32 protein-coding genes and 1 pseudogene (1 of these 33 running past the window's edge) are annotated in these 57671 nt (G+C 44.1%); 15 read left to right on the forward strand and 18 right to left on the reverse strand.

What is annotated here, in order from left to right; genetic code table 11:
- The coding region (locus OW495_RS02505) for a tandem-95 repeat protein (RefSeq protein ID WP_289884806.1) at positions 1-14491 on the reverse strand (14491 nt) is incomplete at its 3' end.
- A 186-nt stretch (positions 14492-14677) separates the two neighbouring features.
- Here OW495_RS02505 and OW495_RS02510 point away from each other — a divergent pair.
- The 11 genes from OW495_RS02510 to ggt all read left to right on the forward strand — a co-directional run bounded on the left by OW495_RS02510 (position 14678) and on the right by ggt (position 31161).
- Positions 14678-15040: a hypothetical protein gene (locus OW495_RS02510; RefSeq protein WP_065104796.1), complete on the forward strand. Its 363-nt coding sequence runs from the start codon at positions 14678-14680 to the stop codon at positions 15038-15040.
- Between the two features lie 3 nt (positions 15041-15043).
- Positions 15044-16393: an HlyD family type I secretion periplasmic adaptor subunit gene (locus OW495_RS02515; RefSeq protein ID WP_017099383.1), complete on the forward strand. Its 1350-nt coding sequence runs from the start codon at positions 15044-15046 to the stop codon at positions 16391-16393.
- A 3-nt stretch (positions 16394-16396) separates the two neighbouring features.
- Entirely contained in the window at positions 16397-18628 is a 2232-nt protein-coding gene (locus tag OW495_RS02520) for a response regulator (protein WP_289884810.1), read from the forward strand.
- Positions 18603-20027 (forward strand): TolC family protein, encoded by a 1425-nt coding sequence (locus tag OW495_RS02525; protein WP_289884812.1) that lies wholly within the window; start codon positions 18603-18605, stop codon positions 20025-20027. The genes OW495_RS02520 and OW495_RS02525 overlap by 26 nt, the downstream gene beginning before the upstream one ends.
- The gene (locus OW495_RS02530; RefSeq protein WP_009844974.1) at positions 20017-21603 is read left to right on the forward strand and encodes an ABC transporter transmembrane domain-containing protein; all 1587 of its coding nucleotides are present in this window, start codon (positions 20017-20019) and stop codon (positions 21601-21603) included. Before OW495_RS02525 ends, OW495_RS02530 begins: the two co-directional genes overlap by 11 nt.
- Positions 21600-23738, forward strand: coding sequence for an ATP-binding cassette domain-containing protein (locus OW495_RS02535; RefSeq protein WP_102486235.1), 2139 nt, complete (start codon positions 21600-21602; stop codon positions 23736-23738). The genes OW495_RS02530 and OW495_RS02535 overlap by 4 nt, the downstream gene beginning before the upstream one ends.
- Positions 23739-23847: 109 nt before the next feature.
- Positions 23848-24222, forward strand: a complete 375-nt coding sequence (locus OW495_RS02540) for a hypothetical protein (protein ID WP_289884813.1) — start codon at positions 23848-23850, stop codon at positions 24220-24222.
- Between the two features lie 214 nt (positions 24223-24436).
- Positions 24437-27619, forward strand: a complete 3183-nt coding sequence (locus OW495_RS02545) for a response regulator (protein WP_289884814.1) — start codon at positions 24437-24439, stop codon at positions 27617-27619.
- 9 nt (positions 27620-27628) lie between these two features.
- Positions 27629-28105 carry a hypothetical protein gene (locus tag OW495_RS02550; protein WP_065104791.1) on the forward strand — a complete coding sequence of 159 codons (477 nt, stop codon included), beginning with the start codon at positions 27629-27631 and terminating at the stop codon, positions 28103-28105.
- Position 28106: 1 nt separating this feature from the next.
- Positions 28107-29174, forward strand: coding sequence for a sulfate ABC transporter permease (locus OW495_RS02555; RefSeq protein ID WP_065104790.1), 1068 nt, complete (start codon positions 28107-28109; stop codon positions 29172-29174).
- Between the two features lie 256 nt (positions 29175-29430).
- Positions 29431-31161 carry a gamma-glutamyltransferase gene (gene ggt, locus OW495_RS02560; RefSeq protein WP_289884816.1) on the forward strand — a complete coding sequence of 577 codons (1731 nt, stop codon included), beginning with the start codon at positions 29431-29433 and terminating at the stop codon, positions 31159-31161.
- 189 nt (positions 31162-31350) lie between these two features.
- Here the strand turns inward: ggt and OW495_RS02565 are convergent, their stop codons facing one another.
- On the reverse strand, positions 31351-32409 hold the full coding sequence (locus OW495_RS02565; protein WP_289884817.1) for a hypothetical protein: 1059 nt from the start codon (positions 32407-32409) through the stop codon (positions 31351-31353).
- Between the two features lie 88 nt (positions 32410-32497).
- The gene (locus OW495_RS02570) at positions 32498-33829 is read right to left on the reverse strand and encodes an anaerobic sulfatase maturase (protein WP_289884818.1); all 1332 of its coding nucleotides are present in this window, start codon (positions 33827-33829) and stop codon (positions 32498-32500) included.
- A gap of 137 nt (positions 33830-33966) precedes the next feature.
- Here OW495_RS02570 and OW495_RS02575 point away from each other — a divergent pair, with 137 nt between their 5' ends.
- Positions 33967-34755, forward strand: coding sequence for an SUMF1/EgtB/PvdO family nonheme iron enzyme (locus tag OW495_RS02575; RefSeq protein WP_102295026.1), 789 nt, complete (start codon positions 33967-33969; stop codon positions 34753-34755).
- A 97-nt stretch (positions 34756-34852) separates the two neighbouring features.
- Positions 34853-36535 carry an alkaline phosphatase family protein gene (locus OW495_RS02580; protein ID WP_102513365.1) on the forward strand — a complete coding sequence of 561 codons (1683 nt, stop codon included), beginning with the start codon at positions 34853-34855 and terminating at the stop codon, positions 36533-36535.
- A 136-nt stretch (positions 36536-36671) separates the two neighbouring features.
- Here OW495_RS02580 and OW495_RS02585 read toward each other — a convergent pair whose 3' ends face one another.
- Entirely contained in the window at positions 36672-37766 is a 1095-nt protein-coding gene (locus tag OW495_RS02585; protein WP_289884819.1) for a substrate-binding domain-containing protein, read from the reverse strand.
- Positions 37767-37847: 81 nt separating this feature from the next.
- On the opposite strand from OW495_RS02585, the gene OW495_RS02590 reads away from it, so the two are divergent.
- Both OW495_RS02590 and OW495_RS02595 read left to right on the forward strand, forming a co-directional pair.
- Positions 37848-38966 carry a substrate-binding domain-containing protein gene (locus tag OW495_RS02590; RefSeq protein ID WP_102513367.1) on the forward strand — a complete coding sequence of 373 codons (1119 nt, stop codon included), beginning with the start codon at positions 37848-37850 and terminating at the stop codon, positions 38964-38966.
- A complete protein-coding gene (locus OW495_RS02595) occupies positions 38963-41437 on the forward strand; it encodes an EAL domain-containing protein (RefSeq protein ID WP_102513368.1) in 2475 nt (824 codons plus the stop codon). Before OW495_RS02590 ends, OW495_RS02595 begins: the two co-directional genes overlap by 4 nt.
- A gap of 462 nt (positions 41438-41899) precedes the next feature.
- On the opposite strand, the gene OW495_RS02600 is transcribed toward OW495_RS02595, so the two are convergent.
- From OW495_RS02600 to OW495_RS02660, 14 genes and pseudogenes are all read right to left on the reverse strand, one after another.
- The gene (locus tag OW495_RS02600; protein WP_289884820.1) at positions 41900-43897 is read right to left on the reverse strand and encodes a response regulator; all 1998 of its coding nucleotides are present in this window, start codon (positions 43895-43897) and stop codon (positions 41900-41902) included.
- Positions 43894-44610, reverse strand: a complete 717-nt coding sequence (locus tag OW495_RS02605) for a response regulator transcription factor (RefSeq protein ID WP_133153957.1) — start codon at positions 44608-44610, stop codon at positions 43894-43896. Before OW495_RS02605 ends, OW495_RS02600 begins: the two co-directional genes overlap by 4 nt.
- 21 nt (positions 44611-44631) lie before the next feature.
- The gene (locus tag OW495_RS02610; RefSeq protein WP_102512685.1) at positions 44632-44976 is read right to left on the reverse strand and encodes a hypothetical protein; all 345 of its coding nucleotides are present in this window, start codon (positions 44974-44976) and stop codon (positions 44632-44634) included.
- Positions 44977-45274: 298 nt separating this feature from the next.
- A complete protein-coding gene (locus tag OW495_RS02615) occupies positions 45275-46015 on the reverse strand; it encodes an EAL domain-containing protein (protein ID WP_102512686.1) in 741 nt (246 codons plus the stop codon).
- A gap of 240 nt (positions 46016-46255) precedes the next feature.
- Positions 46256-48739, reverse strand: a complete 2484-nt coding sequence (locus OW495_RS02620) for an Ig-like domain-containing protein (protein ID WP_102512687.1) — start codon at positions 48737-48739, stop codon at positions 46256-46258.
- A 505-nt stretch (positions 48740-49244) separates the two neighbouring features.
- Positions 49245-49445, reverse strand: a pseudogene (locus OW495_RS23870) (lipid kinase YegS); the annotation flags it as partial.
- Positions 49446-49474: 29 nt separating this feature from the next.
- Positions 49475-50386: a LysR family transcriptional regulator gene (locus OW495_RS02625; RefSeq protein ID WP_065112921.1), complete on the reverse strand. Its 912-nt coding sequence runs from the start codon at positions 50384-50386 to the stop codon at positions 49475-49477.
- A gap of 208 nt (positions 50387-50594) precedes the next feature.
- Positions 50595-51956, reverse strand: a complete 1362-nt coding sequence (locus tag OW495_RS02630) for a BatD family protein (protein WP_289884821.1) — start codon at positions 51954-51956, stop codon at positions 50595-50597.
- Entirely contained in the window at positions 51953-53677 is a 1725-nt protein-coding gene (locus OW495_RS02635) for a VWA domain-containing protein (RefSeq protein WP_102512690.1), read from the reverse strand. Before OW495_RS02635 ends, OW495_RS02630 begins: the two co-directional genes overlap by 4 nt.
- Positions 53670-54749, reverse strand: coding sequence for a VWA domain-containing protein (locus tag OW495_RS02640; protein WP_102512691.1), 1080 nt, complete (start codon positions 54747-54749; stop codon positions 53670-53672). The genes OW495_RS02635 and OW495_RS02640 overlap by 8 nt, the downstream gene beginning before the upstream one ends.
- Positions 54742-55284, reverse strand: a complete 543-nt coding sequence (locus OW495_RS02645) for a DUF4381 domain-containing protein (RefSeq protein ID WP_102512692.1) — start codon at positions 55282-55284, stop codon at positions 54742-54744. Before OW495_RS02645 ends, OW495_RS02640 begins: the two co-directional genes overlap by 8 nt.
- Positions 55285-56247, reverse strand: coding sequence for a DUF58 domain-containing protein (locus tag OW495_RS02650; RefSeq protein WP_065104776.1), 963 nt, complete (start codon positions 56245-56247; stop codon positions 55285-55287).
- Between the two features lie 12 nt (positions 56248-56259).
- Positions 56260-57243: a MoxR family ATPase gene (locus OW495_RS02655; RefSeq protein ID WP_102512693.1), complete on the reverse strand. Its 984-nt coding sequence runs from the start codon at positions 57241-57243 to the stop codon at positions 56260-56262.
- 65 nt (positions 57244-57308) lie between these two features.
- Positions 57309-57671, reverse strand: the final stretch of a protein-coding gene (locus OW495_RS02660; protein WP_102282261.1) for an anaerobic sulfatase maturase. Its footprint extends 957 nt past the window's final position; 363 of the gene's 1320 nt are visible here — the last part of the coding sequence; the start codon falls outside the window, past its right edge — the gene reads right to left on this strand; the stop codon is at positions 57309-57311.

Raw genomic sequence — 57671 nt, forward strand, 5'->3', positions numbered from 1 at the left:
TCACATCACCATTGAAGTTCTCGTTTGGCGCAAAGCTGTAGCTTCCGTCGCCATTATCAGTAAGAACACCATCAGCACCCGTGTATGTCACACCTTCTACTGTCAGGTCATCACCTTCAACATCCGTTGCACCTGTTAACAGGTCAGCGTCAGTGAAGTTAAGAACCCCATCTTCACCAATAGTGAATACTTGGTCTTGTGGCTCTGGCGCGTCATTGACTGGTGTTACCGTCAAGTCTAGGCCAGCAGCAACCATCTCTTCCCCATCAGTGACATCGTAACTAAATTCGATATTACCGTTGAAGTTTTCACTCGGAGTAATGGTGAAGCTGCCATCGTCGTTCATTTCAACGGTCGCATTTTCGTCATTAGTGGTTAGATTGATTGCGGATAGGTCATCACCATCAATATCGACTGCGTGCTCTAGCAACTGCTCTTGAGTTAGCGTGATGCTGTTGTCTTCGGCCGTAACGGCACTGATATCACCATCAACTTCTGGCGCATCATTCGCTGGCGAGATATGAATCGTCACATCTTGTGTTGCCGTTGCGGTTGTTCCTGTATCAACATCCGTTGATGTCGCATTGACCGTTAGTACCACATCACCATTGAAATCACCTGAAGGGATAAACTCAAGTCCTGCAAGTTCTTCTGGCTGTAGAGACCACGAGCCATCGCCGTTGTCGGTACCTGCAGAAAGCGAACTTCCCTCTGGTACATCTTCAATCAAGATGGCGAGATTTTCTGAACCATCGGTATCGGTTAACACCGCATCAATATCCAGTGGTACTGGCGTATCTTCGGTACCAATAATTTGGTAATCCGCATCAGACACTGTGATTTCAATGTTATCGATGCCAAACGACTCATCACTCACACCTTGGTTCAAGGTTGAACCGAAGCCTAACTCAAGTTGACCATCTTCAACTGGTACGGTTAGGTTGATTTGGTGTGCTTGGTCATTCCAACCACTGAAGCCTTCACCTTGCGACACGCCGTGAACGACTTCACCTACTTCATTGCCAGCTGAATCGTATAACGTTGTCGTGCCATCTTCGGTACGGAACGCGGAATTATCTAACGAGGTAAGCTCTTCGCCGCCGACAAATATTTGGAATGACTCACCATCCCAAGAATCAATTTCATAGAAGCTAAACGAAATATTAACTTCGCTCACATCACTTGGAATGTCGTAAGTTTTGCTGACTGCTTCATCGCCACCAGTGCCACCAATACGACCTAGCATGTCACCTGATTCGAAGCCTTGTGAGCTTTCAGTACCCGTATTCCAGCCGTTCGAGCCAGACTCGAAGTTGTCTGAAGCAATCACCAAGTCAGATGCAATCGACAGCTCTGGCATATCAACCACAGATTGAACATCAATCGTCGCTTCTGCTGGTACTATCACTGTGCCGTCATTCACATCGAAGGTCACATTCACATTGCCATCGAAGTTTTCATTCGGAGCAAATGTGTAAGTGCCGTCGCCGTTATCAACCAAAGTACCGCTATCTGAAGCCACATTTTCAACCGATAAGTTATCGCCATCAATATCGCCTGCATTTTGCAGCAGTTGCTCTTCTGTGAAGGTAAAGCTGGTGTCTTCTTGAGTCACAAACTGTGGCTCACCGACAGTTGGCAAGTCATTGACAGGGTTAACGGTAAGATCAGCCGTTGCTTGAAGCGTCGCATCACCATCGGTAATGTCGAAGTTCAAATCAATGTCGCCATTGAAGTTCGCATCTGGTGTGACAGTAAAGCTACCGTCATCGTTTGCAGTGACGGTCGCATCACCACCAACGGTTAGGTTAGCCGCTGTTAAGTCATCGCCGTCAACATCGTTCGCTTGAGCAAGTAATTGCTCTTGGCTCAAGGTAATTGAACCATCTTCGTCCACGCTGTACGCCAAATCGCCCGATACCGGAGCATCGTTAACAGGAAGAACATCAATGCTTGCGTTGGTCGCTACAGTTGCGCCATCTTCATCAGTAACGACAACATCAAGGCTTACATCACCGTCGAAGTTTGCGTTTGGTGCGAAGCTGAATGTTCCATCGCCATTGTCAGCAAAGATGCCGTCGGAGCCTGTGTAGTTAACGCTATCAATCGCCACTTCACCTTCGATATCAGAAGCATTCGCCAACAGTTGCTCTGAACTGATGGTGATAACTTCGTCTTCGTTCACTGAGTAGCTGGTTGAACCCGCAATTGGTGGATCATTTACCTCAAGTACAGTAATACCCGCGGTTGTCGCTTCTGTTGCACCCTCTTCATCGGTAACGACAACATCTAGGCTAACTTCACCGTTGAAGTTTTCGTTTGGTGAAAAGGTGTAAGTACCGTCACCGTTGTCTTCAAAGACACCATCAGCGCCAGAGTAAGTCACGCTATCAACGGCAACATCACCTTCAATATCCGAAGAGTTAGCTAGAAGTTGCTCATCGCTGATGGTAATTGAGTTGTCTTCATGAACTGTGTAAGACGTGCTACCCGCAACAGGCGGATCGTTCTCTGGTGTCACGCTGACATCAATGCTGGCTTGAACCGTATCCGTGCCATCTGACACATCAAAACTGAAGTTCACATCACCATTGAAGTTCTCGTTTGGCGCAAAGCTGTAGCTTCCGTCGCCATTGTCAGTAAGAACACCGTCGGCGCCTGTGTAAGTCACACTTTCAACCGATAGGTCATCCCCATCGATATCGGTAGCACCTGTTAGCAAGTCTTCATCTGTGAAGTTCAAGATGCCGTCTTCGCCAATGCTGAACGTTTGATCTTGTGGTTGTGGAAGGTCATTAACTGGATTAACGGTGAGGTCAGCCGTCGCAACCAGCGTATCGGTACCGTCGCTAATGTCGAACGTTAGATCAATGTCGCCATTGAAGTTCGCATCTGGCGTAATGGTAAAGCTACCATCATCGTTAACAACAACTGTCGCGTCTCCATCAACCACTAAGTTAGAAGCAGTAAGGTCGTCTCCGTCTACATCGCTAGCTTGAGAAAGAAGTTGCTCTTGGCTCAAGGTAATCGAACCGTCTTCCTCTACGCTGTATGCCAAGTCTCCTGATACTGGTACGTCATTGATTGGTAGGACATCAACCGTAATATGAGTATCAACTTGAGCGCCGTCTTCATCTTGAATGGTCACATCCAACTGCACTTGGCCGTTGAAGTTTTCATTCGGTGCAAAGCTACATGTGCCGTCACCATTGATTGAGAAGATTCCGTCTGGGCCGTCGTAGTTGATCTCAACAAGTTGTACGTCACCTTCAATATCAGAGGCGTTCAGCAGAACTTGAGACTCATTAAAGGTCAGTACCGAGTCTTCATCGATAGTGTAAGACGTTGGGCCAGCAACTGGCGGATCGTTCACTTCTAGAACCGTAATGCCCGCAGTCGTCGATACGGCAGCATCGTCTTCATCCACAACAACCACATCTAGGCTAACTTCGCCATTAAAGTTTTCGTTTGGAGAGAAGGTGTATGTGCCGTTACCGTTGATTTCAAGCACACCATCACTACCACTGTAAGTCACGCTATCAATCGCCACTTCCCCTTCAATATCTGAAGAGTTCGCTAGCAATTGTTCGTTACTGATCGTGATGGAGTTATCTTCATGAACCGTGTAAGACGTGCTACCCGCTACAGGTGGATCATTCTCTGGCGTCACGCTGACATCAATGTTAGCGGTTACCGTATCGGTACCATCTGATACATTGAACGAGAAGTTTACATCGCCATTGAAGTTTTCGTTTGGCGCGAAGCTGTATGTACCATCGCCATTATCGGTTAGAACACCATCTGCGCCAGTGTAAGTCACACCTTCAACGCTTAGGTCGTCCCCTTCAATGTCCGTCGCACCTGTTAATAGGTCTTGGTCTGTGAAGGTTAATACACCATCTTCATTGACTGTAAATGCTTGGTCTTGTGCTTCTGGACCATCGTTCACTGGTGAAACCGTTAGCTCTAGATTGGTAGAGACAACATCATCACCATCAGACACATCAAACGTAAAGCTAACATCGCCATTGAAGTCAGCATCTGGCGTTAATGTGTAAGTACCATCGCCGTTATCTGTGATAGTTACACTGTCGTCATCAGTCGCTAAGTTAAGCGCTGTTAGTTGGTCGCCATCGAGATCGCGAGCATTAGCTAACAAGTCTTCTTGCGTAATGATGATAGAACCATCTTCTTCCACTGTTGCTGCAACAGGAAGTGCTTCAGGTGCATGCTCAATGTGTGCGCCTGTCGCGTTAATGTAGATAGTTTGGGAAACCGTTTCAGAATCATCATTCGATAACTCTGTCGCAGTTGCGGTTACATGAACTTCAAGCTGCTCATTGAAGTCTTCTGGTAGCTGGATCTGTAGCGCATTTTCGATAGCCGTTGTTGGTAAGTTCACCGTCCCATCTGGGCCAACCGTCACTTCACCGCTGTAGATTTGGCTGTTCACTTCACCCACATCGATTGTGAAGTTGAAGTCTGAATAGTCAGCATCACCGCCGCCATACAAATCTTCAAAGCCGTAAACGAGCTCGCCGTCTTCATTAACCGTGGTACGCGTATGTTCGATACCATCTTGGTTTAACTGAGAGCTTGAACCACCATGGAAGATCGCGTCGCCATTCTGCCCTTGAACTACGGTTTCAGTTCCATCGGCAGCAACAAATACAAGTTGAGGATCAACCGTATCCATGTTTGCAGGCGATCCATCCGCTGCGCGGAACTCGTACTGACCTTCCTGCATCGCGTCAAAGTCATTGTGCTGATGTCCGTTTGGAATCAAGAACAGATTGAAACTTTCACCTTCTTCAACTTGGAAGCTGAACTGGTCTTGTCCTGGAACAAGGTCACCACCGCCACCAACTTGTGATGCATTTTCATAGACAACTTCAACACCCGTGATATTTCCATCTTCGTCAACTTTGTAGTAACCCGCTGCGTTTTGGTAACCCGCGGTTTCACCTTCAAACGTTACTGTAATTTCAGTGTCGTTGTAACTGGTGATGCCGTTCTCTTGGTCATTCAGAACGCCTTCGTTATCGTATTGAATAACCGAACCTTCTGGCACACCATCTACGGTTACGGTAAGTGTTTCAGACAAGTCTTGGTCGACAAGCGCCGCTGCAATGTTCAGTTCAACAATGCCGCCTGGCTCAACCAAAATAGCTTGGTCATCAACGTTAACGCCGTCGCCATCGGTTATCACAAGATCCGGCGCATCCGCGACCGCTTCAAGATGAACGTTAAGGTCTTGTTCAACCTCGTCAGTGCCGTCGGTAACCGTAAAGCTGAACTGCAGGTCACCACTAAAGTGCTCTTCAGGAACGAAGCTAAACGTGCCATCGCCGTTATCGGTTACCGTGCCTTCATCACCAGAGTAATTGATGCTGGTAACGCTAAGATCATCGCCATCAATATCAATCGCACCGCTCAATAGATCTTCTTGAGTGAACAGGATGCTGCCATCCTCTTCGATGTGGTACATGCCTGGGGCAACAATTGGAATGTCATTCACCGGATTCACGGTCAATGTCATGTCATTGGCGGTACTGAGTTCACCATCACTCACTTCATAGGTGAATGCGATATCACCATTGAAGTTTTCCGAAGGTGTCACTGTGTAAGTACCATCGCCATTATCTACGATACTTGCATTCGGATCGTTGGTTTCTAGCGCGCTCGCAAACAGCTCATCACCATCTTGGTCACTCGCGTTCTCCAGCAACATCGCTTGTGTTACGAGAATTGAACCGTCTTCGTCGACATCCGCAACCATTGGCGTTGCTTCTGGTGCATCATTAACGAACTCAACTTTTAGGTCGATGTTTGCAGCCACCACGTCGGTGCCATCACTCACATCAAACGTTAAGTCAACATTGCCGAAGAAGCCCTGCTCTGGCGTTAATGTGTATGTGCCATCACCATTGTCTGTCACGTCTACCGTATCACTCGCACTTGTCACGTTCAGTACGGAAAGCTCATCACCTTCAACATCTGTCGCTTGTGCTAATAGTTCAGCTTCTGTAATGGTAATGGCTTGACCATCTTCCGTTGTGAAAGACATGTCTGGAACGTCTGGTGCATCATTGATTGGGTTTACGGTTAGGTTAAGGTCAGCTGCAACAGTTTCGATCGCGTCAGTGACATCGTAAGTAAATTCAATCTCACCAAAGAAATCAGCACTTGGTGTAATCGTGAAGCTACCATCTGGGTTTTCTACAACAACCGCATTTGGATCGTTGGTCGTAAAGTTAACCGCTTCAAGGTTATCGCCATCGACATCCGTTGCATTCGCTAACAGATCCTCTTGAGTAATAGTGATTGAACCATCTTCATCAACAGCGGCTTCAATTGGACCGCTAACTTCAGGGCCTTCGTTGACAACTTCAACGTCTACTCTTGCAGTACTTGGTGCGCTTGCTTGACCGTCACTGATATCAAAAGTCAGATTCACTTCACCGTAGAAGTCCTCTGCAGGTTCGAATGTGAAAGTATTGTCTCCATTGTCTGTTAATGTACCTTGTGATTGGTCAACAAGCAGTAGATTCTCAACATGCAGGATATCGCCATCAACATCGGTCGCGCCAGACAATAGGTCTTTCGCTTCAATGATCATAGAGCCGTTTTCAAGCATTTGGGTGTGCAATGGCTCGCCCGGAACCGGCACATCATTAACAGGTACAACGGTCAGATCTAGATGGGTTGCAACTTCATCGGTGCCATCGAATACCTTGTAATCAATGTCGATTTCACCATTGAAGTTTTCATTCGGCATGAAGGTAAATGTACCATCACCATTGTCGATTAAATCACCGTCATCACCGCCGTAAGTGATGTCAGAGATAGACAGCGCATCACCCTCTACATCTGTAGTGTTCGCCAGTAAATCATCAGCACTGAACGTAATACCTTGGTCTTCGTCTGTCGATAAAACCATTGGACCAGAAACGATTGGCGCATCATTCACCGACTCAAAGTTGATGTTAATGATGTTGTCATCAGTCAGTTCACCATCAGAAACTTGGTAACCCAGCTCAATTTCACCGTAGAAGTTTTCATCGGGTGTCACCGTCCAAGTACCATCACCGTTGTCAGTCAGTGTTGCATGCTCTGAGTTTTCACCCACCAGCTCTAGATTTTGAATATCAAGATCATCGCCATCAATGTCTGATGCTTGAGCCAGTAACTGTTCTTCTGTAATCACAACAGAAGCAAATTGAGCAGAACCTTCAGTATCGATTGTGATATTAGGAAGATCAGCGGTTAGCTCAATTTCGTTGTCACCCGCGTGGATGTTCAACTCAACCGTTTCGGTAATTTCTGACCCGTCTACACCAATCGATGTGAACACAGCTTCATCATGACACGTTTGTGACACTGTCATGTTTTGTACAACGTAAGTACCATTACCTTGCACTGTACCCAGTTCAAAGTAAGACACAGGTTGGTCAACGGTTAGCGTGTAGTCTGTCTCGAAAGTACCACGGTCTTCTTTGTGGTAAGTCATCGAGTCAATCATGTCACCGTCTTCATTGAAGGCGCGAATTTCGACTTCAGTAAAGTGGCGCGACTCTTCCATGAACCAACCGCCCAAACCATCTAGGTGGAAGCTGATTTCATTGATGTCTTGACCTTCAACCGAGATAGTCAGTTTTTCATCACCACTCAAGCCTTGACGGTCAGTATCACCGATACCATGACCAATGTGCGTATTCCCATTCCATGCACCAAGAGGATCATCGTTACTTTGAACCGTAACCGTTAAGTCGCCATCCGAGAACTCACGAGTGTAAGGGTCAACTTCTGTACCCCAATCGTCTACGCTAGCGTTATCGTCGAAGGTACCAATTTGTGTGGTATGCGTACCTTCTGCCAATGCTTCATCACTTGGTACAAAGCGTACCTCGGTATCTGCAGGAACTTCTTGTCCTACTTCCAGTACCACCCATTCGTCATTGACATTCGCTTCAATGATGCCATTTTCTGGAGCTTGGTCTAAACGCAATGCTGGCTCTTCACGAAGCGTCACACCAACCGTTTGATCTTCTTGCGCTTGAATGAAGATCTCTTCGCCGGCTTCCGGCGCATCATTAACTGGATTAACCGTTAGGTCGAGTGTAGTCAGAACTTCACTGTCACCATCACTGATGCTGTATGTGAAGTCCAACTCGCCATTGAAGTTCTCTGTGTGCGTGATAGTGAATGAACCATCGTCATTCGCAACAATCGTCGCGTCAGGGTCGTTGGTTTGAAGATTAGATGCCGTTAACTCATCACCTTCAACATCGGTCGCATTCGCAAGCAACTGCTCTTGAGTAATAGTGATTGAATTATCTTCGTCGACTTCAGCCTGAATACCTGACGTTTCAGGCCCGTCATTCACAGCGATAACATCAATGCCTGCTGTCGTTGTAGCCGTTGCACCGTCTTCATCAACGACAACAACGTTTAGTGAGATGTCTCCGTCGAAGTTTTCATTTGGCGTGAAGGTGTAGGTTCCATTACCGTTATCAACGAACGAACCATCGTCACCAGCGTAAGTAACGCTCGATAGAGCAACATCACCCTCTACATCTGAAGAGTTCGCTAATAACTGTTCATCACTGATCGTGATTTGGCCATCTTCCTGAACTGTATAAGCTGTCGAGCCCGCTACAGGAGGGTCGTTCTCCGGCGTTACACTGACATCAATATGGGCGGCTGTTGAACCCGTGCCATCAGAAACATCAAATGAGAATTGAACATCACCATTGAAGTTCTCGTTTGGTGCAAAGCTGTAAGTGCCGTCACCATTATCACTAAGAACACCATCAGCCCCCGTGTAAAGCACATTTTCAATCGATAGCTCATCACCATCAATATCTGACGCGCCTGCAAGTAGGTCAGCATCGGTAAAGAGTAACGTACCGTCTTCTTCAATCGTGAACTGTTGATCTTCCGCTTGTGGCAAGTCATTAACCGGATTCACAGTAACGTCTAGGCCAACTTGAACTGAACCACCATCGTTATCGATGATATCGAAGTTCAGATCTAGGTCGCCGTTGTAGTCTGCGTTAGGTGTAATGGTGTAGCTGCCATCATCATTGTGTTGGATGGTCGCGTTTTCATCGGTCGAAAGGTTAATAGCTTCGAGGTTCTCGCTATCAATATCACCAGCTCGAGCCAATAACTGATCTTGGCTTAGTGTGATTGAGCTGTCTTCGTTGATGGTGTAAGCCAAATCGCCCGATACTGGTGGATCGTTAATTGGCAGTACATCAACATTAATCTGTGTCTCTACCGTCGCGCCATCTGCATCTTGAATGGTCACACCCAGTTGAACCTGACCATTGAAGTTTTCGTTGGGTGCAAAGCTGCATGTACCATCACCATTTACAGTGAAGATACCGTCCGAGCCATCGTAGTTAATGCCAACAAGCTCTACATCACCTTCGACATCCGAAGCATTCACAAGAATCTGAGATTCACTGAACGTCAGTACCGAATCTTCATCAATGGTGTATGACGTTGGACCCGCAACCGGTGGATCATTCACTTCTAGTACGGTAATGCCCGCAGTGGTTTCATCAATCGAACCGTCTTCATCGGCAACAATAACGTCAAGGCTGATATCGCCACTGAAGTTTTCATTAGGAAGGAAGGTGTAACTGCCGTCACCATTATCTTGGAACACACCATCTGTGCCGCTGTAAGTTACGCTGTCAATCGACACTGCACCTTCAACGTCAGAAGAGTTTGCTAGCAACTGCTCATCAGAAATTGTGATGGCATTGTCTTCGTTGACCATGTACGAGGTTGAACCCGCAACTGGCGGATCGTTCTCAGGAGTCACACTGACATCAATGTTAGCGCTGACCGTTTCTGTACCATCAGACACATCGAAACTGAAGTTCACATCGCCATTGAAGTTTTCATTTGGCGCAAAGGTATAAGTACCATCACCGTGGTCGGTCAGTACGCCATCACCACCTGTATAGCTAATACCTTCAACGGTTAAGTCATCGCCATCAATATCGGTGGCACCGGTAAGTAGGTCGGCATCTGTAAATTGCAGCGTACCGTCTTCTTCAATGCTGAATTGTTGATCTTGAGGAACTGGCAAATCATTAACTGGATTAACCGTAAGGTCCGCTGTCGCTTGAACCGTGTCAGTACCATCCGTGATGTTGAATTGGATATCAACGTCACCATTAAAGTTCGTATCTGGAACAATGGTGAAGCTACCATCATCATTAGCGGTTACCGTTGCGTTACCATCAACCGTTAGGTCGCTCGCCGTTAGGTCATCACCCTCAACATCAGATGCTTGAGACAGTAGTTGTTCTTGACTCAAGGTGATTGAACCATCCTCATTAACGTTGTAAGCCAAATCACCCGAGACTGGTGCATCGTTAATTGGCAGAACATCCACGTTGATGACGGTATCAACTTCTGCACCGTCTTCATCACGAATGGTCACATCAAGTTGAACTTGGCCATTAAAGTTTTCATTCGGAGCGAAGCTGCAAGTGCCATCACCATTTACCGAGAAGATACCGTCAGGGCCGTTGTAGTTAATACCAACAAGCTCAACATCCCCTTCTACATCAGAAGCATTCAGTAGCACTTGTGACTCACTGAAGGTCAGTACTGAGTCTTCATCAATGGTGTAAGACGTTGGGCCTGCGACTGGCGGATCATTCACTTCAAGTACGGTGATACCCGCAGTTGTCGCATCGGTTGCACCTTCTTCATCGGCAACCACGACATCTAGAGCAATTTCGCCGTTGAAGTTCTCGTTTGGTGAGAAGGTATAAGTACCGTTACCGTTGATTTCAAGGACACCGTCACTACCCGAGTAAGTCACGCTGTCTATCGATACATCACCTTCAATATCTGAAGATGTTGCCAATAGTTGTGCATCAGAAATGGTAATCGAATTGTCTTCATTAACAGTGTAAGACGTAGAGCTAGCAACTGGGGGATCGTTCTCTGGAGTCACGCTAACATCAATGTTTGCAGACACCGTATCGGTGCCGTCTGAAACATCGAAGCTAAAGTTCACGTCGCCATTGAAGTTTTCATTTGGCGCAAAGCTGTATGAGCCGTCACCATGATCTGTCAGTACCCCATCAGTCCCTTCATAACTGATGCCTTCAACCGTGAGATCATCACCCTCAATATCGGTTGCACCGGTTAGCAGATCTGCATCAGTAAACTGCAGCGTACCGTCTTCTTCAATGCTGAACTGTTGATCTTGAGGAACTGGCAGATCATTGATTGGGTTAACGGTTAAATCGGCAGAAGCTTGAACCGTGTTAGTACCATCTGAGATATCAAAGCTGATATCAATGTCACCATTAAAGTTCTCATCTGGCGTGATGGTAAAGCTGCCATCGTCGTTCTGAGTAACTGTCGCATCACCACCAACCGTTAGGCCACTAGCAGTTAAATCATCGCCTTCTACATCAGATGCTTGAGACAGTAATTGCTCTTGGCTTAGACGAATCGAACCATCTTCATCGACTGAGTACGCTAGGTCGCCTGATACTGGTGCATCATCAACCGCTGTCACGCTTACATCGATGTTTGCCGCTACCGTGTCTGTACCGTCAGATACATCGAAGCCGAAGTTTACATCACCATTGAAGTTTTCATTCGGAGCAAAGGTATATGTGCCGTTACCGTTATCAGTAAGGATACCGTCGCCACCATCGTAGGTAACGCCTTCAACGGTTAGGTTATCGCCTTCAATGTCCGTCGCACCGGTTAACAAGTCGGCATCAGTGAAGATAAGTGTACCGTCTTCTTCAACACTGAACTGTTGATCTTGAGGAACTGGCAAGTCATTGATTGGATTAACAGTTAAGTCAGCAGAAGCTTGAACTGTGTTAGTGCCATCTGAGATATCAAAGCTGATATCGATGTCGCCATTGAAGTTCTCATCTGGCGTGATGGTAAAGCTGCCATCGTCGTTTTGAGTAACTGTGGCATCGCCACCAACCGTTAGGCCACTAGCAGTTAGGTCATCGCCTTCTACATCTGATGCTTGAGAAAGCAGTTGCTCTTGGCTTAAACGAATCGACCCGTCTTCATCGACTGAGTATGCAAGGTCGCCTGATACTGGTGCATCATCGACTGCTGTTACGCTTACATCGATGTTTGCAGCAACCGTGTCTGTACCGTCTGATACATCGAAGCTGAAGTTGACGTCACCATTGAAGTTCTCGTTTGGCGCAAAGGTGTACGTGCCATTACCGTTGTCGGTAAGAATACCGTCGCCGCCATCGTAGGTAACGCCCTCTACAGTCAGGTTGTCACCTTCAATGTCTGTCGCGCCTGTTAATAGGTCAGCGTCAGTGAAGATAAGTGTTCCGTCTTCTTCAATGCTGAACTGTTGATCTTGAGGAACTGGCAGATCATTGATTGGGTTAACGGTTAAATCGGCAGAAGCTTGAACCGTGTTAGTGCCATCTGAGATATCAAAGCTGATATCGATGTCGCCATTGAAGTTCTCATCTGGCGTGATGGTAAAGCTGCCATCGTCGTTTTGAGTAACTGTCGCATCGCCACCAACCGTTAGGCCACTAGCAGTTAGGTCATCGCCTTCTACATCTGATGCTTGAGACAGTAATTGCTCTTGGCTTAAACGAATCGAACCGTCTTCATCGACTGAGTAAGCAAGGTCGCCAGATACTGGTGCATCATCAACCGCTGTTACGCTTACATCGATGTTTGCCGCTACCGTATCAGTACCGTCTGATACATCGAAGTTGAAGTTTACGTCACCATTGAAATTTTCATTCGGAGCAAAGGTATATGTGCCATTACCGTTATCAGTAAGAATGCCGTCGCCACCATCGTAGGTAACGCCTTCAACCGTAAGGTTATCACCTTCAATGTCTGTCGCACCTGTGAGTAGATCAGCATCAGTGAAGATGAGCGTTCCGTCTTCTTCAACACTGAATTGCTGATCTTGAGGAACTGGCAGGTCATTGATTGGGTTAACGGTTAAATCGGCAGAGGCTTGAACCGTGTTAGTGCCATCTGAGATATCGAAGCTGATATCAATATCACCATTGAAGTTCGCATCTGGTGTAATGGTAAAGCTGCCGTCATCGTTTTGAGTGACTGTAGCATCACCATCAACCGTTAGGCTGCTTGCTGTTAGGTCATCACCTTCAACATCAGATGCTTGAGACAACAGTTGCTCTTGGCTTAGACGAATCGAACCGTCTTCATCGACTGAGTAAGCAAGGTCGCCTGATACTGGTGCATCATCAACCGCTGTGACGCTTACATCGATGTTTGCCGCTACCGTATCGGTACCGTCTGATACATCGAAGCTGAAGTTTACGTCGCCATTGAAGTTTTCATTTGGCGCAAAGGTGTGCGTGCCATTACCGTTGTCGGTAAGAATACCGTCGCCGCCATCGTAGGTCACACCTTCAACTGTAAGGTTGTCACCTTCAATATCGGTTGCACCCATTAGGAGGTCTGCATCCGTGAAAACAAGTGTGCCGTCTTCTTCTATTTCAAATGTTTTATCTTCTGGTACAGGTGCGTCATTAATAGGACGAACCGTTAAATCAATTGCACTACTTATGGTTTCTTGGCCGTCACTAATATCAAAAGTAAGGTCTAGCTCGCCATTAAAGTCGGCGGAAGGTACAACTGTGAATGTACCGTCACCATTATCTTGAACCGTTGCATCTGCGCCGACTTGAACGTTTGAAGCAACAAGCTCATCACCATCAACATCACTTGCGTATTCGAGTAATTGTTCTTGAGTAAATGTTATGGAGCCATCTTCATCCATGATGTAAGCCAGATCTTGTTCAGCCTCCGGAGCATCATTTTCACTTTCCACTTTGATTTTGAACGTTTCACTTGTTGTCTCAGAATCAAAGTCATCTTCTACTTCACTGATGGTCTCTTCGTCAGAAGCTTGAACATCAACGGCGAATGTCTCTTCTACCGTCTGTGAATCTAAATCATCGTCCACTTGTTGGTTATCCGATTCAGAAGACGAAGAATTCGATGCAGCAGCAGTTCTCGCTGCTTCACCTTGTTCGTTATTACCCTCAGCGTTTGAAGAACCGCCCGAACCCGCAGCATTTTCGCCACCGACAGCTTGAGCGCCCGCGCCAGAATTACTGGCACCACCGCCAGCACCTTCTCCGCTACCAGAAGCAACACTGTCGACTACATTCGATTGTTCAGCGTCTGAACCTTCACTGCTTTCTGGAGAGTCTTCTTGTACCGCTCCGCCAGAAGCCGAAGCTTCTTCTGTATTACCAGCACCACTTGGATTGTCTTCCAACGCTTGGTTCACTTCGTCTACCGCGTCGGTATTTTCAGCACCCGTCGCTACCGTCGACGCAATCGTGTTCTGTTGATTTTGTTGATTCTGCTGTTGGGAGGGCGTACCCGCGTCGTTCGTGTCCGTCTGTTCTACCGCGTCATTGAGATCTTCATTTTGGTTGTTTTGGTTATTTTCGCCTGCCATTACAGCCTCCGTTGCTACTAGCTAACTGATCGTATTTAGAGGCATTAAAGGACACCATTTTGAAAAACCAAGTTTTTATACAACTTTTTTCATATTTTTCTTTTTATGTATAAAGAAGTAAAAAAAATTTGAAAACTGCCTTTAAAGATCCTTAGTTATTGTGATTAAAGCAATTAAGGCAGTGGAATGATGATAGACATGACGAATTTGTTGCGTTCAATCGACAACAACCACAAAGGGCTGCAATTGCTGCTGGGCGACTTTTATAAGGACTTTTCGGACGCACCGATGAACATAGAGATGCTTCATAAAGGTAATCGTTTTGATGAACTCAACAATTACTCTAAAAAATTGAAAACCATCTTAACTTTGTTATGCGACCAAGACCTGCCGCCCAAAATGGCCAAGTTGGAACATTTGAGTAAACACGAATTCCCTGCGCCGGAAGCGCTTTTAGAAGATGTGAAAACTGAACTACAAAACGTCAATAGACAAATTAATCACTTGTTGGATATTAAGGAAGTTGTAGATGACGAGTCATCGAGGTAGGTCATGAGCAATAACCAAATAGAGCATCACCTCAGAAAAGCGCTCGTTTCTAACAACGAGGCTTCTAAAGTCACAGCAGATGACACCATCGTGCTTGCAAGTGCAATGACCAGCGTTCACAAGACGTTGCTCATCATTTTTCTACTTGCTTTGGTGGCTATCGCCGTGGCGTCACAAGCACGCATCGATATTGTCGTTTCTGTACGTGGCGAGCTGTTACTAGAGTCTGATGTTGAGAAAGTTCAACACCTAGAAGGCGGTATTTTAGAAGAGCTGTTAGTTAGAAAAGGGGAAGTTGTGTATGAAGGCCAGCCTATTGCTCGAATCCGCTCACTCGACCGTAACACCCAACTCGATACAGTGAACACCGAAATCATTCAGCTGGAACTCGATAAAATTCGTTATGAAAGCTTACGTGACATGATCGAACCAAACTTTGCTTCTTACATCGAAAAGTACCCAGAACAAGTTCAAGTCAACATGAATACGTGGCAGCAAGAGTTCTCGAAGAACCGCTCCAACGAAGAGCTGATTACTCACGATATTAAACACAAAAACTCTCTGATTGGATCAATGCTAAAGCGTCGCAAAAGCTCAGAGAATCAACTCTCGCTCATTCGCAAACAACTCAACATCAAAAACACGCTTTATAAAGAAGAGATGGCGTCCTATGTCGACGTTCTAAATATGAAAGTACAAGAATCCAATATGGTTCGTGAGATTGAAAACCTTGATGAGTCCGTCATGAACGAACGTTTCCAGCTCGACAAACTCGAGAAACAACATCGAGATTTAGTTGAGAACCGCAACTCTGAGTACCAAGCACAGATCATCCAGGCCAATAAAGACCTCAAACTAAAACGGATCTTGCAACCACAACATTCCGATAAGGTAGACCGCTTAATCGTCTACTCACCAGTGGATGGTGTAGTCGACAAATTACACTTCAACTTCCGTTCTGCGGTAATACCACCCGGCGAGAGTATCGCTGATATTGCACCAATCAATAACTCCCTACACGGTGAAGCGAAAATTCCGCGTAAAGACATGGGGTTTGTCGAAATTGGCCAAGCGGTAAAAGTAAAAATGGATACTTACAACTTCGCAAAATATGGATTTGTTGAGGGGACCATCGCCTCAATTAGCCGTTCATCATACGAAGAAGAAGATGCCGAATTCTATTTGGCAGAAATTGAGATTGATCGAAATTTTCTTGAGCGAGGAGGCACTCAATACAAATTATCACCTTATATGGAATTTACCGCCGACGTAAAAACCGGCTCGCGTCGCGTGATCGAATACGCAGCAAAACCGGTGATGTCAGCCATCGAAGATGCATTCGATGAGAGGTAATCAATGAGCGGAAAACCTTCTTATAACATTTCCGTACCAGCTCTACGTCTGAGCATATTGTTCAGCGTAGTACTGGCGGCGCTCGCTTTCTATTTATACTTTTCTTGGTCAAAAGTAGATTCGGTCGCTCAAGTGCAAAGCGCCCCACTTCTAATACAAGCCCAAGCACTCAACCAGACCATAGAACTGGACATCCAAACCTTACAGTACTGCTTAAAAGCCAATAATTGCAGTGCCAGTGACTTGAACCTTTCTACCCTGAAGAGTGAAATCGACGAGTTTAGGTCTTTGGCTTCTTTGAACAAAACTGAATTTAGCTTGGTTGGTGCGACTGAATACACCCAACTTGAATTAGCTATCAATCGCTTTTCCGACAGCACTAAAACACGCCACGACGTACTCGACTTATACCTGTCACTGACGAACAACTACCTACAAATGGACGACAACTACCGCACCATGTTCAACAACCATGCGAGCGACTTGATGTCAGAGAAAAACGAGTTCTTTATCTGGTTGTTTATGGTGGTCGTGATACTGGCAGTAATCACGGTCCTATCGAATTCAGTTGCTATGTTGAAGCTGAAGAAATCCAGCTCTAATGAACGAGAAATCGACTATGAGTTCGATGCTCTCTATCAAGAGCTGAAACAACTCGACTTGCAAAGACTCGAAGAGCTTCTGAATGAAGTGAGCATCAATCCGAAGCAACGCCAGATCTACTCTCACCTCAAACTGATCTTCAGTAAATTGGAAGACCAAAAGCGTAATAACGACCTCTACAAACAACTGTATGCGCTAATCGGCTATGAGATTCGCGGAATCACCAACACCATCAATGGTGGTGTCCAATATCTGGTGCAAGAAACCGATGAAAACGGCGTATTGATGGCGAAGGATATTACCTCAGCATGTAGTACCTTATCTGAGTTAGCAGAAAACTATAACCGTTTGATTTCACAGGGTACGGAAAGTAAGTCGAAGGAATTCTCGCTACTGAGCGTGTTGTCTGAATTGATGATTCATATCAGCGCCAAAGTTCAGAGGAACGAAGGTCAACTTGACTGCTTTATCTCTGACAATTTGCCGAACCGTGTTGAAGGCCAATCCACCAGCTTGTTCTGGATATTGTTCCTGCAGCTCTCTAACGCCATCCAACTTAAATCAAACAAGAAGTTGTTCGTGACAATAGAGTCTGGCGCCGCTTCGGATATGGAAAATACACGTGTCACCATCAACCTTAATTTCCTTTCAACGTTAGATGTCTCTGTTGCCAAGCTCAATAAGCTCCATTGGAGCGATCATAAACACCATACTGCTAACACAGACGACTTAGCGAAAAGCGTATTAAAAGATTACGGGTATTACGAAAGTCACTGGTTCCAATCGGGTACACAGGAACGTTTTCAGATCGAGCTTGATCTCAAGGCGAAGAATTTCCATACAGAGAAAACTCGCTTCGACGGCAAGCATTTACTGCTTTGCGCCAATACACAAGTTCGTATCGATGTAATGAAGAAAATGCTCAGCAACTTGGGGCTTGATATCACTGAAATCCGCACTGCAAATGAGTTGTTTTCAGCGGCGAAGACCTTTGGTGAGTACGATGCCATCATGCTGACCGATACATTTGAACCCAACAAGCTGCCATCACTGAGCAAAACGGTGAAATCTCAACTTAAGAATCATCCAAATACCAAGCTGTTGCTGTCAGTAACCAATACTCAGCATGCACAAGAGTGTCACAGCTTCGTCGATAAGATCATCAACTCCCCTGCGATTCCTTACGAGTTTATTCCGAACTTGCTCACCATTATGGAAGCAGAAGCATCAGAAGAGCAGATGGAGAATAGCTCATTCCTTATCGTAGAGGATGACCGAGTTCAGCAAATCTTACTTAAACGAATCCTCACCAAACAAGAGTATGAACCAGACACGGTTGGCGATGGCGCAGACGCAGTGGAGCACTTCATGAATAAACGTTCTGACATTATCTTCATGGACTGCATCATGCCAGGTATGGGCGGCATTGAAGCGACCAAACGCATTCGCCAGTTCGAACAAGAAAACGAGAAAAACCCTTGTACCATCATAGGGGCAACCGCATTGACCAGCAGTAACGAACACCAGGCTTGTATTGAAGCCGGAATGGATTACGTGATCAGCAAACCTTACAAAAGCGACCAAATCATCAAGGTGATCAACAAGTATGTGGCTGTACAGAAACTTAACTAGCAGCATTATGGCTGCGCTTACACTCAGCACGATACCTTCAGCATCGGCGACGACCCTGCTTGAGGCGGTCGAACTCGGCCTGCAAAACAGCCTATCCCTTCGCGCCAGTGATAAAGGTGTGGAAGAGAACGAATACAACATTGGGATCAGCCGCTCTAAGTTTCTTCCTTCACTCAATGGTGCAGCTGATACTACATGGAATGAGAATGAAACCTTGTTATCGAGCGTGCCCGATGAAACCTCTAGCTATAACTCAAACAGCTACAGCCTTTCCCTTTCCCAATCGATATTCAATCTTGGTGATATTTTCAAATATGGCACGGCAAAACTCGACTTCAATATTGAGGAAATTAAACACGAGAACAAAATCCAAAGCACCATCTCTGAAATCGGCTCTCAATACTTCGAGTATTTGAAAAACAATGCGCAAATAAAAGCGACAAAGGTTGAGCTTAAGTCGTCTGAAACACGTGAACATCAGATGCGACGTAACGTAGAATTGGGAAATACAGCCGCCAGCGAGCTTTATGAAGTTATCGCTCAGAAAGAAGGTGTGTCGAATCGATTAAGAACCTTGCAGAAAGATCGCCGTGTCATTCTCAACGGACTATCCATTCAGATTCAGTACCCTATTACGCCATCACAAGACATATACGAAAGTGTGCCATTAAAAGAGATAAACGAAAGCGAACAACACTCAATCATGGATCAAGCATTAAAGCTCAACAACGACTTGTTAGTGGCGAAGAAAAACGTCGAGAGAAGCCGTAGAAGCTTAAAAGAGAGCGGTACAAACTTCTTACCTACCGTGTCGCTTTCAGCCAGTTATCGTCACGATGACGCCAATAACTACGATAAAACCGACATCACAGCGACAGGCGAAAGCAACTCAACTAGCGTTGGCTTGAACCTAGCCTTGCCTATCTTGTCTGGTGGCTCTGATTACTACGGATATCAAAAATCATCAACGGCGATTGAACGTACCGAGCTGCTTTATCAAGACTCGCTTTACACTACGCGCAACAGCGTGAACACCTCTGTGCTCAACATTAACGATTTTTCGCAATCTATAAGCAGTTACGAGAACATCATTCGCGCCAACTATGCCTCTTACAAAGGTATTCAAAGGGCATACCAGTTAGGCACCCGTACGATCACCGATTTGCTTGCCGCAGAAAGTAAGCTCTTCAGTGCCTTAAGAGATTATGAAAGCGCACGATACGACTACATCATCGAAACCATCAAGCTTGAGCAAGTTAAGGGCGTGCTCTCGATTCAATCGATAGAAAGCATCATGCAATTGATGAGTGATATCGAAGGGCGAAACAATCAAGAATTAGTGCCTAAACACCTTCTCTCAACTGAGTCGTTGAAAACAGGAGGTCGCAATGCAAACTGAGCAGTTTTCTCAAAAGATCAATATGGCAGATAAGTGTTATCTGACTTTCTCTACAATAATTTCCACTCTATTTGGCTTGGTACTGCCCTTCTCCATTCTGATCATTTTCGACCGAGTATTACCCAACCAAGCACAAGATACGTTGTTCTTGTTGTTCGCGATTATCCTGATTTCTATCTTCCTCGACTACCACCTGAAAAATCAGGAAGAGAAAATATCTTCCGTCATCATGAGGCAGTTTGAGACCAACTTAACCAACAAGGTATTCCAATCCATCTGTTTGGCTGAAATCTCTAAATTTCGCCGCTTAGAACCGGGCGAATACCTAGAACGAATCTCAACCATTCCTGAGTTGAAAACCTTCTTTGGCGGCGAATCGGTTCGAGCGCTGATCAACCTTGCTGTTAGCGTGATTACCATACTTATCATCGGCCTCATCAACATATGGGCTGGCGTGACGCTTCTGATTGCCTCGCTCATTTTAGCTATTTTCGCTTGGAGCCTTTCTAAACAAAAAATTGGCAGCTTACAAAACAAGTCCGATATAGAGGGCTTAACCACATCCAAAATCATTGAAATCATTTCTAGCCCGCTGGATATCAAAGCGCGGAACATGGAATACCGCGTTGAAAGCCTAATGACACAAATGGTCGAGGAACGTGAAGTTGAAAACATCAAATACGAACAGATTGAATCGAATTTTGGCTTGATCTTAGCGCTCATCCAACAGCTTTCCATTGCTTGTGTTGTTGTGGTATTGGCAACAGCCGTTATCAATATGGAGTCAAGCCAAGGCATCATGGCCGCGATCATCATGCTGACCAACCGTTACTTTGCGCCCTACCAACAAGTGATGCGTACCGCGAGCCGTTGGGAGCTAAACAAACTCCATATACAACGCATCGCCGAGCTTCTTGAACTGGCCGCGTCGGTTGAACATCAACATGAGACGACTGAAGTAGAACGTATTTCTGTTAAATATTCTGAAAAGCAGCGTATCGAATTCGAACTCGGACAAACCTATTTACTTACCGGGAAAAGTGGCTCCGGTAAGACCCATCTTGCTAACTGTATTACACGTCAGAACAATGATAACAAACTGGACATCATGATTAATGACACGCCTCTGAGTGACGTAAACTACAACGTTTGGCGTAACAGCGTGTTGATGGTCGATAAAACAAGTTCATTCGTGGAAGGGACCATTATTGATAACCTAACGTGTTTCCGTCCAAGCTTGAATAACACGGCTTTCGCCTTATGTGAAACCATGAACATCAAGGCGCAAATTGACGGACTTCCTGCTGGTTTTTATACGGAACTCAAAGGGCACATGCGCAATCCATTCTCTCGCCAAGTGGGATATGCTCTGTTATTAGTCAGAGCCCTGCTCGCCAGTAAACGGGTATTGATATTCGACGATATAGATTGTGTCTTTGATGAAGAATTTGCGCGCGTCGTGCTGACCAGTACCGCCTATCGTGCCAATGACAAAATCTTAATCATCGCCAGCAATAAGATGGACAAACTTAACCACCGCCTCAAACGTGTCAAGCTTACGGGAGGTGACCAATGAGTATCCTTGTAGACTTCAACAATGTCTCGCAGCGTGTTTCGGATTTTGAAGCAAGCGGTTATGACGAGCGTTACAGTCATTCACCTCTGATTCGCGGCTTGGCCTATACCTTGATCGCTCTTGAGTGGGAAGGTACGCCCTCTATACTCAGTGACGCCTTTATTCCCAAGCCAAAAGACAGCGATAGCTTTACTGCAACCATAGAACGTCTTGGATACCGTTGTGATGTCACCCAGTTAAAAACACTCGAGAATATCGATAAGTACCCTCACCCGTGCTTTATTGAGATAGAAAATCTGAGCGCCATCTTCTTGGGTACCAAAGATGGAAAGCTGATGTTGTTTGATTACACGAACAACAACACCATTGAATATCCAATGTGTAAGAAGCCCTGTTTGTTGATTGCAATTAGTGAATATTCTCGCCTGTTCCGTGAACCACCACCGGAATCTCAGGACAGAAGCAATTGGATAAAGTACGCTTTCTATCGTTATAACAATGAACTTAAAAGCCTGATCATTCTCAGCTTCGTGATCAGTATTCTGGGCGCATTACAGCCATTCTTTATTATGAGTGTGTATAACTTTGCGCTTACTTCGAGTTCTCAAGCGACACTCTATTGGTTGACCTTATTTGCCATTATTGTGGGTTTTTCGGAATACTTTTTTAAAAAGATGCGAGTCAACATCATTGCTACCTCCGGTAAAGATCTCGCGGTTCACATATCTCAAGCCGTAATATCGAAACTGCTTTGGCTACCTTACGCAATGACATCAACTGCAGGGGTTTCATCTCAACTGGCACGATTGAAAGATATCGATACCTTCCGTCGCTTGGTGACTGCAGAATCAACGCTTAGCTATTTTGATATGCCGTTTGTGATTGTTTTTATCATCGCGATTGCCCTGATGTCTGGCACAGCAGCGCTTGTGGTGATGGGCGGCTTAATCTTGATGTTGGTGTTCTGTGTATACTCACGCTATATCTATTCTCAAGCCACATCCAAAAGCTCTCGCGCCAATGCGATGGTCTCTTATCAATGGAATGAAATCCTTCGTGGGATCAAGACAATTCAGGGTTTACCTCTACTGCGCGTGGTTCAATCTCGTTTTAGTGCCTCCCATATGCAAAGCACCAGTGATGCCGAGAACGTTGCTGTAACCAACAGTAAAATTCAGGCGGCTGGCGGTAGTTTGATTCAGGTGATTGGTACGGCAAGTATCGTGACGGCTGTAATCGGCGTAATGGAAGGGACATCAGATGCGGGTGCGATGCTTGCGACCGTTATTCTCGTTTGGAAAGCACTAGGCCCGATAATGGGCATCTATAACTCAATTTCTAAGTTTCAATCCATCAAGGCTTCGTCGGCACAGATCAACAACTTGATGTCGATGAATGACGATAAACTGACCTTAGAGAAGAGCCCGCCTATTCGCTTATTCCAAGGCAGTATTGTGGGCAGTGGTGTGAGTCACCGTTACACAGGAGCAGCAACAGGGTTAACCAACCTTGGCTTCAAGATACCTCCCAGTGCAAAAGTCGTCATATGTGGACCGACAGGCAGCGGAAAGACCACGCTCATTTCAATCATGGCTGGTTTAGAAGATCGTTATCAGGGCGCGGTGTCTGTCGATGGCTATAACATTAAGCAATTCAACAGCTATCGCTATCGCACGTCGATTAACTACATCCCCTTCAATTTGCACATTTTCGAAGGTTCTTTGGAGACCAATTTCATTTTACACAATGGATTGATTCCAGCAGAGAAGATGCAAGAGATGGTGAGCTTCTTCGAGCTAGACGAATGGCTGCCAGAAGGCTTGGCGACTCAATTGAGTGTCGATAAGTGCAAAGGTCTTCCGAATGGCATTCAACAAAAGCTGCGTTTGGCGCTTGGGTTAGGTAACTGTGAGCAATCTCTGATAATCATTGATGAACCGTTCAACGGGGCTGAAAATGAAAACGCGCAGTATTTTAACCGCCTGTTCAGCGATAAGTTGCTGAACAAAACAGTCATTTTTTCAACCAATGATCCCGGTTTGATCGCTACTTCAAACATGAGTTTAGTTCTAGAGCCTGATGGAAACTTGAAATATTTTGGCTTAACAGACAAATACTTAAACAGTTTAAGTTAAACACGACGATGCTTACTCACAGATTATTCGTTCAATAAATGGATGTAATTGACAAAAACATAAGTGAGAGAGATGATTCGATCTGAAATCACATGTAACAAGGAAGCAAATGTACACATTCGTTGCAGACAAGCTTGATGTCGCTTATTTATCCGCAATTCCTGAAAACCATCAACTTCAGGACTGTGATGTGCCTGAAGAGGAGATCGAACTTCGAGAGATCGTTGAGGTTTGGTATGAGTGTGCCTTTCTACCCGCTTTCAACCTTCAGAAAATCGATATCGAGAACAAAGCTGAGCTAACCGTTGTACAAACACATGTTTTGAACAACGATACGAGTACGCTCGCTTTCCTACTCAAAAACAGAGTGTACCGCGCTGCACTGAACAGAATGCTAGGGGTTTGGGCGTTAGAACCCTCTGCAAAAACGGTGTTAGAGCAACTTCTGTTTGAACTAAGTCTCGATAAAAAGCGCCCTCATTAACTCGCTTTATAAGCTATTCATCAATAGGCATAAAAATTAAACCAGCTGACAATCGCTATAAGTTGCTAGTAAGAGAAGATATTTCGAAGTAAGCTCTGGAATCACAAGAACTTATACCCCTCCCACACTTCCATTAAATTTACTGTTTCAAGGTTTCCATATCCGCATTTTTATTCTACTGTTTTTATATAAAAACAGTTGGATGGATCCTTATATGGCGATTACGGTCTGGAATAACCTTTCAGTCAAACATAAACTCTTTGGCTTAGTTCTACTTCCCATTTCACTACTGCTCTTTCTAGCAGGCAGACAAGCGTATATTTTAACGACTCAGTTAACCGATTTTGAACGAACTAATCAGTTATCTGTGTATCTTCAAGATATTTCGGTCTTATATCGGAGCACTCTGGCTTCTAGCCCTGAAGAATTCGCGACGCAAAGCAGCCAAGTAAAGGCGGAACTAAAAACGCTTTCTCCGGCTATATTTTTAAACACTTCTGATGAAATGAACCAACTGGTTGCTGACTTCAGTGAAGCAACCCTATCAACGATGGAAGCGACGGATAGTTACGATAAATTGGATGCACTTGAATGGCAGAGTGATTTGTACAAACAGTTGCTCCTTGAGATAGAAAAAGTCCCTTTCGAAAACACCAAGCGTGAAATTCAACAGCACCTCACCGCGTTACAACAGCTTGAATGGCTGATGTTTTGGTCAAATGAAGAATTTAAACTGGGTACCTCATTGATTGAGATATTCCAAAGTAGCCAAGAATACGATCCAGAACTCGCTGAACAGATCAAAACTCTAAGTGAAAGACAACAACTGTTCCTAGAACGCTTTGTGTCATTGAATGCCAACGAACATCAGGTGTCATTGATGGTTGAAGTGTTTAGAAATGATGTGTTTGCTCAAAGCCAAGAGATCCGCAGCGCACTACTCGACCTAAACGCAATCAGCCAACTGACGCCACAAGAGATTTCTGTAGGATTAGAGGCAATGAGCGCTCGACTCAGCTTATTGCAAAGCCTCGGTAATGTTATCAAGCAAGAGTTCCAACAGGAAGTTGAGCAAGCCATCTATGAAGCGCAAATCCAGCGAACACTGTTTATCTCGATCGTTGCTTTGCTCGCGACCATTGTGATGGGATTAACCCTAAGCTTGGCACGACAAGTCACCAACAACCTGAATTTGGTGTTAGCTTTCTTGAAAAGCGAAAATGATGAAACTCGACCTTCTTTGGATAAGCTAATTCAAGGCAAAGATGAACTCAGCCTATTTGCTCAACAAGTAGAGCGACTCACCATCGAACGAGAACACGCAAAAGAGAAGTTAACCTTAGCCGTAGAAGACGCAGAGAGAGCCAAAGATCACGCAATACAAGCGAGCAAAGCGAAAAGTAGCTTCTTGGCTAACATGTCACATGAGATTCGCACTCCGTTAAACGGGGTTATCGGTATTTCAGAGATCCTATCTGATACTCCACTTACACCAACACAACGTGATTATGTAGATACAATCGAGACCTCATCTCAATTACTACTAAGCCTGATCAACGACATCTTAGACTTCTCTAAGATTGAATCTGGCATGCTATTAATCAGCCCGCATTCAGCGTCGATTAGAGAATCCATTTACGACATCGCTTCGATTGTTGCGCCTAAAGCCAAAGAGCAGAAAATATCAGTCAACGTCGATATCAGCCCAGACACACCTGCACGCGTGATGATCGATGACCACCGATTAAGACAGATTTTGATGAACTTTATGTCGAACGCAGTGAAGTTCACAGCCGAAGGTGGTGTAACACTATCAATCAAGACACTCGAACAGTCTAACGACAATGTCACCATTCGATTCGCAGTGCGCGACACAGGTATTGGTATCGATAAACAACAACAGAAACAGATATTCGAACCGTTCGCTCAAGAAGATGATTCAACGACCAGACAATTCGGTGGTACTGGTCTTGGTCTTGCGATCAGTACTCAGCTTGTTGAGCTTATGGGTGGTCAGATCCAACTCGACTCAGTCAAAGGTGAAGGCAGTTGTTTCTACTTCGATTTAGCGCTGCCCGTTGATCTCATGCTTCCTAAACCAAGCACAGCATCAGCAAACATCTACATTCTGGGTAATGAAAACATGCTTTCTGAGCGCATAGAAAGAGACCTTAACCTTTATGGTTTAAAGATCACTCAGCAAACCAACAGCGCAGACACCATCAATGAGCAAATCTCTGTAAAACAACACAATAAACCAATCACGGTCATTTTTGCTGAAGACGATTCATTCCAAGCGAGTGACTATTCAGACAGCCTAAATAAACTCCATCAAAATGGCGCGACTATTTGTTTGATTCGATCATTCCTAAGTGACCCTGCAGATATTGGCAACTGTATTACGGCTCAGGTATCGCAACCCCTACTCGGCTTGCGCTTAATTAAAGCCATTGAACTTTGTGACACACAAGGCCTAGCTGAACTATCAGAAGCCAACCAACAAGCCCTGACGATTCAACAAAAAATCCTTATCGTCGAAGACAACAAAATCAACCAAAAGATTGCCGGACTTCACGTAGGAAAAAGTGGCTTCGAGTTCGAGTTTGCGAATAACGGCCAAGAAGCCGTCGACATGTTTACGGCAAACCCTAACTACGCCGTAATACTGATGGATTGTATGATGCCCGTTATGGACGGCTTTGAGGCGACTGGTAATATTCGTCGCGTTGAAAAAGAGACCAATGCGACGCGCCGCATCCCTATCATCGCCCTCACAGCAAGTGTGATTGATGACGATATCCAAAAGTGTTTCGATGTAGGCATGGACGACTACGTGCCAAAACCATTCAAATTCGAGATGTTGAAAGAAAAAGTTCTCGCGGCGGTAGAAGCAATGCCATTGCCTGCCACCCATAACACACCTTCAGTATCTACCACCTCAACGGTCACCCCTATTCATAACGCAAAAACAGCCAAGAAAACGCTACCTGAGCAAGCCGAATTGGACATGATACCAAGCAAATCAGAGAAAATCCTGTTGGTAGAAGACAATCGCGTAAACCAGAAGGTTGCTTCAGTCATGCTAACAAAAGCTGGCTATGCCTTTGAAATTGCAGACAACGGACAAATAGCCGTTGATATGTATCAGAACGACAGTAGCTTCGACATTATTTTAATGGATTGCATGATGCCGGTGATGGACGGCTTCACCGCAACTAAGGAGATTCGTGAACACGAGAAAAACCTAGGCTTAAGCAAAACTCCTATTATCGCGTTAACCGCCAGTGTTATCGATGATGATATTCAAAAGTGCTTTGATTCCGGAATGGATGGGTACGTAGCGAAGCCCGTAAGAAAAGAAAAGCTATTCCACCAAATAGAAAGTGCGACTTGTTAGGAGAAACCAATGGATTGGATCAAAACAATTAAAACGCTCTCGAGCAGAGTGCTGCTATCCGCTGCTATAGGGTTGTTAGGAAGCTTGCTTCTTCTCAATCCGGCTCATGCCGCAGAAGATTATGCAATATTCTCTCTAGACTCAGGGTTTGAAGAGATATCAATAAACAAAGCGAGAAAGCTATACAGAGGAAAAACGAAACGCCTCAACGGCAAACGCGTAGAACTGTCTGATTGGCCTGAAAACAGCGCCGAGAGAGAAAAATTTTATCAACTTTTACTGGGGAAAAATGCAGCCCAAATGAATGCACACTGGGCTGGCTTATCTTTTTCAGGAAAAGCTCGTTATCCAAGAGAAATCAAAACGGCTTCGACAGACAGTTTAGTCGACTGGCTAGACGACAAACCAAACCGTATTGGTTACTCCCCACTCTCTTCGGTTCCTCAAAATGCCAACGTTCTCTACGTTATAAGTTCGGAGAAATAATATGAAAAAAATAATTACGTCAGTGCTATGTGCTTCGATTGCCTCTCCGGCTTTTGCCATTATTGAACTTACCGATAATTTTTCGTTAAGCGGATTCGGTTCTACTTCTTGGGCAACCTCAGATAACGACAATCCACTCATCATCAACCGCGGTTTTACTGATGCAAATTGTTACGACTGCGATACCACATTTGGAGTTCAGTTAGACTACTTCTACAACTCATTCAAAGCTTCTGTGCAAGTTGTCAAACCACCTCAGTATGATTGGAGTGATCCTCAATTAGAGTGGGCTTACGTCGGTTACGAGTTTAATGACTTCGATGTAAGTATTGGACGCTTAAGGCTGCCACTGTTCCTTGCCTCTGAATACTACTATGTCGGCCAAGCCTATATGACAGCAAGACCACCAACAGAGGTATACAATTCCGTATTAGGTATTACTGCCTTCAATGGTATCAAAGTGAGCTGGACTCATGATGTAAGCGATGAAGCTACCCTACTACTCTCTCCGTTTTTCGGAATTAAAGATAACAATGAAGTCGACTTCAATTCGACAACTGAGCTTGAATTTGAAACCAATCGAATGTTTGGTGCCAACTTGCAATTAAGTGGAGAGGATTATCGTTGGAACTTATCCTTCTTAGATTCAAATTTCGATCAAACGGTTAAGATTAAAAACGTTGGATCTCTTCCAAAACAAGACAACCAACACATCCAACTTTGGTCGTTAGGTGCCGAGTACGAATTTGGTCAAGCAATACTGGCCAGTGAAGGGCAAACCAGTGACTTCTCCTCTTCGATGTACGCAAGTTTGGGTTACAGACTCAATTCGTTCACTCCTTACGTCGTTTATGGCGCTGAGTTTGATTCACACGAGCACCTAACAGGAAACAGCTACCTAATTGGTGTGGATTACGATGTGTTACCAAACGTCTCTATCAACGGTGAAGTGCAGTATTTTGAAGCTCGTAAAGCAAACGGGGCGTTTGTCGAAGATTTTAACGCACTGACTGGCTTTGATGACAAAGATGCCGTGCTTTACACCATTATGTTGAGTTTCGTTTTCTAACCTAGAATTAAACAATCACCATTAAAAAAAGCCCAAGGTAATCATTCAACCTTGGGCTTTTTTATCGCTGTAACTGTTCAGTCAAACCTGCCGAAACATAAACCATAACTATCGTTTCGACGGCGAATATTGAGATGGTTTTATTCCAATGTCAGAGCCGTCAGCATTGTGTAAAAAGGCTGCAAACTCACGAACTTCATCGACCTTGCTCGGTCAATCTTAGAGTAAATAAACAGATACCTTAAACGGAGAACGCATGCGAATAGCTACTTTATCTTTAAGTTTGGTTTCAGCGGTCGGTTTCGCGGCTGAGCCAAATCCTTTTCCAATTACGCCCGATGAAACTGGCGAAGAGTTTATGGTAAGTGCAACTAACCCATACGTAAGCAGTACAGGGTATTCGATACTCAAAAAAGGCGGTAACGCAGTCGATGCCATGGTTGCGATGCAGATGACCATGTCGGTGGTAGAACCGGATATGACAGGGATCGGCGGTGGTACTTTTGCGCTGTTTTATCAAAAAGACAAAGACCAATTCCTCGCAATCGATGGGCGTGACGAAGCGCCCTCAAGTGCGACTCCAGATATGTTCATGGAAGGTGGGAAAGCACTCAGTCGAAATGAGATTTTAGGACCAAGATCTGTCGCAGTTCCCGGCACGCTCCGTTTGCTCTATAGCACTCATCAAGAATACGGAAAACTGCCATGGTCAGAGCTTGTTCAGCCTGCCATTGAGCTTGCCAGTAAAGGTTATGCAATGAACAGCTACACCTATGACATCGTGGTTCGTGAGCAAGAACGATTGATTGAAGATCCAGAAATCAAAGCACTCTATTGGAATAACGACGAGATTAAACCAACAGGCACTTTGATGACCAATTCAGAGCTTGCCAACACACTGACCAATATTGCTCAACAAGGTGACAAATACCTTTATGGCGGCGACTTTGGTAAGCACATCGTAGAAACGGTCAATAGCCGTATCGACTCAGACCAAGCTAAGCTCTCTATCGAAGACTTTGAGCACTACCACGTTAAACAACGTGATGTCATTGAGAGCGACTATCGAGGCAATAAAATTGTCTCGTTTGGCTACCCTGCCTCTGGTGGCGTGATGGTTGCTCAAAGTCTTGAAATGCTAGAGGCCTACGACTTGGCAGACATGTCAAAAACCGATGTGGAACCTTGGCGCTTAATGACGGAAGCAATGCGAATCGCCAAAGCCGATCGAATCGCTTATGCGGGCGATCCTGATTACGTTGAAGCCCCTGTGAATGCCCTGCTCGACAAATCCTACATCGATGAACGACGCAAACTGATCCCTGAAAGTGGCATTGCTCAAAACAACCCTAAAGCGGGAAAAGTCACCGATACCGAATACGCGCAGTATCAAGGCTTTGAGAGTCAAGATACCGGACACATTTCCATTATCGACAAAGACGGAAACGCGATTGCAATGACAAGTACTGTCGGCACAGGCATGGGTTCAGGAGTAATGGTCGACGGCGTGATTCTTAACGCGCAAATGGCAAACTTCTCAACCAAACCAACCATCAATGGTAAGCCGACACAAAACGCTATCGAAGCAGGCAAACGTCCTCGCTCAGCGATTACGCCATTAATGGTGATCGACAAAAAAGACAACCTGCGCTTAGTGGTCGGGTCTCCGGGTAGTTCGCAAATCCCAGGTTACGTGTTGAAAACCGTGGTTGGCGTTCTCGATTGGGATCTCTCCGCACAAGAAGCAATTGACCTGCCGAACATTCAGTACGGCACTAAAATTGATCGAACCAAACCTTATGACCCAAAAGGTTTATTAGTTGAGAAGAAGACTTACGCTGAAATGCTTGTCCCAGAATTTATGCAGCTTGGTTATCCAGTGCATGTGATTCCAGTGGTCAGCGGTTTGAATGCCATTGAAATCAAAGATGGCAAGATCCACGGCGCAACAGACAGACGTCGCGCATCCACCTCAATGGGCGAATGATTTAACTAAATGGGTGAGCGAACAAGCTCACCCATTTTAGACGCCTCTAGCTTACTTCTTATTCTAAAACACATTCCAAAAAGAACTCTATGACCCGTCTTGGTATGAGTCGACACTAAATGTAAAAAAGCCAGTCGAACATTTCGACTGGCTTTTCATTAGCGGCTTCGCTATTTACTCATACAAGGATTATGAGCTTGGCGCTACTCGCTTCTCTTTCAGCTGATCAATTACGTAACCCGGTGCCACTTTTGAAAGCTCTGCCAAGCATTCATCCGTTTTTTCATTACCGTAACGTACGTAGATGTCACATACTGCGTATAGCTGCTCTGGTGACCCAGAGATCAAATACGCTTTCTCGAAAGATTTAGTCGACTTATCGATATTCAACTCTTCTTGCAATACTCCATTTAAGTACCAGTAGTAGCTGTTATCTTTCGCAAGTTCTGCTGCCACTTCAATCTCATTTGCCGCAGCACTCTTGTCTTCAAGACGAACCAGTGTCAAAGATTTAGAATAATGCATTGCTGCATTGTCTGGCACGTTCTTCAAACCGCGATCTAGCACTTCAACCGCTTGTTGGTCTTTGCTCTGTGCTCGGAAGTTATCAGCATAGCTCAGCCAAACTTGTGACTCTTTGGGATGAGTTTTGATGAGCTCTAGATAAACCGTTTCCGCCTTATCCCACTCGTTGTGCCAGCGAAGCACATCAGCAAACAACAGTTGAAACTTTTCAGATTCTTGCGTTTCCAAGAAGCTAATCAACTCTTGTACTGGTGGTTCAATTTGTGCTTTTTGTTGGTCATCTAGAACATTAAAGTCACGAATTAGATTTGACGTTGCCGTGTGACGAACCATGGTATCGGTGTCTTTTAACAGTGGCGACACCAATGCCCAGCGATGCTCAAGTTGGTAAGGTTCAGAACCGATCACTGCCGCTTCACGAACTTCAGGGTTTTGATCTTTTAAGCCCCTAGCAACCGCCACCAGCGCATTCTGGCTTGGGTATTTCGCAAGTTCTTGCAATGCACCAGTACGGTTCTCGATCGATTGATTCTGATCTTGTGCCATGTAAGACAGCTGTTGAATGCGGGTTTGAGTGTCCGTCATTTCAAGCACTTGATTGATATTTTGCGCTGGTGCATCAACGGTTTGTTGAACGCTATTGGCTGCCATCGCCGACGTTGAAATCAATGCGGACGTTGAAACCAATAAAGCAACCGCAGTCGCTAAACTCTTCTTCATCATAGTATTACCTTAAACTAGAGAAACTTAGCCTGTCCTTAGACACGTATTTAATTAAAATTCGTTAGGCTCTATAAACCTAGACACTGAGTTAGAACTTGGTCTCGAACGTAGCTTGTTGCGCCCGTTTTGCACGATGCGCCATCAATATTGAGTCACTGAATTTGCCATGAGCGACCGGATGCCCCATTGCACGCGCGACGTAAGCCATCGACTTATCAACGTGGGAAAAGAATTTATGCCAACCTGCACACAAATAGTTCAGACCCGGCTCACCAGCACGAGTTTTGATAAAGCGGTTCTTAGGACACTCACCATGACACGCAAACTTGTAGTCACACTGCTGACATTGACTGGTCAGTGTGCGTGATTTAGCGAAACCAAATTTCTGTTGCGGTGCGCTGTATGCGAGGTCATCAAGCTTCTCGTGGTGGATGTTGCCTATTTTATATTCAGGGTAAACATAGTGGTCACAAGAAAATACGTCGCCGTTAGGCTCCATCGCCAGACCTTTACCGCAGATTTCGTTTAGAGTACAAAGTGGGTTTGGGCGACCAATCCACGTTTCTAAGCTCGCTTCAAAATACTGAACGAACACTTTACCGATATCGTGCTTCGCCCACTCATCAAACACAGCAATTAGGAAGTTGCCCCACGCTAAGTCCGATACACACCAAGATTCCATGATTGAATCTTTGTGGCCCGGAATCAGACGCTTGTCACCTTGCTTGAGTTGCTCACTCACTTGAGACGTTTGTGGCGCAACGGTTCTAAAGGTTTTCTGCTCAACGATAGGAATAAACTGCATTTGTGGAGACTTCACCACATCGCGAAGGAAACGATACACTTCCAACGCATTTTGGCTAGTGAGGTTGTTCACGCAGGTCAGGGTGGCGAATTTCACTTGGTGTTTGTGCAGCAACTCAACAGCTGCCATTACTTGTTTGAAGGTGCCACGCCCTGCTCGGTTGACACGATACGCATTGTGCAGCATTTCAGGGCCATCAATACTCAAACCAATCAGGAAGTTATTCTTTGCTAAGAAGCGACCCCAATCGTCATTAAGTAGAGTGCCGTTGGTTTGTAGGTCGTTTGAAATCAATACACCCTCAGGCTGATACTTTTTCTGTAGTTCAACCACACGTTCGAAATACGCTAACCCCAGCATGGTCGGTTCACCGCCCTGCCATGAGAAGATGATTTCAGGAGTATTTTGACCTTCGATGTATTGTCGGATGTAAGTCTCTAACGTCTCATCATCCATTCTTGGAGAACTGCCTTTCTTGTACTCCAACAAATCTTGCTTACTTAGGTAATAACAATATTTACAGTCAATGTTACACGCTGCGCCAATCGGTTTAGCCATAACATGCAAGCGCTTAGACGCTTTACCGTTATATTGTGGACCTTGAGTAATGTGCATGATTTACCTACCTATCTTATTATCTTGTTCCCATCATAATTCCTAATAAAGTCAGTGGCATGTTATACCCTTTATAACCAATAGGAATGACCTTAAACGTTAGAATCACAGCCTATTTCGAACATTTGAGGCACGTGATGAAATTTTTCAATTACAAACATTTAGCAGCAGTTAGCAGCGTCACCATGACTATTTTCCTGAGCGGCTGTGCAAGCGTGCCTACACACCCTATCGCCCAACAAATCGACCAAGAGATGGTGTTGGTTGAAGGGGGTACATTCACCATGGGTTCAAACCTCCCTGAAGCAAGCAAAGCCGAGCGACCTGCACGAGATATCACTGTAGATAGTTTCTACATCGCGAAGTTTGAGGTGACTCAAGAATTGTTCGAATCGGTGATGGGTTCATCTCTCAGTTATTTCCAAAACCCGCAAGTTCCGGTCAATAACCTAAGCTGGCAACAAGCGAACTATTTCGTTGAACAGCTGAATGAACTAACGGGCGAAGAATACCGCCTGCCGACTGAAGCTGAATGGGAATTTGCAGCGAAGGGTGGCAACAAAAGCAAAGGCTATACTTACAGTGGTTCCAACAACTTAGATGATGTTGCGTGGTACTCAGCAAATTCAAAAAATAGCGCGCATCCTGTCGGGCTAAAGAAGCCAAATGAACTAGGCTTATATGACATGACAGGAAACGTTGGTGAGTTTGTCATTGATGCTTTCGATGACACCTTCTACAGATTCGGTCCAACAGACAATCCAAACAATGCTAAACACAGTGACGTTGGTTTATCACACAAATCAGTGCGCGGTGGCAGCTTTGCTTATGACGAAGATGAATCTGAAAGTTACCGTCGTGATTTCGCAAGCCAATCGATCACTATGTCAGACATGGGTCTGCGCCTAGTAAAAGATGCAGACTAACAAAATACCCCATGGTAGCTGAAAAGCGGACAACCTCTGTTCAGTGATTAATCCATGTCATTTTGAATAACGAAATTACATTGAATAAGGATACTCTATGCAATACACCAAGCTTTCAGGGCTTACACTTGCGTTAGTCTGTGCCTTCCCTGTTTCAGCAGCAGAGAAGCCTAATCTAGTCCTACAAATCACGGTAGATGGCCTACGGGCAGATCTTATCGAGCGATATAAGCACAACTTCGGTGAAGGTGGTTTTCGGTACTTAATGGATGATGGCACCTACTACACCAATGCGAACTACCAACACGGCAACACAGAAACCATTGTCGGTCATGTGTCGCTTGCAACAGGCGCTCCACCGAGTGTTCATGGCATGGTAGGGAATGTTTGGTATGACCGCAGTGAAGAACGTTTGGTGTATAACGTAGAAGACGGCAACTACAAAATGCTGACTTCAGGCGCGGGGGTCGACAAAGCAACCGAGATCGACCCAACCCAAAAGACTGCACAAGGTGATGGTCGCTCTCCAGAGCCTATACTTGCTACCACCTTTGGTGACGAACTGATGATTTCCAATAGCGGAAAATCTAAAGTCTTCGGTGTCTCAGTAAAAGATCGAGGCGCGATCTCACTTGCAGGACACAGTGGCAAAGCGTTCTGGTTCTCGAAAGCACAATCGGAATTTGTTACCAGTAATTATTACTATGACGAATACCCAGCTTGGGTATCTCGTTGGAATGAAAAAGAAATTGCAGCCCAATACTCTAAGCAAAAGTGGGAGTTATCATTACCACGTGAAAACTATACCCTGCAAGAACACAACACGGACCACAAGGTTAAGTTAGGCGATTTCCAACGCACCTTCCCTCACCCATACGGCCCTGCAAGCTATAAATACTACAGCACAACATTAACCGTGAGCCCAGCTGGCGATGAGATTACAGAAAACTTTGCAAGTACGCTATTGATGCAAGAGAAGTTAGGTCAAGGCGACGTCACCGATTACCTATCAGTAAGTTTCTCATCCAACGACTATGTGGTTCACCTCTACGGGCCTGAAAGCTTAGAGACGGAAGACAACCTAATTCGACTTGATAATACTATCGCTAAGCTTCTTAAAACCGTCGATAACCAAGTTGGCCTTGAGAACACGTTAATTGTACTGTCTGCCGATCACGGTGTCCCTGAATCTTCACCTGCGGCAAATGCTCTGGGTTTCAATCAAGCTCAGTACTTCAATAAAGATACGTTGCTGTCGAGTGGCGTAGAGAAACGATTGAAGGATGAGTTTGATTTATCCAAAGACGCAATACGCTTGTATGCACAGCCTTATATTTATCTGAATCACGATTTAATTGCGGAGAAGAAGCTTGACCTGGCAAAAGTTCAGGAAGCGATTGCGGATGAGATTGCCAAAATAAAAGGCGTTGCGTTTGCCGTATCGAGCAGCGATATTGCGACGAACCGAGTCCCTGATACTCATGTAATGCAGCTCATTAAGAACAACTACCACCCTGCTCGTTCTGGCGATGTGTATGTGGTATTTGCTCCACGTAGTTACATTAACGACATGGAAGGCCTTCAAATTGCCTCGACTCATGGTTCACCTTGGAAATACGATACGCATGTACCGGTTATTTTCGCAGGCTATGATGTGGATGCTAAGAAGGTTTCACGTCCGGTCACGCCATACGACATTGCACCGACACTTTCGAACAAATTGGGGATCACTCAACCAAGTGGTTCAATTGGACAAGTGCTAGAAGAGATCGCTGAATAATCGAAATCACGGAGTTTGTGAGTAAGACTTCCAAACCCCAAACATAGAAAGAGCCGCTAATCTGTTTAAGCTTCAACAAAGCGAGTTTAAACAGATTTTCGGCTCTTTTTGTAATGCTCGATAGAGTCACGCGAACCTAATTCTTACCCGAGTAGCGAAACGCTTCTCTGGTTAGCTGATTCAATTGCTCGTCAGTCATTTTGTTGTGCACAACATTAATGCGCCCCAAATAAACCAACGGAACCTCCGCTTCTCTCTCTTCCAAATGAAACTTGATGGCTTCAGCCGTTGCCACGCCAAGATCATCACTCATTCGCATGGGTGTCGCGTCCAATTCGTCTGAACGAATCTTTTCTATCTCTTTTGCTGTTCCGCCCCAACCTGTCACATAAACTTCAGATAACATATCAGCTTTTTTTAAAGCATCTACGGCACCCATGGTCATCGCCGTATTGGCATTGTGAACCATGGTCACCTCAGGAAAGTTACCTAACACTAAGCGAATTCCATCAGCGCCACCTATCTTTTGATACTGTCCGAAGTGCTCATATACCGTTAACCAGTCACCTTTCTCTTCTACACAATCGATGAAACCCTGTGAACGCTGCGTATCAGTGATTCCCGGAATTCCTCTATTGGCAGAAAACTCGACCTGATTCCCTAACTCTTGCACCACATGGTCACACAACACTTCCGCACCCATTGCACTTGAGAAATCAAACCAACTGTCTGGTTGATGTTTCCATTGCTCATTTGGTGTGTGAAAAGCCCAAATAAAGGTTTTGAACTCTGTTGATGCAGACAGTTTCTGGATGTTTCCAGCTTGTATACCCAGTTCTGAAGGACCAAAAATCACAAAGTCATAGGGCATTTCAGAATTTAGCACTTGATCGGTGTATTGAGTCTGCAAAGAGTGCTCAATTTGTCTCGAAGTAAACTCTTTAATTTCGAATGGTAGGTCTAAAGCGATCAATCTTTCCTTCAATGCCGTGTAATTTCGCGTCCAAAAGTCAGAAATATCTGCACTTGGGTAAATTAGTGCAATTCTCACTGAGTTTTCAAGAGAGCTAGCCTTCAAAACTATTGGCTCTCCACTTACAGTCTCTTGAAATTTATCCAGTTTTATCAAATCGGCGTCAGACCTTATGCCATCAGCGTTCACGTACCAAGGAAGCGTAAAACAAGCGGTTAGCAGGGTTGGCAAAATATTTTTATAAATCTGACCCATCATAACTGTTACCAAATGTTTGAATGTTTATTAACAATATTATAAATATATACCGACAATGATTTAAAGCACTTTATAGAATTCATGAATAAGATAATTAATTTTGCGAGTTTGTTGCTCGCTACCACCTGCTACTCAAACAGTTTTGCAGGTAATCCAGAAGACGATTTCTTCCAATATGCTGAAGAGAAAGTAATGAGAGCGGTGTCCAGTCAACGAACTTGGGGAGGGCCAACACAAGGGCCTGCTGTGCGTCATGAAAAGAGTGTTATCTTCGTCGCGTCTGACCTACGTAATGGTGGCGTGTATGGCGTAGGGAAAGGCATATCTGAAGCCATTTCTCACATCAATTGGCATCTTAGGTTCATCGATGGTTTGGGCTCAGAAGTGCGTCAAGGTGCGGCGATCAGAAAAGCAATTGGCTTTGAACCCGATGCCATTGTTCTCGGTGGGATTGATGCTGTCCGCCACAAAGACATCTTAAAACAAGCCGAAAGTCTCGGGATTGTTGTCATTGGGTGGCATGTGACTGAATTGGCGGGTGGAAACCCAGATATTGGCTTATACACAAATATTACAACCGACCCTCTTGATGTGGCCGAAATAGCGGCACTACTCGCTATAGTCAACTCAAATGGCCGTGCCAAAACCGTGGTGTTCACCGACCCGAACTATGAAATAGCGATGATCAAAGCCAACGCTATGGTCAACACGATTAAACGTTGTCACACGTGCGATGTTCTTGAGCTGAACTACCTGCCGCTAGAAAAAATCGCCGAACAAATGCCTGCAACATTAAAAATGCTAGAGAAGAAATACGACGAAAAAATCACGCATATACTAGCAATTAACGATCTATACATTGATTACGCTATCCCTTCTCTAGAGTCCAATCTCGAAGAGTACAGACTGATTCCACAAAACATTTCCGCAGGTGACGGAAGTAAAGCCGCATACAAACGAATTAACAGCGGCCAGTTCCAATTGGCTACTGTCCCTGAACCGCTTTATTTACAAGGCTGGCAAATTGTCGACGAGCTCAACCGAGCGTTTAACGACATGCCACCGAGTGGCTACTCTGCCCCTGTTCATCTCGTCACGCCTGATAATGTTGAAGAGCTAATAAGCCAAGAAGACAAAGGTATTTACGACCCTAAAAACGGTTACCGTGAAGCGTATCTGAGAATTTGGAAGCCACAATGAAATTACGTCAGATAAACATCACCCAACGACTCATTATTTCGAACCTTTTATCGTTGTTGATCGTCAGCCTCGCCGTCATCATGGTGATTCGGTCGCTCTATTACGTAGAATCGACACTCAAAACCGAAACCTCTACACACGTTTCAGAGTTAATAGTGAACTCCGAAATCAGCCGCCGAGTGTTCACTTTGACGTCTCGAGTGAAACTGCTTGAACAAACCTTCTTGTTCAGCGAAACCACCTTGTCTGAAGAAGCGTTTAACGTGGATTTTCAGCTCCAACGCCTAAGAGATTTGTCGACCAATGAAGGGTTCTCGCAAAAGATTGATGCCTTTATTAATAACTTCCACCGATTCTTGGGTAGCTCACTGGCACTGAATAGAATCTTTAAGCAAACAAATCAAATCGATGCAACCTTAGCCGATCAACTGAATCAGCTCGAATTTGCGATAGCCGATAGTAAGCTCAGGCACTTAGACCAACCTAATTTTATCCGTTATAACAATGAATTAGATCTTATCAACATGTTGAGAGAGTCTTTTCTAACTTCAGGAAAAATGGTAGGCGACATACACAGTCGTATCACTCCAGAAACCGAGAAAGTACTGCTTATCGAAGTCGAGAAAGAACTCGATATCTTTTTGCTTCACTTAGAAAACGTTGATATAGAAACACCCGCGGTTATCACCGAGAAGAAGCGAATCAGCCGAACGGTTAAACGATACAACGCCGCTTTGAAACGTATTCGCGCTAACCTCGAACAGCGTTGGTTAGTGATGGCGTCACTCTTAGCAGCACAAAGTGACTTGTTAGAGATGGTAGAAAACACCGAGTTACGTGTCCAAACCCAAGCCTTAGAGTTAACCGACCAACTTGAAAAAGAGATCGGTTTATCAAGGTTAAACGCCATTATCATGAGCTTTTTCGCGATTGTATTGTCGAAGCTGTTGGTCAACCACGTGGTTAGACACCACATTAGACAACCCCTCAACGCGCTAAGGCATGGCTTCGACCGTTTAGAATCCGGTAGCCTCAAAAACCCAATCAATTTGGGCAGAAATGACGAATGGTCTCACTTAGAAAAAGCCTATAACAACATGGCATCGAGACTGTCTGAAGCCTATTTGGATCTCACGGAGGAAAAGAAGAACTTCGACTTCCTTGCACATCATGATCCGCTAACCAACTTAGCGAATCGACTATTAGCAACCAAGCAGTTAGACAAAGAAATCGAGCGTTCAAGTGAGAACAACGCACCTTTCTTATTGTTTTATCTCGATATTGACGAATTTAAGACCATCAATGACTCGTTAGGCCACGCGCCAGGCGACAGCCTATTGGTTAACGTCTCTGACATTCTGAGTAAGCTGGTCGGAGACAAAGGCTTTGTTGCTCGAATGGGCGGAGATGAATTCTTGGTCATGTATTCAAACGTTGGTTTGGATGAGGGCGAGCCAATCGCTGACCGCTTGAACCAAGCATTGAGAAAACCCTATTACATTGATGACAACTCTATCTTCGTGTCAGCAAGTATCGGCGTGTGTGAGTACCCGACTCACGGTTTGGATCGTGAAACCTTAATTCGAAACGCGGATACCGCCATGTACCACGCCAAACGTAATGGTAGAGACCAATACAGAGTTTATGCTGACGAAATGACCCATGCGGTCAATGACTTAATCGAAACCAATATGGGGCTTCATCAAGCAATCGCCAATGACGAACTGGAAGTCTACTTCCAACCCAAGGTGGATTTAAACTCACAAGATATCATTGGAGCCGAGGCTTTAATTCGATGGAGACATCCCAAGTTAGGGCTACTACCACCGGTTGATTTTCTTGAAGTCGCCGAGAGAAGTGACTTGATCATCGACATTGATAAGTGGGTATTTAAGAAAGTCGCCAACCTGATCACCGAATGGCAGCGTGCGGGCTTAGACCTTCAAGGTGTGATTTTCTCCATCAACTTCTCAGCTAGGATGTTCTACATGACCGACCTCGCTGAACAACTGCAAGTGATACTCGACGAAACCGATTGTCAGCCACATCAGTTGCTACTGGAAATCACTGAAAGAGACATGATGCGAGATTTCGAGACATGCTCAAGGACTATAGAAGTGCTTCATTCGAAGGGGTATAAGATCGCGATTGATGATTTTGGTACGGGTTATTCTTCATTGTCAGTGTTGAAAAATCTGTCTGCTGATTGCGTCAAGTTAGACCGAAGCTTTATTGAAGACATTAACTCGTCGAAGGTCGACTACGAGATCACTTGCGCGGTACTCAAACTCGCACAAATACTGGATTTTTCAGTGATAGCAGAAGGTTTGGAAACTCAAAACCACGTAGAGACCCTGCGCCAGATAGGTTGTAAATATGCTCAAGGCTATTTCTTTGCAAGGCCGTTGCCGACTGATGATTGGGTGTCTTACTTCTTGCTCCACTCAGAACAGACGCCAAAAGAGGCATAACAGATCTTTACGGCTTAAATGATGCTGAGGGTCTGCCTCAAGCATCAGTTTAGTTGGAGCGATAAGGTTCATCATCTAGGGTAATCGGCAGCGATTGAAGACAATTGCTCTCCAACCAGCAGGTTTGGGGGTGAACAATGTACTTCGGTCGTCAGCTGGATGCTTTGGTTTTTCGATAACTTTTGGCAGTTCAGAGGGAGGATAAGCTTTGACTAGAGTTAGAACCATCAAGAAGGACATTCGGTACAAGTTCTGCCCTATACTAGCTAGCAGGCCATAGCTGAATACACCAACTAACACTTCACCAGTGAAGGGGCCTGTATTCTATGCTTAAAGTGCTTCTGTATGACTCAAAACCTAAAACGATATAAAGAGGTGTACTCCGCACTAAGCCGATTTAACGGCGGTAAAAAACAGATGACTATCTGATAATCCGATTATTATATTTATTACAGTATTAGGCTAGAAATCACGAGACTTATTTTTCGCATATTCAATTTTACGTAACACGTCCGACAATTTATCAATAGCAAAGGGCTTTGTTAAAAAGTAATTCATCCCAGACTCAATACAAGCCTTCTTGATATTGGGATCAATAGAAGCAGTCAATGCTACTACCACAGTATCATCTCCTCGCTCGCGGAGTTTTTGCGTCACTTCAATTCCGTTGACATCAGGCAACTGTAAATCCATAAATATGACATCAAACTTATCTTCACCCAAAATTTTTAAAGCGCTTTGTCCATTTGGAGTAGTTGACACATCGAGTTTAATTAACTTCGCTATGCGTAAAAACAAATCTCGGTTCAATGGGAAATCTTCAACAAGTAGCGCTCTTAAAGAAGAAGTCATCGGTTGTTCTTTTTCACTACTAACACCTGTATCTTTCAGCTCAACCGAGTGCAAGATATTAAATACCTGTCCATGACGTTTGCGTTTAACGATATAGTTACCTTTTAAATACAGCTTTCGCAAAGGTGCTTCTAACGAATAAAGTTCACCGAATTTTTCGGCAGTTTTTATCGAAACAAACGGAAACCTCATAACAAACAATGTACCTGTACCACGCCGACTCGAAATACCATAACTGCCCTTCATCGACTTAATCAACATCGTAGTAATATAAGAGCCCAATCCAATACTTCCACTTGAGGTTTTACCTTGCTTAAATGGCAACATCAAAATTGGCAACTCACTCTTCTCTAAACCTACACCAGAATCAAACACAGAAATCACTAACTGGTCGGAACATATCTTAAAGCGAACTTTTACAATATCACCAGTACTACAGGCTTTTATTGCATTATCAATAATGTTGAGCAACAACTGAGTTGAGTTATGGTTAATTAACATAAGCTCTAAAGGCAGGTCTTTACTATAAAAAAATTGCAATGTTACATTTTTGTGCTTTAAATCAGAAGACAATATTGAGGAAAGGGTATCGACAACTAATGGTAATTTAACAGGAACTAACTTGCTACTTGTTGACTGTTGAATGGAACTCAAAAGCATACTGGAGTCAAGAATTCGTTTCAGAGCATTGGCGCTTAAGTAAGAGTCATGTAATCGCATGTCATCGCCCTTAATTAAACGATCCTCTTTAACCAATTCTAAATTCCCAATAATAACACCTAAAGGTGTTCTTAAATCATGACTAACAACATTAAGAAACTTACTTTTAACATCTAAGTTCCTTGTCATAGATCTATACAAAAGATAAAAATCAGTGCTGACTGATGACAGGGACTTAAATATCGAATAAAGCTCTATAAAAATCGTATCTACTTTTTTTATCTTCGACATGTAAAAAGAATCATTTTTCGAAATATACAATTTAACTTTATAAAAAGGGATGACAATATACCTGTAAAATATAAAGATCATAAACAAGCTAATAAAAAGGAATAACACAAGCGAACTTACAATTAACTTATATAATTTTTGCTGCTTTTCTTGAATATTAAAGACTCTCTTGAAATTCTGGTTATAAATCTCGCTTGCATCAATCTGGATTAACTCAGAACTTCGATTAATCCTTAAAAACAATGAATTTGGCACGTTAGGATAGACATTAATTGCAGTTGCGATCAAATGCCATCGATTCAATACTTCATCGTTCATGCGGTGTAACCTCGCATGGTCGAAAGGTGTTAAATCATTTTTCATGAGATCAGCATAATTACTTAGAACTTTATGTGCATCAGACTTTAATTCGTCATTCAGTTGGCTTAGCACTTTTGGCTTGACGTCTTTAGTACTGTCAAGAAAATGATTCCAAAGTTCATAACCTTTGAACTTCACCGACATGCCAACAACCAGATTCTCCGTAACAGAAACTGCATTCTTGTGACGATTGACATTGATGTTATTTACATATATCAAACTAACAACAACTAAAACTCCAAGCACTGCCAACGACGCCAAAACAACAAACAATCGACGAATTGAAACTCTCTTCATAAATCGTCGATCCTTAATACATGACCACGCCCCGCAATAGTGACAATATTAAAAGGGATTTTCTTATCGGCAAGCTTACGACGCAATCGAGACATTAGTAAATCGAAGCTACGATTCGCACCGTCATATTCAAATCCATAAACAACGTGATAAAATTCATCTTTACTGACTAATGAATTAGCATTCAACATCAAGTAATTAATGGTTTTAACCTCTTGATTAGATAACTTTAATACATTATCCATCCAGCTTATTTGGTTGATAGAATAATGTAGCTCAAACGGCCCGACCTTTATACTATTGTTATTCGAACTTACAACGTCCACATTTGAAGTTTGTTTTTCATTCTGTTGTAGAATACGCATTGTACGTTGTAATAGTACTTCCAACCCACGCGATTTAACAACATACTCATCGACTACGCCAAGCGACAAACTTTTTAATTCAACGTCTTCTTTTAAATCTGATGTACTGACCACAATAGGACATCTTATCAACGACTTTATCTTATCCATTACAAGCAAACTCGACCCCGAAGGTAAATGTATGTCAACTATGGCAATATCAAAAGAATCAGGCACTGACTTAAACAAAGTACTACCAATGTCGAATGATTGCTCTACTATGAATCCTCTCTCCTCAAAATATGTTTTAATCAGCCGAGAAGTAAAAACATCGTCTTCAACAAGTAACATCCTTAATTTCTTTTTCACTCTCTCCCCCTCACCCTCCTGCTAAGATTCACTATGCGAATCAATCAACAACGCCACACTTTTCAGCATCACTGTCACTTTAGTTTTAATTTCTACACAGCTAGCAACGTCAGTAACATTATGTTCGAACTGCGACAGTTTTTTACTCCAATAAGTAAACCCCATCAAGCCACAACTACCGGATAAATTATGTAACTCATTTGCGAACCTTTCGTAATCAGTGCTTGGAATAATTAGCGTAGCCCCAATTGATTGCATTAAAGCCGCTACAAAACCCAAAGCCACCTCTTTATCCCCATTACATATAACATTTGTAAAGTAAAAAAACTCAGACTCTCGATCAATTACACCTTCTTTAATGACCAAAACATACCTCAATTAACCAAATCTAGACGACAACACGATTACTGCAACACATTAAAAGTAACATATAATTTGCAATCATCAACCTAACATACCTAGTAGTGTGCTCATCCTATAAGAACACTAAACAGTTCTTAGAATAAAACACAAATAACGTCTACATCATAAGTTCAACAAGATGAACAACCAAGACGAAGCAACAAGATAACAAAAGACTGATAATAAACAACACAAACGAAAATTCTGGTTTATTAAGCATCAGCACACCAATTATATAGCAGTAATATGACAATCCTTGACATTAATACCCTATTTCATAAGTATTTATATCAAACGATTGCTTGAGTTCGACTAACTGTTCAATCACTAACGGTTTACTAAGAAAAAAACCTTGTAACTCATCTATGCCTGCATTGAGCATAAAATTTAATTTTTCTTGGCTATCAACTCCTTCTGCTACACTACGTAAACCATGTCTATGACAGTACCTAACCAGCGCACTAACCAACTTTTCGGCCATTAGGCTTTCTTCAGCAGTAACCAGTACACTCTTATCAATTTTAACTTCTTGATATTCGAATGATAACAACTCTTCAAAAGTTGAATTTTCTATACCGAAATCATCTAATGACACATCTACACCGGCTGAATTCAGAATTGACAACGCTTTTTTCTTATTTTTATTACTATCTTTTTCTGATAATTCAACGGTAACTTTCCCTTTATGTTCAGAAACAAACATTAGAAATTCAGCAATGAACTCCATATCATTTAGCTGATCTTGAAACAGATTTATTGAGAAGTCTACGTTTGAATAACCATTTAATGAAAGTTCATCAATAGTTTTCGACAATAAATGGATAGTAAACGGGTTAATTAAACCCTTACATTTCAAGCTATTTACATAGTATTCAATAGGAACGGATAACCCATTACTATCAAAGCAACGTGATAGTACTTCCACGCTAGACACCCCCCCTAAAATAGATGAAAATTTTGGTTGGTATTGTATTTGAATTGAATGCCCGTAGAAATAAAACATAATAATCCCCCTTAAAATAAACCAGAGAGATAATAATACATCTCGACACCCATGGTGTATCTATGGTGTATCTATGGTGTATCTACCATATTGCCCGATTACAAATATAAACTATACACTTAAATATTAAACACTAGAGAGATGAGTTTTTATAATAATTAAAATTGATGATTAAATGTAAAAACGCCAGGTTTCAACCTGGCGTAGAGAAATTTTTAAACATTATTTTATTTAATATTATTACATAGGTTCTGAAGTACAGGATACGTATAATGAGTTCCGTTTTGGTGCGTCGTTTATCATGTGATTACCATCGGTGCCAATAACAAAATACAGATTACTTCCGTCATCTGCTGCACCGTTGTTTACTGTCCCAGCATAGGTTGTAGTCCAATATTGAGACCAAGTCGCCCAAGTGCGGTCATCATACATATCACGACCACCCTCAATACCACCCTCAATACCCTCACCCTCAACCTCAACACGATCCTCAACCTCACCCAATAATTCAGTTCTTAACTCATCAAGACTTGGTAGACGCCAATTCGTTCGCCCTTCTAACGCTATGTCGTTATATGCCAAGCAAAGACCAAATGCCGAATTCCATTTAAAAATGTAGAACTCACTACCCACAGGTCCGTACCAATTGCCAGAACTCGTCGAGAATGGATGCTCCTTTCCGTCCGCTAAATGGGCTAAGCCAACGCTATCTAACCAAGGGACTGACGGGGAGCCAGTATATAGCTTCCCATTATTGACATCGACAACATCAATACATGCTTCTGCCGTTGTTTCGCACACACGGATCGGAAGTTCATTACTGGTAACACCATCCTTGTCGACAGTCACTCCGAAAGAACCAGTCACACCACTAAAAAAAGTTCCTTCTTGAGTCAAGGTAAAATCAGTGCCGCTAGGGCTGCTCGTTAATGTCCAATTACCATTTATCAAAGGTGATGTAGTACTATCTCCATATACTTCCGTTGCCGATAACTTCTCAACATCATTAACTAACATATAATTTACTGAGGTTGGCAATCTAATGTCAGTAATTTCTTTTCTAAACGTAATATCAGCAGTTTTTTTAACACCTGCGTCTTCTACACGTATAACAAACTGCTGAGTCCCTGCTTCTAAAGAAGTTACAAAAAACGTCACAATGCCGTTTTCGTCTGTAACCTGCTCAGCATCTGAAGTAACAATTCCTTCACCGCTGACACTTGCGACTTGTATAGCAACCCCAGGATATGCTTCCCCTTCTGGGTTTATGACACGCGCTTCAATTACACCGGTGTCCTCACCATCAGCGATTACCTCTTCAGAATTACTAGTCGTAATTTCAAGAGACCCGACTGAGTTAGCACATGTTACGTAACCTCGAGTTCCAAAGTCTGACGACCGAGTAGCGTGACGAGCAACGGCGCCACCGTCTGAATTTAAATTGTACAGACCACCATCCCCTGTCCAGTACGCTGAATCTTTCGGCCATTTAGCGACCTCATGCCTTATACTGTTCAGTTTCAACGTATCTAGTTCCTCCTTAGAAGGAAGGCGCATTGGTAAATGACAATAAGCTTTCGCTTCATCAAACGTCCAATGTGAAATCAATATCGCCGGTGTATTAACTCCATCAAAAAAGCCCGCCGTAGCACCAGCGCCAAGAGCATCTGATTCAGATTTAGTTAACGGTCCAGTAAAGGCCAAGCCGCCTGCTAAATCATCACCCCAACTAGCTTTTATATCACGCTCTTCAACTATAACCTTGACAATTCCCGTATCAAATTGGCCTTTGTTATCGCCCACCACGTAGCTTACATAGTGCTCTCCAGACACATTACTCATAAACGTAAATACTGTATTATCTGAAGATTCAGTTGCTTTTATGTTTACGCTCGCAGTAAATGAATTCACATCCGCTAGATGAACATCATCTCCATTTGGCGATTTGACGAATTCTGCAATATCAATGTCGGTCAGAGTATTGAGTTTAACTTCATCTTTCCATTCACCGTCATTACTTACAATCGGCGCATTATTATCAAGCACAGAGATCTCTATCGTTCCATACTTATGAGCAGAACCTTCGCCATCGACAAGCCTGTAAACAATACGATTTGAACCGATTTTAGTAGGAGTGAACGTAATTGTTCGCGTTGTTGCATCGGACGATAAAACACCTTCACCAAATAACGTTACATTATCAGACAACGTATAACCACTTGGCCATGTATCACCAGCGGCTTCTAATGCTTTGTCGATATAAACAGTTTTCTTAGAAGTTGGTTCAGTAAGCTCCAACGCGACAGAGATTGGCTTCAATACTGGATTTTCTGATGTTGTAGCAAAAACATTTATTGACGCTGTTTTCTCGACAACTTCCTTACTCCCGAATGAAGCGCTAACAACTGAGTAACTATATTTACAAAGCGCACTGCCATTCACTGTTGTTTCAAAACCTAATACCCCTAGCTCAGAAACGACCGGTGAATCACTACAACCTGAATCACTACCACTCACAAGTGAAATATCTGTGAGTTCAAGTTCAGCTGATGCGCCTGCCAATACAAAAGGACGCAAATTGACGAACGAATTTTGCTCAGGGACTACGGTAACAAAGCCGTCGAAAAGGACAAGGGGCGTGGAAACAGCAGTATCACTATCACTGCCACATCCAGATAAACCAACTACCATAGCTATCGCAGATATGAGTTGACGATTAAACATAATAACCTCGACAAATAAAAATTTAACAAGCCACCTACTGTGGCATTAAGAAATATTACTCATATCATCGAGGTCAGGTGTATCAGTGGTGTATCAGCAATTAGCGCTTTCCTATATCAAATAGGAAAATCATTCTACATTCATCTTATTTTCACGCAGAGCACAAAAAGCCGTAACGCCTTCGTACTATTAAATGTCCACTAGATTTAAAGCAACGTTTAAAGCTTTCTACAATACAACCGAAACATTGCGTTAATTTTTATTATACTTATATTTCATCGCTAGATTAGCCAATTTAAACACATCGCTAAGTATCGTAATGTTCACGTATGACACATCCATACAATCTCACCAGATATTTATACGTCCAAAACTAATCAACCCATTATTTATTAATAGTGCATCTCTATTTAAATATTTACCTTATTTTAATTTGGAGTCTTAATGAAGAAATCCAACAAATTAAACAATATAATACGTCAATGAAACACACTAAAATCGGCTTCATATTGTTGGGGATTCGTGTTGCGGTAGAAAAATCATCCACGGTGTCATTAGAATAATAACAAACGTTACTTTCATTGACTAAACGAAACATATCCGACGATTCCCAAGTGACTCTCACTTGTAGGTCGATATCCCTATCCCTCGCCGCAAAGACCGCTTGCCTTAATTCTGGAATATTGGTTTTCTTTCTACGTAGAATCGCGCGAGTGCGGTCATCACGTAGTCCTTTTAAGGCTTAGTCGAGGTGTCCTTGGCCGCCGCTTTGATCTTAGCGCGTAACCACTTATGGCTTGGTTCATTAGTGCGGCTTGGGTGCCAAATCATACACATATCGAGGTCTTCCAAATCAAAGGGCAAAGGCAGAGTTCTTACATTGTACTTTTCAGCAAAACATCGCACCGATGACATAGGAAGCATGCCAATAGCATCAGATCCCTCAATCACAGGGAGCATCTCGACAACACCAGCAGCTCGATACACAACTCTTCGCTTTTCCAAATCACTAAAGTGTTCAGAGCTTAATAAGCTTTTACGCGCATGCCAGCGTGACACCACGACGTGATCGAGAGTAAGAAATTGCTCCATATTGATAGTATCGCTAATTACGGGGTGATCTGAACGGCACACCACCACGAGCTCCTCTGTAGAAACCACCTCGTGCTTGAGCGTGGTTCTTCCTCTTGGCGTCATATCAATGATCACATCGTGTCTTTGGAGCCTCAAGTCCGATTCATAATCTTCTGTAAACAAAGGATGGACTTCTAACGCGATGTTCGGCGCCACTTGGCTAATCAACTGCATGACTCTTGGCACCATTTCGTAGCTTGCCGCGGAAACGCAGGCGATAGAGAAAATACGATTTGATGTTTTTGGGTCAAAGTCTCTTGAAGCCGATAAGGTAGAAGTAAAGTTCTTAAGCGCAGCAGCCATTGCAGGGTAAATATCAATAGCAAAAGTGGTCGGCTCTACGCCTGATGTGGTTCGGTGAAACAGTGGTTCGTCATAGATATCTCGCAACCGTGCAAGCGCTTTGCTCACAGCAGGTTGGCTTATGTCCATGCGATTAGCAGCCCTAGACAAGTTCTGCTCTTCATAGATAGCAACAAATATAGGAATTAAATTGAGTTCGGTGCTTTTCATACAGTTCCATATTAAAGAAGCAGTTTCCCTATAGTAGAGAAACTGCCGATTATGTTCGATGTGAATTGCTTCAGTTTGTGCAGAATGCCCCGATAAACCCAGAATTTTTATCGATATTTCAATAAAACGCTTTCCATCGCTTCGCAGCACTTTTTATACCAAACGGCTATGTTTCTCATCGAACAACTCGTTTAACCTTCGCATAAAACTAGGTTTTGTCTTTTAAGTCTGGCAAAGCTTTAGGGATTCTCAATCGGTCAAAAATCGAACGAGAGTTACTTGGGATTAATTTGTCGCTGGGTAAGTTACGTAAGCCTTTCCATAAACGAGAAAATACGTTTCTATCTTCACGCCCTTGCTGAAGCGCTTCACTATCTTCTAGCCAACGCTTTTGTTCGCTCGCTTTACCCAATTCCAATTGAGCGGTGTCTCTGCGCAATTGACGATAGATAAAGGTTCTCAATGCTGGCCAATTATTTTTCTTAAGCAAACGACGCAATACCAACCAGCTTGGTGTTGGTCGGTTTTTGTAATAGCGCTTCGCCGCGACGAATAACATGCCACATAACACCACTGCCAAACCAACGCTTTTAAAGACCGACATGTAAGCTTTGATGAAGGATTGGACTGTGTGTTTTGCTTCAAACACTTCGCCTTTTATTACCACGCTCTCAAGACGCTGATTTTTGCTGTCCCACCACTGGAATGTGAACTCCGGCAAGGTAAATTCACCACCTTGCTGAATCACATAAACCGTCTCTTCAATTCTACTGGAACGGTAGTCACCACGTTCTTGTGTGTCATCTAAACGATTGGGCTGCGGGTAGGCTTGATATTGCTGAGTGGATTCATTGGTCAACACATTGGGAAGTAACACCGACAAACTGTCTTTCGCTTTGATCGTCACGGTTCGAGTAACCGCATCACCCACTTTTAGGTCTTCGCTCGAACGTTGCCATTGCTGTTCTACATCCACGTCTGTCGCAGAAAACCAAGGCGATTCATCGCTCAACAAACCAGACGGTAATGAGGCTTCAAACTTAATCGGCTGCGTGTAAAGCGTACCACCTACGTTTGAGCCATCAGGTGCTGACACTTGAATACGAACCGGTACGGTTGGAATCACAAACTCGCCAGAAGTCATCGGATAAAGCGTCACTTCCCAACGTTGGCGTGACCATGTAGTGCCATCCACACGTTCAGTGTAGTTCGTCGCTAATTGGTTACGCTGCTTTGCAATTACATTGGGGATTTCGATGCTGCCAATTCGCGTACCACCCGTAAGCCAACGAGGGGTCGCTACCTCAATGTTCAAAATCACTTGCTCATTAACGCTGACTTTTGCTGGCGTTATCTTATCGCCTGACTTCGGTTTTTCTCCAACCCAAGCGATCAGTTCTACATCACCGCTCTTCTGCAGATCATAGATATCAGCCGCAGAAGCAAGAGTAGGGAAAACAGTGTTAATCAATAGAACCATCGACACAAGCAAGGTCTTGGTTAGTTTAAAGAACTCTGAGCGCTCTACCTTTGTTTGAACCACTTCAAGAGCTAAATCATATCGACTCATTGTGTTTGCTCCTGTTTTGGCGCCTGTTCTTGTTTTGGCATCTGCTCGACCGAAGGCGCAGGATCTCTTAACTGAATTTGGAATTTGGATTTCAAGAAGAACTTAGGATCGGCTTCTACGCGCTTCAACCACTTGTCGGCAAGTTCTTGGCTGCCCAAAATCTCATTCGCGTTAAGTGTTTCCTTAAGCATCAATTCTGCGACCGTTTCTTCTTCTGCACCATCACCCGTGCGCGGCTGGTCGTCATCCAATTCTAAAGATTCTTCAGGGCCATCAGTTGTGCCTGATTGGCTTTCACTGGTACGATTAACTTCTTCGACAATGCCACTAAGCACAGCAAGATTGTTCTCCACATCCGTTCTTAGTTCTGGTGACAGACCCTCTTTCTCGCTTAATGACTTCAAAAGGTCTCGCGCGGCAAGGTATTCTCGCTGCCTGGCTAACGCGCTCGCCGCGTTGTATAAACCAAGATCAGTTTTGGTTTGCAAGAACGCACTGTGAGCTAACTTAAAATCACGAGCATAGTAGTAAGCCGCGCCTTTTCTCATTGGATCAGTAAAATGTTTTGCCGCTTCAAGGTATTCCTTCTGGTTCAACAAACGTTGGCCTTGCTGGTCGGGCGTTAACCATAAGTCCCACCACCATTGGGCTGTTTTATCCCAAACCGTAACCGACTCCACCACGACGGGTTTCTCAGCGGTTAAGTTGACTGTTTTCGCTAAGGTGCTTGGAGAATACACACTACCTGTAATCAGCACGCCAACAACACACCACTGAACCAACCACCCTTTTCTGAACCACAACAACATAATGATAGCCATTGGAATAAGTAGTCCGTATCCCATGTCTTTCCAAGGCATTGAAGACTCACCGTTGAGTTGCATGTTTCTTTCAACCGCTCTGTTCAGTTGTTGGATATCCGAATCATCAACGGTCACTTCGATCAGTCGTCCACCTGTCTTATTAGCCAAACTGCGCAGTGAATCTAGGTCGACAGGGTTATCGCTCACCACATTACTGTTTCCTGCGGCTAGAATGAGCAACTGATATGGGTTGTCGTTAAAGAAGCTCTCGAACGCTCTGATGGTACTTGGATTTACACCATCCGATACCAACAACACTGACGAACCTAGCTCACCAGACAATTGCTGATTTATGAGTGGCAACGCTTCTTCTGCTGACTTACCTGATACAGGCATGATGTCTGGTGTGATAGCCGCTAGAAACGGTTCGAATACCTTGCTGTCTTGAGTCACAGGCATTGCAACGTGGGCACTGCCCGCATACACAACCAAACCTGTGTTACCGCCCTTGCGCGCTGCCAGTAAATCTCTAACTTTCTGCTTAGATCGTTCCAAGCGACTCGGTGGTAAGTCTTTCGCCAGCATGGATTCGCTGTTATCAAGCACAACCAACATCGACGCTTTGTCTTCACCAAAAGGCGAAGCCTCACGCTGCCATGTTGGGCCAGAACAGATAATGATGGCGATCGTTACAATTACCACCAATAGCTTCAATGGCAGCTGCTTACGCCAGCCTGTTTCACCAATGGTCAAGGCATCACGTAAATGCGCGGGAAGAATGTCTTTCCATGTCGGCTTCGTTTCTTCTCTCCAACGAACCCATAACAGGAAGAACATCGGAATAAAGGCCAATAACCACAATGGTCGAATAAAGTGAAACTGAGTAAAGAATTGTTGCAACATGAGAGAATCAGGCATCGTTCTCTCCTTTCAGATTTTTCTTTGAAGAAACCAAAAGCGATCTTCTACGGATTGTCGCCAAGCTAAACGCAGTCAAGTACATCACAACAACAATCGCCATCAAGTAATGATGTAACCCCTGTTTAGGACGATAAGTCGTACTCTCATACAGCTGAGGCTCTAGTTCACCGATTTGAGCGTAGGCTTTAGTCAGTTCATCTCGGTTGAGCGCTTCAAAGGCTTCACCACCGGATTCTTGCGCTACACGTTTGATGGTTTCCATATCCAAGGCCACTTCTCCCACGGTTTGCGGGTCGCCCATAGCGATAACATGAATACGAACGCCTTTCGCCTTGGCGACTTTCGCGGCATCGATAGGTTCGACAAAGCTTCCAGTATCATTGCCATCAGTTAGCACAATCACAACTTTCTCTTTCACGTTCGCATCAATACTTGAATCTTGAACCGCAACACTCTGCTTTCCGCTTTGTTCAAACACCTTAATCGCCAAGCCAATCGCATCACCTAAGTGCGTGCTTTGCCCTGCCATCGCGACATCGGTTTGATTAAGCAGTTCAAGCCAGACATCTTGATCAGCAGTAAACGGTGTTTGTACAAACGCCGCATCACCAAACAGGATCAAACCGAGTCGGTCCCCTTTTCTGGTTTTTGCAAAATCGGCTAACACTTCTTTGGTCGCATCTAAGCGAGAGATTTTATCCCCTTGTTTAGAGGTAAAATCTTGTTCAGCCATTGAGCCAGACAAATCAACAACCACCATCACGTCACGACCTAATTGTTCACGAACTTGCGGCTCACCAAGAATGGTTGGTTTCGCTAATGCGCAGATCACTAATACCCAGGTAATGATCAGCGTAGTGCGTTGCCACCAGCTTGGTGTTAATTGGCTTGCTCCTTCTGATGGAGCCTCGCCAATCGCCTCTACCAACTCACTGAAAAATGGCACCTTGATGGCCATTTGTTTAGTGCGATAAGCAGGTACGGCAAAATAAACAAGTAAAGGCAAAGGTAGAGCGATAAACCACAATGGGTGCGCGAATTCAAAGCTGGCAGATAAACTATCAAACATTATCTTGCCCCTCTGGTTTTGCTTGTACATCCGGCTTATGGAGTTTTAGCCACATCATCGCGGTTTCAATCACCTCTAAACGCTGTTCAAAGCTCAAACGTACATTAGGGTCAATTAGGCTCTGCATCCATAATTCCGAGACTTCATCGGCAAAGAACGCATTGCTGTTTTCACTGGTGTTAGCGCTAACAGGCAGATAGGCATTCAAACGGTTCACATAAGCTTGGCCAAACAACTTTGCATTGCTGCTGTCTAGGTAACGAAGTACCACTTTAAGCACCTTGAAGGTTCGCTCTGTTGAGTTTTTATCTCGTGCATCCAATACCATGAGTTCTTGAAGCGCTTCTTTGCGATAACGGTTATTCCACCATCTCTGCGCCAAGCGATAAGCCAGATAGATAGCGACCAATAACAGAATGACGCCAAGGATCTTCCAGCCAATAGTTTGCGGCATCCAGCTCACGCTCTCGGGAATGGTGACATCGTGCAGATCGCGAAGGATATAAGTACTTGGAGGCGTATGTTCAACGGCCATCTAACGCCCTCCCACCAGCTTTTGAAGCTGAGAAATATGAGTTCCAGACGTATCTAATTCGATATAAGGGAGGTTTTTCATCGCCATTAATTTAGCAAGGGACTGTTTCTGAAGTGCAGCCTTTTGAGCAAGGCTTTCACTTGCGAGGTTAACCTTAGATTGGCTATCGAGATTAAGTTGAAAGCGACCATCACCCACCACCCAATTTGCGCTTGCGAGATCTTGAGGTAATGATTGTTCCAATGGGTCTGTAACCATTATGGCCAAGATATCGTTGTGTTGCTGTAACTGCTTTAGTCGGTCTAGATGTTGTTCTTGGCAGTCGCGCCAATCGCTAATAAAGATTAAGGTCGACTGCTTTAATCTCATTCGTTTTATCAGTTCAATCCATTGACTGAACCCGACTCCTTCGCTGTCACTCACACTCACGTCTAAACTTTGATTTGCTTTAGTAAGGTGCTTTAACTGAGCCAGTAAATCAGACTGTGAACGCTGTGCTTTGGTGTGGAAGAGTTTTTGATGAGAAGCTAAAACAAAGCCGACCCGGTCACCATCTTTCAGGACTCGCCATCCACACAATGCCGCGACTTCGGCCGCAACAACCGATTTCATGGTGTTTTGAGAAGCAAAGAACATCGAACTGCGCTGATCGACACAGATCATTACATTTCGGTCTTTCTCTTCGGTATAGCTACGAACATGAGGCTTACCCGTTCGCATCGTAACTTTCCAATCGAGATTACGGATATCATCCCCCAATTGGTAATGACGTAATTCCTCAAAATTCAAACCACGACCGCGAAACAAGGAATTATGTCGACCCGACAATACACTGCCCGCCTTTAGATGAGGCAACAGAGAAAACGACTCAGCTTGAGCCTGAATTCGCACTAACCTTGAATAATCACAGTACAATCGTGGATCAAGGCCTTGCGGTTTGGGAGCTTGTGTTGGCTTCGCCATGACGCCCCCTTGTTATCCGATCTCAACATTATCAAGCAGTTCTTCAACCACTCTTTGATGGTCAACACCATCGGCCAATGCGTCATAAGACAACGAGAATCGGTGACCTAACACGGTAGGTAGCATCGCTCGCACATCGTCTAACGTGACATAGTCACGTCCTTGAAGCCATGCATAAGCGCGAGCACATTTATCCAACGCGATGGAAGCACGTGGGCTGGAACCAATCTCAATCCATTTAGACAAGTTTGATTCTGGGTAACGCTCTGGCTTACGAGTCGCCATAACCAAAGCCACAATGTAGTTTTCGACTAAATCAGAAACAGCAATATCAGGAAGTTGGCGACGCGCTTCAAGTACCAATTCAGGTTCAATATGCTGTGGTGTGACTAATTCTGAACTCGTCTCGCTGCCCAATTCTTCACTGCGCACCAATCGAATGATGTCACGCTCCGCTTCGTCTTCTGGGTAGTCGACCGTCACTTTCATAATGAAACGGTCCATTTGCGCCTCAGGCAGCGGATACGTACCTTCTTGTTCAACCGGGTTTTGAGTCGCTAATACCATGAACAAATCTGGAAGGATGTGAGTTTGGCCACCCACAGTTATCGTCCCTTCCGCCATCGCTTCAAGCAGTGCCGCTTGTACCTTTGCGGGCGCACGGTTTACTTCATCGGCCAGAACGATGCTATTGAAAATAGGACCCGGTTGGAAATGCAGCTGAGGCTTGCCATCAAGCTCTTGATACACTTCTGTACCAGTTACATCTGATGGCAACAGGTCAGGCGTAAACTGAATTCGACCAAAACTGGTGTTCAGTAGATTCGCCAATGACTTCACCGAGCGAGTTTTCGCAGTACCGGGAAGCCCTTCTAGAAGCACATGGCCATTGGTCAATAACCCTATAACGAGAGCACGAACGACGTGACTCTGACCGATAACACTTTTCTCTGTCTCTTCAATCAGTTGGTTTATTGCTTGTTGCGCATGGTTCATAGTCTACCTATACAATTTTCAGAAGCCTGAGCATTAAAGTTTAAGTATAAAGTCGAAGGTAATAACTAAAAGTTATATTCGCTATATTCACTTGAGTTAGAAGACTTTAGTAGCGTCGATATACCGACTAAGATTGGCAATGCATGTTCGAAGAACATTTTTATCCCCGGACATAAATAGTTTAGACCAGCTTCGCCATTTGGCGCTGTAAGTAACCGATTTTTTGGACATTCTCCCCAACAGTACTTCAAATATTCACAATTTAAACAGTATTGAGGGAGTGACGACTTTTTAGCCATACCAAAACTGTATTGACGAGTCGAAATAGCTATCTCATTTAGCGGGCGCTCATTGATATTGGCAAGTCGATATTCGGGATACACATAATGGTCACAACTAAACACATCGCCATTATGTTCAATTGCTAA

It is taken from the genome of Vibrio sp. 14N.309.X.WAT.E.F5 (assembly GCF_030397615.1).
Classification (GTDB): Bacteria; Pseudomonadota; Gammaproteobacteria; order Enterobacterales; family Vibrionaceae; genus Vibrio; species Vibrio lentus.

Coding starts and splice junctions, on each gene's coding strand:
- OW495_RS02510 (WP_065104796.1), top strand. CDS start 14,678: ATGATGATAGACATGACGAATTTGTTGCGTTCAATCGACAACAACCAC.
- OW495_RS02515 (WP_017099383.1), top strand. CDS start 15,044: ATGAGCAATAACCAAATAGAGCATCACCTCAGAAAAGCGCTCGTTTCT.
- OW495_RS02520 (WP_289884810.1), top strand. CDS start 16,397: ATGAGCGGAAAACCTTCTTATAACATTTCCGTACCAGCTCTACGTCTG.
- OW495_RS02525 (WP_289884812.1), top strand. CDS start 18,603: ATGTGGCTGTACAGAAACTTAACTAGCAGCATTATGGCTGCGCTTACA.
- OW495_RS02530 (WP_009844974.1), top strand. CDS start 20,017: ATGCAAACTGAGCAGTTTTCTCAAAAGATCAATATGGCAGATAAGTGT.
- OW495_RS02535 (WP_102486235.1), top strand. CDS start 21,600: ATGAGTATCCTTGTAGACTTCAACAATGTCTCGCAGCGTGTTTCGGAT.
- OW495_RS02540 (WP_289884813.1), top strand. CDS start 23,848: ATGTACACATTCGTTGCAGACAAGCTTGATGTCGCTTATTTATCCGCA.
- OW495_RS02545 (WP_289884814.1), top strand. CDS start 24,437: ATGGCGATTACGGTCTGGAATAACCTTTCAGTCAAACATAAACTCTTT.
- OW495_RS02550 (WP_065104791.1), top strand. CDS start 27,629: ATGGATTGGATCAAAACAATTAAAACGCTCTCGAGCAGAGTGCTGCTA.
- OW495_RS02555 (WP_065104790.1), top strand. CDS start 28,107: ATGAAAAAAATAATTACGTCAGTGCTATGTGCTTCGATTGCCTCTCCG.
- ggt (WP_289884816.1), top strand. CDS start 29,431: ATGCGAATAGCTACTTTATCTTTAAGTTTGGTTTCAGCGGTCGGTTTC.
- OW495_RS02565 (WP_289884817.1), bottom strand. CDS start 32,409: ATGATGAAGAAGAGTTTAGCGACTGCGGTTGCTTTATTGGTTTCAACG.
- OW495_RS02570 (WP_289884818.1), bottom strand. CDS start 33,829: ATGCACATTACTCAAGGTCCACAATATAACGGTAAAGCGTCTAAGCGC.
- OW495_RS02575 (WP_102295026.1), top strand. CDS start 33,967: ATGAAATTTTTCAATTACAAACATTTAGCAGCAGTTAGCAGCGTCACC.
- OW495_RS02580 (WP_102513365.1), top strand. CDS start 34,853: ATGCAATACACCAAGCTTTCAGGGCTTACACTTGCGTTAGTCTGTGCC.
- OW495_RS02585 (WP_289884819.1), bottom strand. CDS start 37,766: ATGATGGGTCAGATTTATAAAAATATTTTGCCAACCCTGCTAACCGCT.
- OW495_RS02590 (WP_102513367.1), top strand. CDS start 37,848: ATGAATAAGATAATTAATTTTGCGAGTTTGTTGCTCGCTACCACCTGC.
- OW495_RS02595 (WP_102513368.1), top strand. CDS start 38,963: ATGAAATTACGTCAGATAAACATCACCCAACGACTCATTATTTCGAAC.
- OW495_RS02600 (WP_289884820.1), bottom strand. CDS start 43,897: ATGAAGAGAGTTTCAATTCGTCGATTGTTTGTTGTTTTGGCGTCGTTG.
- OW495_RS02615 (WP_102512686.1), bottom strand. CDS start 46,015: ATGTTTTATTTCTACGGGCATTCAATTCAAATACAATACCAACCAAAA.
- OW495_RS02620 (WP_102512687.1), bottom strand. CDS start 48,739: ATGTTTAATCGTCAACTCATATCTGCGATAGCTATGGTAGTTGGTTTA.
- OW495_RS02625 (WP_065112921.1), bottom strand. CDS start 50,386: ATGAAAAGCACCGAACTCAATTTAATTCCTATATTTGTTGCTATCTAT.
- OW495_RS02630 (WP_289884821.1), bottom strand. CDS start 51,956: ATGAGTCGATATGATTTAGCTCTTGAAGTGGTTCAAACAAAGGTAGAG.
- OW495_RS02635 (WP_102512690.1), bottom strand. CDS start 53,677: ATGCCTGATTCTCTCATGTTGCAACAATTCTTTACTCAGTTTCACTTT.
- OW495_RS02640 (WP_102512691.1), bottom strand. CDS start 54,749: ATGTTTGATAGTTTATCTGCCAGCTTTGAATTCGCGCACCCATTGTGG.
- OW495_RS02645 (WP_102512692.1), bottom strand. CDS start 55,284: ATGGCCGTTGAACATACGCCTCCAAGTACTTATATCCTTCGCGATCTG.
- OW495_RS02650 (WP_065104776.1), bottom strand. CDS start 56,247: ATGGCGAAGCCAACACAAGCTCCCAAACCGCAAGGCCTTGATCCACGA.
- OW495_RS02655 (WP_102512693.1), bottom strand. CDS start 57,243: ATGAACCATGCGCAACAAGCAATAAACCAACTGATTGAAGAGACAGAG.